The sequence below is a fragment of the Paenibacillus sp. FW126-R14 genome (assembly GCF_058789495.1).
Map to the genome: position 1 here is coordinate 1 of NZ_JBYTBS010000059.1, position 45863 is coordinate 45863.

Sequence of the window (45863 nt, forward strand, 5' to 3'; positions counted from 1 at the left end):
AAAATATAGGGGTCAATAGAATTTGAAATTTTATTTTATATAACAAAAAATACAGTGAATTTTTATTTCTTTTTACGACAAAAAAAGACATTACTCCCTTGTTCTCTTGTCCATTGCCGAATCCCTCCCTCCTGCATTTGATAAGCATACAGGTTTAATTTCCGAGGAAGGGAGATGGTTTATGATGAGATATGTCATCATCAATGCTGACGATTTCGGCATATCGCCAAGCGTCAATAAAGGAATTATAGAAGCGTTTCAGGCAGGCGGGATTACGAGTACAACCCTCATGGTGAATATGCCCGCATTTGAAGAAGCCGTCCGTCTGTCTCGCCTGCATCCAGGTCTCGGTGTCGGGCTCCACTTTAATTTAACTTACGGCAGACCTGTGTCGAGCCCAGGAAAAATCCCTTCTCTAGTGAGGGAGGACGGGAGCTTCCAGCCAATAAACTCGACTTCCACGCGTGAAGAATGTGATATTGAAACGGAGCTTAATGCCCAGTGGAATCGTTTCCTTGCAACAGGTCTCAGGCCCACGCATGTAGATTCGCATCATCATATTCATCAAAATTTCCCGGCTGTTTTCAGAGCGATGACTCATCTTGCGGTAAAAGAGAACATCCCTATGCGGCGCTCGCAAACGCCTCACGAGGACATTCATCCCTCTCCTTTGATGACGGACCAACTCCTATTGGACACCTATGATAAGCAGGATGGCTTGCACCGGCTGCTCCAATATCTGCACCAGCTGCCGGAAGGCACAACGGAAGTGATGTGCCACCCCGGCTATATCGACAATACGCTGCGTAACATCTCCGTATGGATCGAGCCCCGGAAAGCGGAGATGATCGTTTTTCGCGATCCCATGGTAAAAACGACTTATGAAGCACTGGGCATTCAGCCTATCCATTTCGGCATGCTTCGTTCAATTCCCCCAATAGAAACAATTGGTCCATTAGAGTCAACAGAAGTATTAGATGCTCCACAAACATTGGTCCCCCTGGATGTCAGCGCCCAACAGCCATCCATCGCCGTTCGAAAACGAAAAAGAAAACCACGCTTACGCGTGCTCAAAAGCAAACGCAGAGGACTTAGAATTGTATCCTCAAAAAAGAAAGCGACGCGACTGAAATCCAGAACCAAGCTTCGTACCACCCGCATCAAAGTGAAAAAAACAAAAAAACGAGCTACGCCAATAAATAAGGTTAAGCCTCTTATAACCTTTACCCGTAACTAGCTTAGAGTTGGAAAGAGCACCCTATTCCTAAAGGAGCAGGGTGCTCTTCCATGTCTTCACTCAGTAATTCGGATGCCCGTAGTAATATTGTCCTTGCGGGTAATAATGCTGCGCATTCACCTGCTGTTGTTGCTGCTGTTGCGGCGATTTCTGCAAGCACTCATCCGTCGGCCCGATAATGATGGTCTGGTTATGGAGAGGTTCCAGCGCTTTCCTCAACAGCGCAGGATCTAAGCAATACGTGTGCGCAAGTACTTCAATCGGCGTTTTGGTCAAAATGTCGGACCCGAAAATATACTCCGGATAAGGAGCATCAAAGATGGCGAGCAAATGCGTTTGATCCTCTAACGCTACTTCCCAATGCCACCAGCCTTGCGGGATATTAGCGACTTGACCGGGTTTAATCGTCAGCGTTATAAGTTGATTCGTAAACGGGTTAATGAGAGAGACCATCGCTGAACCCGCTATGCAGTATACCAGCTCTGAGGCGTTCTGATGATAGTGCGGTTCAACGACATGTCCTCTGCTCAAATAAATATCTAGAAGCGAAACGTTGCCCAGCGTATTTAGATTATCCCGGCCTAGCCGATTAATGAAATTTTCTGCATTTCTGGTCATTAACCGGTTTGCGTTCAGATCAAAAAAATATTGAAGATCCGGTCTTTTATACTCCACATAGGGGTCTTTCACCATGTTCCACTCCAATCGTTAGCACTTGTATGCAATCATACTATTCGATTGAAATGGATGCGTGACAAATGCCTAGTTTAAAACTTCAACTCGGCAATGGCTTTCTTATATGTATCGATTCTCGCATAATCAGCATCAGTAGGCTGCGGAATTCGGCTTAAATCGCAATTATCCTCGAGATCCAGAAGCTTCACCTTCGTTGCAAGCGGGTTAATCTTAATTCGCTTAATAAATCCTTCATACGTTTCATCCGCTCTCCTTGTCAGACAATCCAGAGCTTCAATGACGTTCAAGCTGAACCCTTCATTTTTCAAATCAAACAACGTCACATTCGAATCCTCTACGACATCGTGCAAAACGGCTACAATAGACTCCTCCGTCGTCTTCGATCTGCTCGCTAACCGGATCGGATGTAGAATGTAGGGGTTTCCCCCTTTATCGGTTTGACCGTCATGCGCTTTAGCGGCAAGCAAAATAGCTCTAGTTAGCGTACTCATTTCTTTCTGCACCTTCATTCCGTAAGATATGACTCAGCTGGATGCCCCGCTCTGAAGTTCCCTTACTCCAGCAAGTAAGACATGAGCATCTGCTGTACTTCAATATGATGTTTGTCCAACCATTCATTTCTGGTTATGAACTGCTTGAGAATGTAGTTGAAGTTATGTTCAATGTCTGCCCCTGCATGGTGCTGACCGACATAAATATACAGAACAGCAAGGTGATACACTTGTGTCAGATTCTGCAATTGTTCTAATTCGGGCAGAGTGTGTTTCCGGTAAACGGAATAGCCCTTAACAAAAGCTTCCGCCATTTCCATAGAGCCGTCCGACATCTGAAGAATATGATTCAGGCAAATCGCAAACTCCATAAAGCTGGTGTCTAGCGATAGGAAATCAAAATCCAGAACTCCGCAAATCCGATTGTTTTGAGATAACAAATTGAAAATTAACAAATCATGGTGTACAAGCTGAATCGGCAGCTCTTTTAATTTGCAGGCATTCATATCGGTCAATACGACCATTTCCTGATAAAAATTCAAACTCGATTCAGGAATGTGAAACGAAGGATTTTTCATAAAAGCTGTTACGGCCTGGCGAGTAGCAAAGGGGTGAATCCTGTACATGTCCGAAAATGATATTCCGCGGTAATCGAGCCGATCGATATCGCATTGACCAAGTGCATGCGCGATTTCCCCGGCAACGCGTCCGATTTCGGCTGCATCCTCGATGCTTGAAATAGGTTGAGTACTTCCATCCAGATAGGATACAACAGCTCCTAATGACCCGTCAGATAATCGTACAAACCTGTCTCCTGTTTGAGTAGGAATGAAAACAGGCACTTGAAAGGAGAGACCGCTTTGACTTAGCCATGTTGTAATCTTTGCTTCCAATTCGATGCTTTCTATATGTTTGGTATGACGATTGTAAATCCGGAGAATATAGTTTTCACCATTTATTTTTACTATTTTAGTTACATTGGTCAGTCCGAAAGGCACAGGTTCAATTTCATAGATAGGCTGCTCAAAATAATTGCTGAGTAATTCCTCGAATTGATCTTGCATAAGTCCCCCCTAACTTTCAATAGATGCGGCAACCGCATTATGAAAGCAATCCCGCAGCCGCACAACGGACTTCTCTCGTCCGAAGTGTACCCGGTTGGTCAGAAGCACCGCAAAAACACTTCGCTCCGGGTCCAGCCATACGCTAGTCCCAGTGAAGCCCGTGTGGCCGTAGCTCTGTGGCGAAAACAAATCGCCGGAAGCGTCCCAAACATCACCCTTCCGCACCCAGCCGAGACCACGGTTTGCATTCGCCATGCCTTCCGTATAACTGCGCGTCGCAGCTGCAACAGACGCGCCTGAAAGCACATGGCCGCCACCTTCGAGCTGCCCGTTGTTAAGCCACATAGCCGCATATTTCGCCACATCTTCCGCCGTCGAGAAGACTCCCGCATGACCGCTGACGCCACCCATCGCCCACGCATTCTCATCGTGCACCTCGCCCCAGCGATAGGCGCCGTTCATGAACTCGGTTGCTGCGATTCGCGGTTTCAATACCGCAGCAGGTCGATAACCCGTATCGCGCATCCCAAGCGGATCGAATACATAACGGCGAGCCGCCTCATCAAGCGGCAAACTGTGCAGCAGCGCAGCCAATTCACCAAGAATTATATAATTGATATCACTGTACATATAGCCATCGCCGCAAGGATAGGTCAAGCTCTCTCCAAGTACGGCTGCCTTGATCTGCTCCGGCGTCCAACCATGCGAGTGCAAATCTTTATAGTTCTTAAACCCGGATGTGTGCGTTAGCAAATGCATCACCGTCACATCCTCCTTCCCATTCGCCGAGAACTGGGGGAAATACCGGGAAATGTGATCCCTAAGCCGAAGCTCGCCGCGTTCGATGAGCTGTAAAATTAGCGGCAGTGTCGCCATCACTTTAGTCAAGGAGGCACAATCATAAATCGTGTCTTCCGTTACTTGCAGCTTCGTCTGCTCAGAAATAATCGAATGTCCTGCCGCATAGGTTCCAACTATGGCATGATCCCGGCCAACGAGTGCTACGCCGCCGGGAATATGGCCGGCTTTCACTTCATGATCCAGCAGCCGGAAAGCTTGCTGCAATTTACTTCCATTAATCCCCTTCTCTTCTGGGGAGGATTTGGGCAATTGATTTTCGGATTTCATATCGAAGCGAAGCCTCCTTATAATCGGGTATTTCTCTATTTCGAAATAAATGTTCGAATCCCTTTTTGCTGCCGCTTTTTTCGCAAAAGAAAAACCTGTGACCAGGCCAACATAGTCGTTGAACCGGGCACAGGTATTGGTTAGTCAAAAAAACGACGGGATGGCCAAGATCCCTGCAGCTTGCGGATGTACATGATTTGGCCCGTATGATAAGCGTCATGCAGGATAAGACTGTTCACCCAGTTTCCAGTGGGATGCATTCGATTCGGGTAAATATGCTCAAAATCGCTCTCTTCCCAACTCGCCATGCGTTCACGTATGCCTTGATGAACGGCTTTCAAGCGAGCCAGCGTTTCTTCCCAAGCTTCACTTGAGGAAGCCTCTACAACAAACGTATCGTCATTGGTCGCTTCCGGATATTCGGTTTCTTCGCCAGTCATTCTATACAGCAAACGTTCTTTATAAAAAATCAAATGATGAACAGTTTCCCAAATCGTATTGACGTGCTCGCCGGCCGGCCGCCAGTTGGCTTGCTCAACAGTCAAGCCTTTGAGTGCGTCCGTAAGCGGCGGATACCAGTCTTCCTTCTCATAGCAGCTGTCCCAGCCGTGAAGCAGAAGCTCGATTTTGTTCATTATACATCCTCCTATATTCAATTATGTAACCATCAAAATAACTTTAACAAGTTACAAAAATAATTTACCATGAAATGGTATGAGGGTCAAGTAACTGGCTAACTTTATTTTAAGGTGTTACACTAGCTGTAAAAAAAGAATGAGGATACATACTATGCTCTGGGATGATTTTATAAATAGCTTGCATCATGATTGGAGAGGCGACGGTGCCGTTGATGACCGGCTGGACAATCCTAAATGGCTGGATAAGTGGCTGCAAAACCATCATCTATCCGTAGAAGAGCCTCCTACTCCGCAGGAATTGCTTGGCTTGAAGGAATTAAGAACACTCATGTATCGGATCGTGACACAGTTTACAGCAAATTCCTTGCCTGACGAAAAGGATATTGCAGCCCTCAATTCCCTTATGGCGCAAGGACCGGTAATTCGCCGGCTGGCAAAGAACGGGGAACGTTATCGCTTGGAGTGGGACGCTCAAGATCGGCAATGGCCGCAAATTGAAGCTGAAATCGCCGCTTCCATGGCTCAAATGATCGCTGATGGCGAACCGTCGCGGATTCGCATCTGCGATAACCCGAGCTGCCTGTGGGTGTATGTCGATGAAACGCGCAATCGCTCCAAAAAATATTGCGACGACAAGATGTGCGGCAATCTAATGAAGGTGCGCCGTTTTCGCGCGCGACAAAAAGCCGCTGCCGATGTATCCACGCATGAGCATGAATAACAGCAGCAACATGAAGAAAAGAGGGACGGCTCATTAGCCGTCCCTCTCTCGTTATTACTCCAGAATCAGACTTGCGATTGCTGCAAGATCGAGAATATCAATTTTGTTGTCATGGTTATAATCAGCCAACTGATACTGATTCCAGTCCGAATCGGAAGCATTTTTGCCATAAGCTGCCGCTACGATAGCCAAGTCACCAATGCTGATACGTCCGTCTCCGTTCAAGTCTCCCGGAATGCGGATGATCACCTGTGCCGTAACCAGCACGTCATGCGACGCACCGTTTACTTGCAATTCGGCACCTAAGTTATTCGCGATCACAACCTTATTCACGGACATAGTTGTATTCGTATCTTGGGTCATAGACTTGGCAGTGAAAGTGAATTTCAAAGCGTCTTCATTAGGATGGACGGCATGGTCTGCTCCTTGGCTGGCAGCCAGGATTCGGACGCGGCCAGGCGCCTCTTCTTTTTTGGAAACGACCCCAAATCCAGGCTTCGCGGAAGCAATCGAAATCAGATCCAACTTTGATGAATCATAATTGAGTGTCAGATCCTGCGCATAAATGCTCTGATACGTACTATCGGTTACATTTCTGAGCACGTAAGTTACATCAAAAGACTGACCTGCTTGTATGGTATTGACTCCGCTCAGGTCTGAGGTTGGAACCGACGGATTGACGGGAGTATCCATGTCTTCGCCGGTAAAATCAATTTCGCTCATAGAAGTAAATGTTTTCGATGGATCTGTATTGTAGGTTCCGGTCACTACGAATTTCACATAGCGGCCTTGCACGGACTTGTCCAGGGAAACATAGTCCTTATACAGCGTCCCTGTCCAAGTCTTGCCGAACGTGCCTGAAGCCTTATTCTTCGAATCGCTCAAGTAGGAAGGATCGCTTAAGTCGGCCAGTTGATCAGAAGCGTACAATTCGAATGTCTTAGGGAATTCCATCGCGGTTTGACTAAGGCGGCTCTTTCTTTGAATGCCGTTAAGTTTATAGGTTTTTGCCATGTCAATAATGACCGTATGGGGAAAAGGAGCTGCGGGAGCTTCCCATTTGGAATGCCAAATCGTCGTATCCTGATCGTCCAAAATGTTGCTTGCAAACGCGCTCTCATTGTCCGCATAAGAGCTGAAGGAACTAATCGTGAACGCCTTTTTCGGAATGAACGTGTAAACAACGTTGTCCTTGGCATTTTGCAAGGCCCACATCAAATCAAGATAGGCTTGATCGATTGAAGGCGCATCGTTGCTTGCGGTCAAGGCTTTTGCAGCGGTGAGCCTGTCGTCTAATTCATTTTTCACTTGCACTGGAACAGACATTCCCGCGGTTGCTGCGACCTTCGCCACAAATTGTTCCGCCTCTTGAATCTTCGCAGTCAACTGATCGAACGTGTACCAAGTTGACGACACGTATGAATCCGACAGCGCCTTGGCTTCTGCAGCAGTTAAGGCACGCTTCCATATTTTTAAATCGTCCATCGTAACAGTTGCCCCGCCATAGCCTTTATTGCCGTCTGCGCCGATGATGATGTGATAAGGAGTGTCCATGCTGGAGCTGCCTAGAGCGGATATGTCCTTGGATGCTTTCTGGACACCGTCCACATAGGTTGCGGCTGTCTTGGCTGCCCTGTCGACCGTTATTGTGTAGAGGTGCCATTCTGTTCCCACACCGGTAGCAGAGTAATCAATGCGGTTAGTGCCGTCAGCCATATTAAGCGTCATATTGTTCGCAGTCGCAGGGCCGATATACCAACCGGCGTTTTTGCCAGAAGCCCAGTTTTTATTGGAAATGACCGTCTGATCCCCTGCCAAACTGCCCGTATGCCAGAACGACACGGTAAAGCTGCCGTTTCCGAAATTAACGTCGGGTCTGTTGCCCAGATCGATATAATTGCCATTGCCGGCCGCGATGCTGGCGGCTTTCCCGGATTTGCCCTCGACGAAGGAGACACTCCCGAAACTAGAGGCCAGACTTGTTACCCCTGAGGCGTTGTCAACCAAATTATCTTCAAACCTCATGTCGGTCACGAGCTGATTCCACATCGTGCTGGGGTCGATCGGCGTCAATTCCGGCGCCGTGCCGTCGGTTTTAAATAATGTTTGTAAAGCTGAACTTTTATTTCCGTAGGCATCCACAGCCGTAACGGTCACAACGTAGGAGGTAGCCGGATTGAGTTCTGCCATAGGAATATTCATTTTGTTCGGAATCGGCGAAAAATAATAATCTGACAACACGCTGTATGATTTGGCGATTTCGCCTGTTCGCTTATTCATCACTTTGATCTCGTAATGATGCATGGACTGATCGTCCTTGGCTTGCCTGAACGAGAGAACCGGCACGTTATCCGCTCCCGGTTGCATCCGGATTTCGGAATTCGCAGGAAATTGAGGCGCCGTTTTGTTGCGGTTGCCCGTTGTATACGTAAAATTGTTTTTTATTTCATCATTCGAATTTCCTTGCAGCTTGATAACCCATTTCTTGCCCGCTAATGCACCTGCACTCGTGTACGGCGGACCGGCACCGGCTCCTTGCCACTTTCCACCGATATAAATGGAGCCTTGATCTCCGTTATACTCTACTCGTTCAATCTCTACGCGATCCTTATACACCTCAATGAATTCAGATTGGCTGACTGGGAATTCGAACCGTCCGTCCACTAAGCCTTCTTCCGTTACGGCTGAATTTCCGTGCTCTGTCTCGATATACGACATTGACCCTAGGTTGACCGAAGTGAAGTCTTTCTGATAAATAGACCTGTCATCGTTGATGTTCAAATGCGAGTGGCCGGATAGGACGATGACTTGCGGATAATCTTTCAAATCCGTATACAGATTTAGGTTTGAGGACTGCTGACCCTCCATGACTGTTCCTGTAACTGGATGGTGCAACGTAACGAAGATCGGCTTGTTAAGATTCGCCGGATCGGCTGTCAGTGCCGCGAGCCTGCCTTTCAGCCAGTTCCTTTGTCCTGTATCGCCGTTATAATTGTTTCCATTCAAAAAGAAGAACGAATAGTCACCGATCGTCTTCTCATAATAGCCGTTCGATTGGCTCGTAAACCAATCGGCAGGATAATATTTTTTGACTTCAGCAACGCTGGCGTCATGGTTGCCGATGGCAATCTGTACAGGCATGTCCGACCAGCCTTTTCTTGCCATTTGTTCCTCGAAAACGCTGCGAACAAAAGTATGATGCGGCCCTTTCCCATCTCCGTTATCATTAATGAGGTCGCCAGCGATAAGGATGGCATCCGGTTTGGGGAAGATGGAAGAAATCACATCGAAATTGCTCGCATACCTTGCGCGAGTTTTCGCATCATCTTCATTTGTACCGGGACCTATATGAATGTCCGACATAGCTGCGAATTTCAGCAGCGGTTTTTCGGTTGTCTTGATGATATAGCCGTATGTAGCAGGTTTACTCCAGACACCGTCTTTCAAGGCGATAACCGAGATGTTCGTTGAATCCTTGAGGACAATTGGCGTTCCATTGTAGGCCAGGCTGGTTTCGTCAGGCATGGTGCCATCCAGCGTATAATAGATGACAGCAGCTGAGGTCATGCTGCTAAGGGAAACACTGACGGATTGTTCATAACGGCCGGCAGGCACAGAAGCGATAGGTATGCCGACCGCCTCTGCGGCAATAGCGACAGGGGCATAGCCCGCTCCAGCAGCATACACAACGGAACAGGCGATGGTGCATGCCATGACTGCGGATACGAATTTCTTGGCATATAACAAAATAAATCCTCCTTTAAGAAGTGAATTTTGATTTGCTGCTTGAAACTCTCGGCTAATCCGGACTGGCAATGAGTTATCGTGCACGAATCAGAATCACTCGATATTGGCATTCCCCCTCACAATAAAACAACTTAAAAACATTTTAACAATCAAATATTTGTTGTTTTATCGAGTATTTTATTGTATTTTATTGTTGTTTTGTTTGTGTGATATCAAATACATCTGTTGATTTTGTAAATATGCTTACAAAAACAGGACCGTCCTCTAGTAGTCAACCTACTAAAGAGCAGTCCTGCCATTTTCCTTATTCCAGTTAACTACCGCTTTTAACCGGCAAAAGCAGTTCAACCGTTGTTCCCTGATTAATAACGCTTTTGATTTCCAGACTTCCTCTGTGCGCTTCCACAATTTTGTGACATACCATTAAGCCTAGGCCGGTCCCTTTTTCTTTCGTTGTATAGAAGGGTTCTCCTAATATCGCTATACGCTCTTCCGAGATTCCGCAGCCCTCGTCAGTGAAACGAATTTTAACTTGACTCTCGTCCGTTTCCAAAGCAATAACGACATTTCCCCCGTCCGGCATCGCTTCTATGGCATTTTTAAGAATATTAATAAACACTTGTTTTAATTGATTTTCTTCGCATTTTATCCTAGGAATCTCGGAGGCGATCTCCGTATGAATTTGTACATTATTCATAGTGGCTTGTGTGCCAAGAAGTGAGATGACGTCATCAACGATTTTTCTGACATCCTTCATCTCATACTTCACAACTTGCGGTTTGGCTATCACCATAAACTCGCTCACAATATCGTTCATGCGATCTAACTCTGATAACATAATTTCAAAATAGTGTTGATAATTGTCTACCTTCGACTGTAAAAGCTGCACAAAACCTCTGAGCGAAGTGAGCGGATTTCGAATCTCATGGGCAACCCCTGCCGCCAGCTGGCCTACAATCGAGAGCTTCTCCGATTTTAGCAGCATTTCTTCCGTTCGTTTGCGTTCTGTGATGTCTTTGGCAATCCCGTAAACGCCATCAATTTTTTCGTTAATAATAATCGGTACCATTTTTAAATTTAGATCAATGCTTTTCCCTGTTTTGCTTTTAAGTGTAAGTTCCGTGTCATTCGCCTCGCCCACAACCGCTTTTCCGAATTGGAGCCACGCTTTCTCTTGATCGTCTTCAAGTAGGAAGGGAATAAAAGCCTGATGTTGAAACTCTTCTCTTCCATACCCGGTAATCTTCTCAGTAGCGGGATTAACCGTCAGTACATTTCCTTCTATATCTAACGTAAAAATAGCATCCGGGTTATGCTCGACAAGCGACTTATAACTCTGTTCCCTCTCCTCCAGCAAACATTGAGCACGTTTACGCTCGGTAATATCGCGGCATAGCAGCTGCACGGCAGGCTCCCCCAGAAAGACAATCGGCACTTCTCTCACTTCAACATCGATAATACGCCGGTCTATACGCAAAAATTTCTGGTCCATCGGTTCCGTAGGCTGCTTATCCACCGTAATTTGCCTCATTCGCACTTGCGAAATGTCCACAAAGTCAGGATGAACAAAATTGATAACAGGCTGTCCGATAAGCGCCTCGGGACAATTCGCGCCAAGCATTGTTGCGCCGGCAGGGTTCATGAAGACGATGTTCCCATCGCTGTGAACAATGATTGGTTCTGGTGAATGTTCGACTAAAATGCGATAACGTTCCTCGCTCTCAATGAGTTCCTTTTTCAATCGTTTCAAACAAAAATATAGGATCAACGCTGTTATGATGACATAGAAAAGTCCCTTTGATGAATTTAGGGAAAATGCTTCCGAAAAGTTTAGAGCAGCGATTAGTTTATCCGTTAGAATAACCCACAGACTTCCAGCTAACAGATAGATAATTGTCACTTTTAAAGAGCTTTTTACCCTTTTAGAATTTGGCGTTTTTAACATATCGATCTACTCTTCCTTAGCCATGTCATGATAGTGTGATGAATTGCTAGTTGATTATAACATTAATGAATGAAAATGCTTATTGGTTCTTTCTTCCATTCGTTTGATCCCACTAATCTCAGTTCATCTTCATCCAACCGGACTCTTCTGCTTTCGGAAACCTGTGCATTCCAAAAAAAATCCGACCTTCTCCGCTAGGATTGCATAGCCAGATAAGATCGGATTTGTCGTATTATGCTTATATTTTGAACGCATCGACAAGGCTGTTTAATTCTTCAGCAAGCACAGCCAACGATTGCGCCGCGGCGGCGGTTTCCTGGCTGCTGGCCGCCGTTTCCTCGGTAGCTGCTGAGATCGTCTCGATCGCAAGCAGCACCTCCGTTGTTTGTGCGGCCTGCTCTTCGCTGGCGGCGGCGATTTCCGTTACCTTATAGGCGGATTCATTTACCATCGTGACAATTCGCTCGAACGATTCGCCCGTTTTTTGCGAAGAAGCGACTCCGGTATTAACAGCGGTTATGCTTAGTTTCGTATTTTGCTGCATCCCTTTAATAATTGCGGTAATTTGCTTGGTCGCTTCGCTGCTCCGTTCGGCCAGCTTGCGGACTTCAGCCGCCACGACGGCAAACCCTCTGCCCTGATCACCTGCTCTTGCCGCCTCGATGGCCGCATTCAATGCCAGCAAATTCGTCTGATCGGCGATATCGTCGATGACTTCAATAATTTCCCCGATGGTATTGGAGTCCTGCTCCAGTCTCGACATCTGCTCATTGGCCTGCAGCATGCCTTCAATCGAAGCGCCAAGCACCTTGCTTCCTTCCTGGGCGAGAGACATCGTATTATTCGATAATTCCGCCGCCTGCTCCGCGCCTCTGGCAACGGAATTGATGGCGAAAGACAGCTCCTTGAACAGCTCGCTCATCGTTTGAGCGGAATGGGCCTGATTGGAGCTTCCGCTGGCAATCTCTTCGGTACTCGCAGAGATTTGCTCGGAAGCGGAAGATAGGCTCTGGGCCGAACTTAAAACCGAGCCTATCATATGGCGTAAATTATCAGCCATTTTATTGAAAGCAGCGGCCATTTGTCCGATTTCGTCGCGGTTTTTGACGTTTAGTTGAACATCGGTCAAATCGCCATTCGCGATTTTTTCCGCTGCTCTGGCAACGGCCATGATCGGTATAGAAATTTGACGGCTGATATAGAAAGCAACTACGATCCCGGCTCCGATCGCGCAAATGCCGATGATCAGCAGCCATCTTAATGTGGAGGCTAATTGCTTCGAATTTTCGCTGCTGCCCTGATCCAGCAAATTTTGCTGCATTTCGATCAGACTTTCGCCCGTTTGCACCATCTTTTCAACCAACGGCGCTGCCTGCGTTTCGGCGGTTTTAACCGCTTCTTCCGTATTTCCCTGCTGCTTCAGCCTCATCGCCTGACTTGCCGTCTGGTTATATTGCGCTTCGAGCTGGTCCATTTGAATAATGGAATCGCGGCCATGCGCCGTATCCACCAAACTATTGAATGTTCCGCTGACTTGCTTGTACTTGGTTTTGGCGGCTTCCAGCTTTGCCGTATATTTCTCATCGGCGGTCAGCAGGTAACTTCGGAAGCTTACCTGCTCTTCTTTAACGGCAAGAAGCAAATCCTTTGCCATGCTTACTTTTTTGGCACGGTTATCAATTAAATCACTATAAGAGTCATCTATATCTTTCATCTGAGTGTAGCTGATCGTGACGATACTAACGAGCAATATGAGTACGATAAAAAAACCGCCGTACAATTTTTGAGAGACTGATAATTTCATTCCCAACACACGCCCCTTATGAAGTAACCGATATTTTAGTAATATTTAAGAGTTGAGTTTGATATTTTCAAGCATTCGTCAGGAAGACTAAGCACAGCGTTGACGACATAGGCGTCAAATTGTTCGCCGGATTGCAGGAGCAGCTCCCGCTTCGCTTCGTAAAGCTGCATCCCTTTACGGTAAGGACGATCGGAAAGCATGCAGTCCAGAGAGTCAATGACGGAGCAAAACCGGGCTAGCTCCGGGATCGCATCGCCCTGCAGGCCATACGGGTAACCTGCTCCATTCCAGCGCTCATGATGATAGGCTGCCATGTTGACGATTTCGATATCCATAGCCTCATCGGCCCGCAGCAATTGTGCACCTTGAACCGTATGCAGCTTCATCATTTCCCATTCGTCATCGTTCAAGCTGCCCGGTTTATTCAGAATCTCGTCCAGGACATATAATTTACCGATATCGTGCAGATAACAGCCGTTGACCAGCCTGGTTTGCTCCAGTTCGCTAAACTGAAGATGATCCGCTAAATAAATGGCGATCTGGCCTACTCTTAAGCTGTGCTCGTAAGTTAGCACATCTTTATTTTTAAGAACGGTCAGATGTTTGCAAACAGCTTCGTTTGGCGAAACACAGTTCATTTCCAACATACGGTTCGCTATCCCTCATTTCCCTGAAATTTGTGTTAATATGAAGTTCGTACAATTTGCGTTGTGCGACCAATCCGAGGAGGTAAAAATGAGCACACAGATCGTACAGACCACACTTGCCGCTTCAACCGAGAACAACAATTATTCAGACGACCAGATACTTGCCATGTTCCTTTCCGCGTATCATCGATCCGAATTCACCATTCGAAATTATAAAAATGCGGTTAACAAGTTCCGCTCTTTTATCGGCAGCAAGACGCTTAAAGAAGTAACATGGCGGGAAATTGAAGCATACAAATTGGGTTTGATGCAAGGTCTGTTCAGCAAGAACAATCAGTCTCAAGCACCGGCCACGGTTGCCATCCATATAGCGCCCATTCGTTCGTTATACAAATGGGGAAGCGATCCCAACATCGGGATTTTCGCCATGAATCCGACGAGTTCCGTTCGTACGCCTAAAGTAACGATCACGAGTAAAAATCATTATTTAACGACCAGCGAGCTCGTTTTGCTTATAGAACAGCTGAAGCAGCAGGGCATGCGCGATTATTTAATCGGACTGACGCTTGCGCTGCTTGGATTAAGGGTATCGGAATTAATAGCGATGAAATGGGGGGACTTTCATACAGATCCAGCGGAAACGTCAATTTGGCTGACCGTATACGGCAAAGGCGGAAAAGAACGCGAGGTTAAAGTGCCTCAGCTATTATGGAAGCTGCTTAACCAATATTTTATTCAGTTGCAAAAATCGGATAAAGAACAAGAACTCAGAATGTTCCCCTTGTCCGTAAGAGCTGTCGAAAAAATTATTCAGAAGGCGAGAAAACAGTGGAATGTAAACAAGAAAGTAACGCCTCACTGGCTCAGACATACGAATGCGACACTGGCGTTACTTCGGGGAGCATCCTTGCAGCAGGTTCAAGAGTCTCTAGGTCATACGCATATCAATACGACTCAAAGATACCTGCATACCGTACAGCAAATCAAAAAAGCAGCCCCGGATTATGTCGAAGATTGCTTAAGAGAACATATATTAGGAACTCCGATCTAGTAGAAAAGCCGAAATATATTGAACTTATGGGTAATATTAACTATAATACAAATGAATATAATGTAAGAAAACTATGAATTTCGTAGAAATATGTCGCACAACGCAAATTGTACGAATCTACTTTACAAGATCCGTATATGATAAAAATAAGACTAGCAATCTGGCAAAAATGTTAACCGATTCGGCGTTATTCCATTGCATTTAACCGGCATAGCGTTATTTCTAATCATATCAGAGATTACCCCATTTACGAATATCGTGCAAACATTACTTGGCGAAGAAGAAATGGGATGTGGGATATTTACAAACAAGAAGGAATATCTTCCTCCAAATCCATTGGTAGCAGTATGGTATAGTGAAAGCACCAAGAAACCGTTCCTTTCTTAAATGGGTGGTACCTCCATTTACCAGAGAACGGTTTCTTGATGTTTACAGGGTGTCCCCAGTCATTTCCATGACTTATGGGACACCCTCTTTGTGCAATTAAGCTTCTATCATTCGAGTCATTTAGTGGGAGATTTTCCCGTTAGCGAAGCATTTCACACGCACTAGTTCTATGGGACGAACATATACTAGATTAAGACTGCTAGAAAGGAGGTATACATGATGAAAAAGACGGACTCCTATCGAATTTGCAAAACGTACCTCAACCGCCAAGTGATGATTAAAACGACGCACGGGACTTACAAAGGAACCATTGTAAAAGTAGACAACAATAAAGTATATTTAAAACCGATAAGAAACGGTAAGCAAGCGCAAATCTCTTTTCTGCCCTTTATTTTACCGCTCGTGCTGTTTGATCTCTTAGCTATCGCTTTAATAGATACAAGACCTTTTTTCCCTTTCCGGCCATGTTAGATACTTGAAATCCCCTCTTTTTCAGAGGGACGGGATTTTTACAATCACAAACAGGCAGCAGATCCATTATGGATCAACTGCCTGTTTCTTTTTACGATCGGATAGTCAACTGGTGTTTAGCAAACGCATAGAAAGCTGAGGCATCGTCCCAGGTCTGGAACCCTGCTTGGGCGATCTTGTCGCTCCCTCCACCTTTTCCTTGGTACGCTCCCAAATTCGTTTTGAAGAATGCTCCGCAGGATAAAGCGGGTTCATTATTCGCGAGGACAACTTTGTTTTCTATATGAGTCGCAAGAAGCACAGGGAGATTGCTTTCTGCCGTTAATCTGCTTGCCAGGCTCTGAAGATCTTTCAAGGACTTGTCTTCGAATACGTGCGCAATTAAGTCTCCTTCGCGATTGGACAACAACTCTTGTACGACATAAGCTTCGTTAGTCTCTTTCAATTCCGCTAGCTCGGCTTGAAGCTGTTTGTGCTCGAGCTCCCACTTCTCAATCCGGTCGAGAATGTCATCTTTCCCTGTATTGAATTTATGGGATAAAGCGCCTAGAATTTTCAGAATCTCGTTAAACTCCTCCAGCGCACGGTATCCGCATTTAAAGTAGATCCGCGTATTCCCCTTCTGCTTTTCCGCTTTCAGCAGCTTGATCATCCCAATTTCACCTGTTGATGAAACATGGGTACCCCCGCATGCATTATATTCAATATCCTTGATTTCGACGATCCGGATATTTTCCGTTACTTTGGGCTGTTTGACAAGCGGTAAGCGAGCCAGCTCTTCTTCCGAAACGAAATAACTGGTGATGCTGCGATTATTGTAGATTTGCTGATTCACTTCTTTCTCAATCGCAGCCAGTTGAACCGGGGACAACTCTGGCGATTCAACGTCAATGGTGGCATAGTCCGTCCCCAAGTGAAAAGAGAGGGTCATAGCTTGATAGAGATCGCGGCATACCGCAGATAACAGATGCTGTCCGCTATGCTGCTGCATGTGATCGAACCTACGATCCCAATCTACCTCGCAGGTCGCCTTCCCCTCTTCCGGTAAACTAGCCAGTTTGTGCAGCACGGCGTCCCCTTCGCTGCTAACATCCAGTACAGGAATGCCATTAATGCGCCCTGCATCACAAGGCTGCCCGCCTCCATGCGGATAGAAAGCCGTCTCCGCCAAAGTGACATAATACCCGTCTTCCCGTTCCAAAATCTCGCTAATCGTTGTTTGCCATTCCCTGGTGTAGGCAGAGTTGTAGTACAGCTTGTTCAACATGTGCATTTCCCTTTCTTAATCAAGGTTCAGACGTGAAAAAACGTTCCATCACGACATAATCTTTTCCGCCTTTTGTAAATTGAAGCTCTGTAACCGTAAGTCCGAACTTTTCATAAAATGAAACCTTGCTGCTTCTCGCATTGCAAAAAATACGCTTTACACCGGCTTGATAAGCCTCTTCAAGCATGTGACTCAGCAAACGGCTACCATAGCCCTTGCCCTGATCGGATCGTTTTGTAGCAAATTTGCGAAACTGAGCGTCCTCTCCATCTATGAATAAAGAGACTACGGAAATAAGCGTTCCCTCGTCTACAAGGCCGTAATGCACACCCTTCTCGTCATCCGCCAGCTGAACATAGGACAAATCCCGCTCTGGCCACATCACTTCATGCCGCAGCTGCCAGGCTTGCTCTTTTCTGACTTTTTCGATTTCCATGCCATCATCTCCAATTCTGACGCTTGTAATGAAAATGCCTGAAGCATATTTTAGCATGAATGACCTCTTCATTCGAATTTAACTTACGCAAATACAAAAGAACCCCCAGATCCACTCAATATGTGGAAAATGGAGGTTCTTGCGCATACTTCGTTTGGCCTGCAAACCGAGCAATTTAACGTGCTTTTCTTTTTCTGCGATGAAAAACGAACCAAGCGATTCCAATGATGCCAGCCAGAAGCACAGCACAAAAAAATAGAATATAGCTTAAATGAAATAACCGAATGGGAATCCCTCCTGTTTAAACGTTCGCCCGCTCAGGAAAGCCGTGAGAAGCCATTGAAATAGTTCTCCAAGATAGTTCTCCACTCACGAAATCAAATTCGTTAACCGCAGAGTCTTCATGCCGGTCGCAAGCGTGAAGTTCATACTCGGCATTTCCGATCCGAAATGTCGCTGAAGCATCGCAATACGAACATATTGCTGAATTTTCTTTTACCATTTGCAACAACCACCCGCCGATAATCATGTCATTACTTTCCATAATGCCACTTTTTCAGCATTTCCATACCTCAGGCATGAAACTTGTCCTTTGCACATAGGATGGAGTATAAAGTAAAGCGTTTCCATAAAGGAGTTGATGTTCATGTTCGATCCAAGAGAATGGACCAAACAACTGAAATCCATCCATGGCATTGTAAGAATCATTTACGTCAACGAACACACCGGATTAGCCAAGCTGCGCTGCACCTTCACCAAAGAACAGCAGAAAGCGTTAGAACGTGAAGACAAGAAGGTGACTCATTTATAAAATAGAGCTGTTTAAAGCTGTCCCACAAGTCATCGTTGATGACGGAGGGGCAGCTTTTTGTATATGGTTTGTGGAACAACTGGGCGCTAGGATTCCCACAAATCTCAGCTCTCCGTGCTAAATTTTGCTCATCAGCAGCTTTACTTTAGCATCGGTATCGGAACCGGGTGACGGTGTATACACACTGCATCTCAAATCTGCTCTGCCTTGCACTTGCAATGTAGTCAAATCAAAAAGCAGCTTCCCCACTTTCGCATGCCGGAATTCAATGAACACTTCGGGCGCACTGCTGACATCGCTCTGATTCCAAAAAGTTCGAAAATCCCGGTTCTCCGCGCTAATCCGCTCAATAAACTCACTATACCAGTTATCACCTACGTACTGCCCGTAATAGGAGCGAAACATCGCCAGAAAGCCCATGACGAAATCCCGCCAGTTAACGGCCAATGCTTTTAATTCTTTCCTTGTAAAAAGCAGCCAAATTAAATTTCGCTCTTCCAGCGGAATCATCGCAAAATCCAAAAATATAGCTGCCGCCGCTTGATTCCAGCCCACAATATTGCACCTGCGATCCGAAATAATAGTGGGACAAGCATAAAGCTCGTCCAAAATTCGAAGTAAAGCCGGGGACACGGTAGCAGGGGTCTGGTCAATAATTGTCGTAGGTCCCGGCTGCTCCAGCGCCAGCATGAACAAATATTGCCGTTCGTCCTCGTTCAATTGCAGAGCTGTCGCGATACTATCCAGCACTTGGACTGACATTTTAATTTCTCTGCCCTGCTCTAACCAGGTATACCAGGTCGTGCTTACCCCGGCAATCGCCGCGACTTCTTCTCTGCGCAGGCCCGGCGTTCTTCTTCGGCTGCCGCCGAGTAGCCCCGCATCACTAGGTTTCAGCTTTGCACGATGTGCTTTTAAAAACTCGGAAAGTGCTTGCAGCCGTTCTTTCGTATTCAGTTTACTTCCTCCTTAACCTCGCATCCTAGAAGTTATTATACCAGTATAAACTGTAACTTGTAATAGGATAACGTTTATGACATTCTAATGACAAAGATGCTGAAGAAGTACTTTTGCAAGTTACATTTGGGAGGCGTTATACATGAAACGAGTCGTTGTCACAGGGATGGGCGTCATTACGCCCATCGGCAATGAGGTAGCTACTTTTTGGGAAAATCTTGTCAGCGGTACATCCGGTATTTCCCAAATCACACATATGGATGTTAGCGATTATAAAACCAGCATCGCCGGAGTGGTTCGCGACTTTAATGCAGAAGCGGCCGTTGGACGGCGCGATGTGCGCCGTATGGATCGCTACACGCAATTTGCCGTAGCCGCTGCCAAACAGGCGCTGAAGGATGCTGCACTGGAAATCGACGCAGCCAACGAAGAGCGAATCGGAGTCTATATCGGCTCCGGCATCGGCGGGATTCATACCATGCTGGACAACTACCGCACGCTGCTCAACCGCGGTCCCAGCCGCGTGAGTCCGACCGTCGTGCCCATGATGATCGCCAATATGGCGGCTGCGCAGGTCAGCATTTTGTTCGGAGCCAAAGGGCCTTCCCTCGCTCCGGTCACCGCCTGCGCCACGGGTAACAATGCCATTGGCGAGGCTTTTAAGCTGATCCAGCGCGGAGGCGCAGACGCCGTCATTGCCGGAGGCGCCGAAGCGACGGTCACCGACCTCGCGCTGGCGGGCTTCGGCAATGCCACGGCCTTGTCGACGCGGTGTGACGCGCCGGAGCAGGCGAGCCGCCCGTTCGACGCGCAGCGCGACGGTTTCGTCGCCGCCGAAGGCGCCGGCGTGCTCGTGCTTGAGTCGCTCGAGCATGCCGAGCGCCGGGGTGCCCGCATCCATGCCGAGCTCATCGGCTATGGCTCAACATCGGACGCCTACCACATCGTGGCGACCGATCCTGAAGGCTTGGGCGCATACCGAGCTATGCGCGAAGCGCTCGCCGACGCCGGGCTTGCGGCGGAGGAGCTTGACACGATCAACGCGCATGCGACAAGCACCCCCGCCGGTGATCTGTCGGAGACGCTTGCCATCAAGCGTCTGCTCGGCAGCCGCGCGTATGACGTGCCGATCTCCGCAAACAAATCCATGCTCGGACATATGCTTGGCGCAGCTGGCGGCGTAGAAGCAGTGGCGCTGATTAAGACATTGCAAGACAACTTAATTCCGCCTACCATTAATTTGGAAAATCCAGATCCGGCTTGCGATCTCGACTATGTGCCTCTCGTGGCGAGAAAGGCTGAGCTGCACTACGGCTTATCGAGTTCCTTCGGCTTCGGAGGCCACAATGCTGTGCTCGTTTTCAAAAAGTACGCCTGACCACAACTGTGCAACGCATACAAACCTAATCCTTCCAGCGGCAGCTGAGCGGATTAGGTTTTTTTGATTACTGCTTACTTTAGCAGCAACAGCCGGTCATCTTGATCTGATGGTTTGCCTCTGCCATCCGTATTGTTTGTAAGCACATATATATTCCCATTGTGAGCCTTGACATCCCGGAGCCTTCCTTCGCCTTCCAGCTTTACTGTTAGGAGATTCGTACCGGGATTGTACCTGTAAAGCTTCTCGCCTCGCAAAGCTGCGATCAGCAATTGCCCCTCTGCATCCACAGCAATCCCCGACGGAGCGATGGCGGTATCTCCGGTTTGATACAGCGGACTGATCATGCCGTCCTTTTTGGAGTTTCCTATGATGACCGGCCAGCCGTAATTGCGTCCTTTTTCAATTTGGTTAATCTCATCATGCCCGCCAGGGTTTCCTGAAGGTCCGTGTTCGGAGCTGAACATACGCCCTTGCTTGTCCCACACGATGCCTTGCGAATTCCGATGACCGTAAGTATACACGTAGGATCCTGGGAACGGGTTGTCTGCGGGAACTTTGCCATCCAGGGTCATGCGCAATATTTTGCCAGCGGTACTTTGCACATCTTGAGCAAGCTTCTCATTTCCGGCATCGCCGGTTGTGATGTACAACATATGGTCGGGTCCGATCGCCAGCCTGCCTCCATTGTGGGTATAACCGCCAGGAATGCCTTCCAGATAGGATTCAATCTCATCCCAAGCGCCGTTTTTCTCCTGCAGGAGGACGACTCGATTGAAAACCTTGCTGCCCTCTTCATAAGTATGATAGGCATAGGCTTGTCGTGATTTGTGAAAATCCGTAGTGAGTTGAAGCCCTAGAAATCCGCCTTCTCCTTGATTTTTCAGCGATTTATGGAGCCGCACCTTTTGACGCGTCACAGAACCTTCTTTGACTTTGACAATGCTTCCTACACGCTCGCTCACATAGATCGTATCCCCGTCAATTTGAATGGACCAAGGCGTATGCAGCTTGTCGGCAAGGATCGTGTAAGCTCTGGCTGCATTGGTTTGACTATAGGCGCTTTCCGTCGTGTTGGCTGAATGGTTTTTTCCCGTGCAGGCTGAGGCCAGCAGCGCAGCTGTCAGAAGCACAGCGCCGATTTTCATAATTTTGTTCATAAGAGTCCTCCTTTATATTGAAATGATAATATGAGTTTGTCTTCCGTTAACCTCCACTTCCAATTCTATCAGAGTATTGCGCTCTCCCTTCTTATATTAGCAAATAATCCCAACCTTTCACAAAACATATAAATTCTATTTTAATTAAAGCTAGGGCTTTGCTTAACCTCAGCAGTAGAGAAAATTCATTAACTTTTCACTGGTGCTCCTATCCATAAAATGAGTGCAAAAAAAGAAGATCAGAGCGGCGGCCCTGATCCTCTTGAGAATCTTGCATATATCTATTTAACTTAATGCAACCGATTTTTCAGTGCTTCAACTTCCCTTTCGGACAAACCTGTTACTTTAGCAATCAATGAAACTGGCAAGCCTTCCTGCAGCATATTAGCAGCCACCTCGGTCTTTCCTTCCTCTCTGCCCCTGGATTCCACATAATCCAAAGCAGACTGCTCATCCAGCAGCGCTTTTTTCCGCATTTCATACAGCATCCGCGCTTCTTTGTCTTGACTCAAAAACTCCAACGTCGTCATCGCTTTTTTCAAGCCAGGTGTATCCATCGCTAATTCCTCCCATCGATCCTGATTCGTGCCATTAATGAACATCAGCCAATTTACAAGTCGGCTGTCCATTTCGTGGGCTTTGATCCCCAGCTTCGACAGCTCCATAAAATGAATTTCAATATCGTCTATTAACAGTTCTCCTGTATGGTCTTCTCTCATGTGAAATATGTTATGAAAGCGTTCGTTTGACATATAGCTGAAGGTCAATATGTTGATTGAAATGACTTTTTGCAAGGTCGTGTATAATTTACCTTCCTCTAATTGCTCCTCATACATTTTGGCCGAGTAGTACATACTGCGCTTTGCCATATCGTGCTTGTTGCTAACCTGGATTTCCAGATTCACCTGCTTGCCGTCCTCGGTTTTGGCTCGGACATCCAGAATGGACTGCTTGTCAGTCACAGCATTTTTATCAATATTCGGATTGAGTATTGTCAGACTGACAAACGGCTTCGGTTCCGTTTCCCGTAACGCTTCATTTAAGAAATTGAGCAGTACTTCATCTTTATTTTCTTCGCTGCCAAATATTTTTTTAAACACAAAATCGACAGACGGCTTTAACAGTTCGGTCATCATTTCAGCTCCAACGGCTTGCAAGTGCCAGAGATTTTTCTTTATCCATTATACCACAAAAAGGGTAAAGCGTAGACAAGAAAGACGCCTACCGATCATTGCGCCGCGCAGGCAAGTTGCTTGGGTGACTCGGTTTACAACTCACATCGCATCACCCTTGAAGTGGTGCTCGATTTGGGGCTCAGTATAGGAATATATCTCTTCATACGGTTGCCCTCCATTCCTTTGTCTGAAAAAGGTATGAAAAAAGACCGCTCAAATGAACGGTCCACATGATTTTCGGAATAATTCCACTTACGGCTTCCAGTAAACATTTTCTCGCTAGTGCTTAACTCTATCGACCCAGACAATGGCTTCCTCTTCGTTAACCTCGAATATAAGAATGACTTGATAAAGTCCCCATCTAGCCCAATAAACCTTTCAACAGGCCCGTTGTTATTTGCTTGATGACCAAAGCACATTATTAATTTTGTCCACGCTCAAACGCCTTGATCTTTGAACGCAAATAATCTAACCCTTTTTCTTGGTCATAAAAAAGTCCAGCCTGCCGCTCTTCACGGCTTTTTTGAACTTGACGGATGAGGTCTTCTTCCTCCGAAAGAGCTTTCACGTCTATGCCTTGGAAGTCTTCGCGTTCCCGCTTCAAACTCAATTTATCTAAAAGACCAACTACTTCCGTGACATCTTGCTCAGGTATATAGTCAATTCTTCGTTTTAGTTCTTCACGGTCCACGCTCATGAATAACACCGCCTTTCGATTGCTGTTACCATTTTACCACAAAGACCATAGAATTTAACGGCTGTCAACACGTGACGGCTTATTGAAGAAGCAGAGGAACAAATAAAATGCCAAGCATAAAAGCTGCCCCTCAAGTAGAATCAACTACTTGTGAGACAGCCCTCTGATGTTCACTGTTCTTTCTGCACTTGACTCACTTACACCAGTCCGAATTCTCTGCCAACCTTCTGCAGAGCGTTCAACGCAAAAGCCAAATCTTCCTTCGTATGCTGTGCCGTAACGATGAGACGTACGCGGCCTTTGTCCATCGCTACCGTTGGATAAACAATCCCTTGCGCGAATACGCCTTCTTCGAGCAAGCGATCGGAGAAACGCATCGTTTGCGCAGGATCGCCGATAATGATCGGGATGATCGGCGTTTCGCTGGCCCCTGTATCGAAGCCCAAACGCTGCAGTTCACTCCGGAATCCATTTGCGTTGTCCCACAGCTTGGTTACTAGGTCGGAACTATCACGCAGCACCTGAATCGCAGCCAAACATGTTGCTGCCACAGCTGGTGTCTGCGATGTGCTGAACAAGAACGGTCTCGCTGTATGAATCAAATGCTCTTTGAGCAGCTGCGCTCCCGCAACATAACCGCCAACAGCGCCAATGGCTTTGGACAATGTACCAATTTGAATATGAACGCGTCCGTGAAGGCCGAAGTGGTCTGTTGAGCCTTTGCCGTTTTTGCCCAGAACGCCGCTCGCATGCGCATCATCGACATACACGATGGCGTCGTATGCTTCTGCCAATTGCACAATGTCAGGAAGCGGCGCAATATCGCCGTCCATACTGAACACGCCATCCGTAACGACAACGCGTTTGCGATGCTTTTGCGTTTCTTTGAGCACCGCCTCCAGTTGATTCATGTCTTTATGGGCAAAAATTTTGCGAGCCGCCTTCGTGAGACGAATCCCGTCAATAATGCTGGCATGGTTCAGTTCATCGCTGATCACGACGTCATCTGCACCGAGAATCGATGATAAAGCGCCTTGATTGGTCGTGAAACCGGATTGAAACACAAGCGCCGCTTCCGTGCCTTTAAAGGCCGCCAGCTCAAGCTCCAATTGCTCGTGAATATCGAGCGTACCCGTAATGGTGCGTACCGATCCGCTGCCGACGCCATATTTCTCGATGGCTGCAATAGCCGCTTCCTTCAGCTTCGGATGATGGGTCAATCCCAAGTAGTTATTGGAAGACATTTGGAGAACTTTTCTCCCGTTCAAATGCATCCATGTATCCGATCCGCTTTCCCATACTTTAATCGTACGGTAACGTCCATCCCGCTTCCAGCCTTCAATATCAGCCGCCAAATCGTTCAAGTAATTCATGTGCGCCCTCCTCAGAGTTTTTGTGGAACAAACTTGCTTCGTAAGCTTTTGCTTTTGATTTTATGAATCAAACATTCATCGTAAGTATTCTTTTTAGTGAGTAAATACAATTTTACCGCATTGGCCCTCTTGCATTAAGCGGAAAGCTTCCTCATACTGGTCCAGCGTGAATCTATGTGTAATGACCGAGGCTAGATCCAATCGATGCTGGTTCAGCAGGCCCTTCATTTGGTACCAAGTTTGGTACATTTTCCGGCCCGTAATACCTTCAACCTTCAGCCCTTTAAATATAATCTGATTCGTGACATCCAAACTGACTTCCTTGGTCGGAATACCGAGCAAAGATACTCTGCCGGCATTGGCCGCAGCCTCAAACGCGTCCGCAATCGCCATCGGATTTCCAGACATTTCGAGCACGACCTCAACGCCCTCTCCGTCTGTCAGCTTGCGAAGTTCCTCCGATGTACGCGTTTCCATTGCATTTATCGTAACATCCGCACCCATTTGCAAGGCCATGTTTAACCGGTTTGGATTAATGTCCACCGCATAGATCGCACCGGCGCCGCAGGCTTTCGCTACTTTGATGGCCAGCATGCCAATCGGTCCAACACCGATGATTGCAACTGTTTTACCCACAATGTCTCCGGACAAAACGGTCTGCACGGCATTCCCCAGCGGATCTTGCAAACAAGCAATTTCAAAAGGCAACTCCGGGGCATTATGAATAATGTTGCTCGCTTTCACAACCGCATATTCGGCAAAACAACCGGGTGCTGTAATTCCAAAGCTTTTGGTATTCGGGCAAACGTGACCATTACCAGTCCGGCATGCTTTGCAGCTTCCGCAAATCATATGGCCTTCTGCCGATACGCGATCCCCGATCTTAACCCCGGTTACGCGGTCTCCGATCTCCACGACGATCCCCGCGAACTCATGCCCGAACACATTCGGGGTTAGGACCGTTTTGTCCGCCCAAGCATCCCAATTGTATATGTGTAAATCCGTTCCGCAAATGGAAGTCGCCTTAATGCGAACAAGCACTTCATCGGCACCGCAAGTGGGAACCGGAACTTCTTTCAATGTCGCACCGGGTCCCCGGTGTTCTTTAACCAACCCTATCATCGTTGCACCCATCTAAATTCCTCCTAGGACAAACATACAATATAATACACATACGTGCGTTTTACTGTTTATATATACCATAGTACACGAATGTATGTTATATTGTAAATAGGCATTTTTTACGGACATAAATTGACGAAAAGGAGTCGCAAACATGCATGAACCGATACACAAAATGGTTGGCAGAAAGCTGCTGAACATACGTAAAACAAGAGGCTTAAGCTTGGATCAGGTAGCCGAATTGACAGGTGTCAGCAAAGCGATGCTGGGGCAGATCGAACGGGGAGATTCTAACCCTACCATCTCCGTCCTTTGGAAAATCGTCAGCGGATTACAGATCTCTTTCACGAGCTTGATCGAGGATGATGAACCGAAAATTACGGTTGTTCGGGCCAAAGATCTTTCTTCCTTTGACGAAGAGGACGGACAATATCGCGCCTACCCTGTTTTCCCTTTTCATCCGCAAAAAAACTTCGAAATCTACACGGTCGAAATGGAGCAAGGCTGCACGCATGCTTCTGAGCCCCATAACGAAGGTGTCGAAGAATACATTCTTATGGTGGAAGGTACGCTGCAAATTGCCATTGCCCAGGAGAGCTACATCCTTCAAGTTGGGGATGCGATCCACTTCACCGCCGATCGACCGCACACGTATACGAATTTGTCTGATCGGAAAGCTATATATAAAACACTCATTTACTACCCTTCTTCCTAAAAAAACGCAAGCAGCCATTCGCTCTGGCCGCTTGCGTTTTCATTTATACCGTTACTAGCCGTTTATAAAACTCTTCGATCGCTACCGGCTTGCCGCCATTCAAGCGGGATTCTTCCGCTGCAAACGACATCAGATGGCTGCGCACGGAAACCGACGCGGAAGAGCTGCTTTCCCCGCCATGATACGTTCTGACTTCGTTTAAAAAGCTGCGCATGATGCCCGAGTCCCCACCGCTGTGCCCCTCTTCCGAGGCATGTACGCGTACGGTTGTTTGTTCATTCGTCACAAAATCATGAACGGTGAATTCGTCCTCTTCCATGTTGCCGCGAATGTCGCCTTTCGTGCCCATGATCTGCAAAATTCTCGTGTTATCCCGCGTAAACCCGCACATACTGAACATCGCGGTCGCGCCGCTGGCAAACTGCATATTGACCACTTGGTGGTCAACGACATTGTTCTCGCTGCGATACACGCACTTCCCGTACGGCGTCGTCCGCAGCGCCTCAATGATGCCTTCATTGCTCGTATCCATCGTGAACTTGCGCGACCAGCGGCGGCCTGCGCCTAAATAATATTTGGGCGCATAGTACTGGCAGGTCGATTCCGCCGGACAACCGTCCAAACAACGCGCTGGCGCGCCCTCTGGAGCATGCTCCTCATTGAAATGCATGAGCGATCCGAATGAGGTGATGCGCTCGCATGGTTCGCCCATGATATAGGATAGAATATCCATGTCATGGCATGATTTTGCCAAAATCATGGGAGAAGACTTTTCGGCATTGTTCCAGTTCCCCCGCACAAAGCTGTGAGCCATATGCATATTGCCTACATTTTCGTTCAACTGAATGTTGACGATTTGCCCGATCTTGCCTTCGTCAATCACCCGCTTCATCGCTGTCCAGAAGGCCGTGTAACGCAAAACGTGGCAAATCGTCAACAGCCTGTTGTGCTTCTTCGCCATGAGCTCCATTTCCACGCATTCTTCCGGGCTTGGCGACATCGGCTTCTCAAGCAGCACGTGGTAGCCAAGCTCCAGCGCTTGCAATGTAGGATGATAATGCATTTGATCCTGCGTACAAATGATGGCGATATCCGCAATTTTCGGCTGGGCCAGCAGCAGCTCCCAGTTCTCGACCGAGCGCTCCGGTGCAATGTGATGGGCCGAAGTAAATGCAGCGCGACGTTCTTCATCTGGCTCTGCAACTGCCACAATTTGCAGCTCGTGCGGATAATTCAGCGCATATGGCGCATAAGCCCGCGCGCCGCGATCGCCTGCTCCAAGCAGGATAGCCGTAACTTTTTGCATCAAACTCTCATCTCCTGTGACTTCTTATAGTTAAGCCGAAAGCTGGCACACGTTGGAACTTATGACTTGCTTCCAGTAAATGCAATCCCTTGAATAAAGGAACGTTGAAAAACAAAGAAAATAATAATCATCGGCAAAATAGCCATCATCGAGCCTGCCATAATGATCGTGTAATTCGTTTTATGTTCGCCCTCCAAGAAGGCGATTCCTGCGGACAGCACCATTTTATCCGGGGAGGAGTTGACGATGAGTGGCCACATCAGATCGTTCCATGACCACAGCATCGTGAAGATCGCCAAGGCAATCATCCCTGATTTGGCCAGCGGCAGCATGATTTGCCAGTAAATCCGGAACTGGTTGCAGCCATCCAGCTTTGCGGCTTCTTCCAGCTCATTGGGCAGCGTCATGAAAAATTGCCGAAGCAGGAAAGTTCCGAATGCGCTGAATAAGCCGGGTACGATCAAGGCCGTCAAAGAGTTCAGCCAGCCGAGATCTTTCATAATCATGTACTGCGGAATGAGGAACACTTGCCCGGGTACCATCAGGACCGACAGCATCAGGATGAAAAAGAAGTGGCGCCCGGGAAAAGCAATCCTCGCAAACGCATACGCCGCTAACGAACAGATAATTAGCTGACCAATGACCTTAACCAATGTCGTAATGAATGTATTCCAATAGAAAGTAAAGAACGGCAAGTTCACAAAAACCTTCGAATAATTGCTCCATTGAAACGCTTTAGGCAGCAAAGCCGGAGGAATGGCCGTTGACTCTCCTAATGTTTTTACCGATGTAAGGAACATCCAAATAAATGGCGTAACCATGATAATCGCACCCAGGATGAGGATGATATGGATCCCACCGATCCGAAGCGATTTCTGATTGACCGATTTCGTGCTCATACACTCGCCCCCCTCATTCGTAGTGAACCCATTTCTTTTGAACTTTCATTTGAATATACGTAATCAACATAATAATCATGAACAGCAGCACAGCGATGGACGATGCGTACCCTTTGGCATTTTTCAGGAAACCGTATTTGTAATATAAGAAAACAATCGATTGCGTAGATTCCATGACAATATCGCCAACCATCATATAAATGAAGTCAAACACTTGGAATGCGCCGATAAGCGACGTGACCATAACGAAAAAGATCGTCGGTGTCAGCAGAGGCATGGTGATCCGGGTGAATTTGGTGAAAGCGCCTGCCCCGTCGATCGATGCAGCTTCATAGTAGGATTCGGAAATGCCCTGAAGCCCGGACAAAAAGATAATCATATGGCTCCCGATTGAGCTCCAAATTGCGACAATAATAATGGACAGCAAGGCTGTTCGGTTGTCCGTCAACCAATGCGGTCCTGTAATGGACAAACGGCTCAACACATAGTTGATCAAACCAAAATCGGAATTATACAGCCACTTCCACACCATCGCAACCGCAGCGGGCATCGTAACGACAGGTAGAAAATACAAGGTTCTATAGATCGAGAGTCCTTTGACTTTCTGATTCAGAAGTACGGCCAGTACGATGGATAAAAGGATGCCGATCGGCACCGCCGTGATAATATAGATGCTCGTATTTCGAAAAGCATAGAGAAGGTCTTTATCCGTGAAAAGCTTCTTATAGTTGGACAAGCCTGACCACGTATACTTGCCAAATGAGCCCCAATCCGTGAATGAAAAATAAAAAGTTTGAAATACGGGCCAAATGTAGAAGACTAGCAAACCAAGCATTAATGGTGTGATCATGATGTACGCCCACATCCAATCGGACCGGCGCTTCGAGCTGATTCGCATGAGTACTCACGCTCCCATGAGTGTAGTAGGGACGGAGATTCGCCGTTATAAGCGAACCTCCGTGCCGAAAGCTTATTTCTCCGCAGCTAGCGCTTGGTTCATTTTGGCGCCGAGCTCTTTGGCTGCATCAGCTACCGGTTTATCCCCTGTCCATGCGTTCTTCAAAATCTCCGTTTCATACGTTGTCCAAACCGATGTATTCTTAGATACCGGATAAGGTGTCGCATACGCAGCCATGTCAATGAATGCTTTCGCATGGTACTGCGGGAATGTGGCTAACCAAGCCGTCTCAGAACCTTTGAATGCCGGAATTGCGCCCCCTTGCTTCGCGGCAACTTCCGCCGCTTCCTTCGAGCCAAGGAACTTAACAAATTCCCATGCCTCTTTTGGATGCTTCGAGTTGGCAGAAATGACATGGCCTAATCCGTGAATGACGACGCCTTGTTTTTTCCCTTTTGGCAGCGGAGCGACATCGGCGTTGTTTTTCATATCGGCATTTTGATTGATCGTGAATGCAGCCCATGAACCGTCGAAATACATCGCAAGCTTACCGGAAGTAAACAGATCCGATGGGGCCGTTTCCGTCATTTGTGCAAGCGTAGGCGAAACTTTGTGAACTTGAATGAGATCCGTTAAAAATTTCAATCCTTCAATAGCTTCAGGCTGATCGTACCCCGACTTCTTGTGATCGTCGGAAATAATACTGCCTCCGGCTTGAATAATCGTATTATAGTAATCCTCTTGATTCATCATCGGGGCCGCGAAACCATAGATGCCTTTGCCTGGGTCAGTCAACTTTTTCGCAGCTTCCGTCAACTTGTTCCAATCCCACGTGCTGTCAGGGTAGGCAACGCCTTTTTCATCGAACAGTTTCTTGTTGTACCAGAGGCCGATCGTGTCATAATCTTTAGGAATTCCATAGTTTTTGCCGCCTAAGCTGTACAGGGAAACGAGCGAAGCCGGATAATTATTGAGGTCCAATTGATCCTTTTTGATGTTATCGGACAAATCCTTCAGCATGCCGTTCTCAGCGTACTTGATAAAATTGGGTCCGTTCATCCACAGCACGTCAGGCATAGTTCCGCCCTGCGCCGCCGTTTCCAATTTGGTGAAATATTGCTTGTACGGCGTATTTTCCGCTTTTACTTCGATATTCGGATGACTGGCTTGAAAGGCTTTGATGACTTCCGTCATCGTGTCCAGTCCCCAACCGCCATACGTTATCGTTACTTTTTCTCCGCTAGCGGCGGCCGTAGCTTTCGCATCGCTTGTCGGTGCACCGGATGAGGCTGGATCAGATGAATTGGAACTACCGCAGGCACTTACAACAACCATTGAAGACATCAACATGGATAGGCAAACGATCTTTTTTGAATTCTTTACCATTTCACAATCACCCTTTTTATTTTTTTGTGAAAGCACTTTCATGTTAAACAATGCCATTCATTGAAGCTCCCGTAAAAGTGAAAGTCACCTCCTTGAAATAGTCGATATTTATTGGCGCCAAACTCAGGATAACGTTATCCTGAGTTTCAAAAAAAATTAGTTTCTATTAAACGTTGACGATTGCCGCACAATGATTTTATGTGGCAGCAGTACTCTAGATAACGCTAGCTGCTCTCCCTTTAACATCTCAAGCAAGGTTGCGGCGGCCGTCATGCCGATCTCGACTTTAGGCACATGCACTGAAGATAAAGGCGGCGTAGTATACTGCGCGAAATCAATATTATCCATCGAGATAAAGGCGATGTCCTCCGGAATTCGCAAATTGCTTTCGATGACTGCGCGCATAGCCGGGATTGCCAACTGATCGCTTGCCGAAAAAATAGCCGTTGGCCGCTCGATATCCGATTGCGCTAATTGTTCTTTCACGTACTCGTAGCTGCGGTCAATTTCCCATCGGGTGTCTATCACCCAGTCTTTGTTTATGGGTATTCCCGCATCATACATGGCGAACTTGTAACCCTGGAATCGCTCTTCACTGTTCAGTTCTCCCGTATGTCCGGGCCCGCCGACAAATCCAATCGTCCTGTGGCCTTGCGCAATGAGATGATCAACAGCGGATTTCGCAGCGTGAATACGATCGTAATCCACCATCGTAATTTCAGTCCCAATCGTACAAATGCCGATCAAGGCCAGATCTTCCACCTTTTGGAGAAACTCCAGAATGGCAGGTCCCACTTCGCCTATGATGATGACGCCATCCACCTGAATCTCATGAATGCATCGATGCAGGAGCGCATCGTCTGCGAGCTCGTCGGAAGTGTGTATGAACGCTAACGAATAACCGGATTCCAATATCTTTTTCGTAAAAGATGTGATGATCGGTGAATAGTAGGGGTGATCGTCATTCAGACGCGCCGCTTGAATTATGCAGCCGATTTGTTTGGTCTGTCTCTTTCCGGTCTTCTGCTTATTCACGAGATGGCGCGCCGACTCGTTTGGCGTATAGTCGAGCTGACGTACGGCCTCCCATACTTTGGCTCTCGTCTCCGGGTTAATATGCCTGCTCGTATCGTTCCTGACTACACGCGAGGCGGTTGAAATCGAGACGCCCACTAACTCGGCGATATCTTTAAGTGTAGGCAATAATGTAACAGCTCCTTTTCATTCAAAACCGCAAATCCAATTCGAAAACAATTCAATACCCAAATCCCAAACCAATATCCAAAATCCATGCCCAAACGTTTTCCTGAATCTATATAAATATTAATGTATGCCCTTACATTATGTCAATATGGTTACAAAAAGATTTCAAAGTTTATCTTTTTACTGTTCCGAATGTAATTTTCATATTGGGAGCATACGTTAGGAAAGAATCTATCTGAAATTCCTTTGAAAAACGCAGCTCCGCCTCGTATTGGCTAAGCGCTTCCCTCTCCGTCAGTCCTCGGCTCATTATGTTTCGTACAAATATCTCTTCATCCCCGGGATTCCTGCCTATACCCTCCTCTTTCAAAGAGCTATACAGGCGTTGATTTATTTGAGGATCCGCGTTTTGATCCAGAAAATTAACTTTATCACTTACTCTGCATCCTACGTTTTTTAAACCTAATTGACTTAAATAAACAGGAATTTTGATCCCAATATTTCCGTCTTTCCCTTTGCTTTTCAAATCGTTTTCAAACAATTTTTGCAAAGTTCCAAGTGGAATCACTTGGCTTTGTTCCAGATCATGAAGACTGCAATTTGACATATTAGCCATCCAGTGAGGCTCAAAACAAATGACCATTCCATCGTCCATGACACTATCTATCATCTTTTGAAGGATATTTGCCGGAGATGACATATGTAATAAAAAAGAATGACAAATGGCAATGTCATACTTCCTGCAGGCGGTTACTTCCTCAATATCGCCTAAGATAAATTCTGACTGGTAAGGCTGAGTCAAAAATACCTCCCTCGCTGTGTTTATAAGCTCCGATCCTTTATCAATCCCTGTATACGTAGATCCTTTGGGTAAGAGCGGCAGCAATTTCAGTCCCAAATAGCCATATCCGCAGCCATAATCAATCACGTTGACCGGCTCATGAAGTTTCCAAACTGTCTTTACGAGAAACTCCAAATAATCGTCGTTGTAATACAAGCCTCTTGTATTTCTTAAATACTCAATTTTGTTATCCCAGTAGTAATCGGTCATTTTAGTCTCCTTATAAAAATCCGATTAATAATCACTTGCGCCTGGCTTCCAACCCGTTTCTTGGCTCCAGCGACTGGCATTCCGCATGATTTCCCAAATCACCGGCTCTTTCGCTTCAACATACCTTTCTCTCTCGTTCCTGTACCTGGCCATACATTCATATTTGAACTCTGCATATTTCAGGCACTCATCTTGATGACAGCGCAGATAATCCCTGAACAGTAAAGGAAATAGAGACGACCAGCTCCCGTGTTCTCTTACGTGAATGTGTGTTCTTTGATCGCCCGGCTTTTCTCTAAAATATCTCTTGGTTTTGTCCGGATTCTCGGCTTTGTGATAATAACCGATTCGTTCAAAGGATTCTTTGTATTTTTCCATAGGCTCCAACGTTTCCAAACTTACTTGAACATCGATGATCGGTTTCGCATCAAGCCCCTGGATGGAAGTGGACCCGATATGGTCGATTCGTAACGCTATTTCACCTAATGCCGCTCGGATTTTTTGGGCAATCGAGGCAAACTCCTCCTTCCATTCTTCTCTGTAGGGAACGACGACGATTGGTTCAGGCATGGCCCCTCCTTATGATTGATTGACGTATAGTATAAGTTCAACTAATCCCATAATATTCCTACCTGGTGATCAGAGGCGAACTCTTAGAGGGGAATTTTCCCATTTTTTCGACCAACGGGCTAAAAAGCAAAGGAGTTAAGCAGATGCAAGTTGCAAGCCGCTTAACTCCTCTTTATTCATTTTCCCTGATTATTGACTATAACCATAGCTTAGCACACTTATGGGACGGCCGCCCGCTCCCTCTTCAGAACGGATGACCGCAAGCCGAGCAAAATTTCGTGTCGGCCACGACGACTTTGCCGCAGACGCACTCCTTCTCGTTGCGAACTTCGATCACTTTTTGCTCCAGGACGGCGATTTCCTGCTTGACCGCTTCGATCCCATGGCTGAATCTCTCTACGATTTCCCCGGTCCGGTCTAAGCTTCCTGACACATGCGCCGCATAAACGGATTCCCCGATGAGGTGATAAAATTTCTCTATCTCTTTCTCCTTGGACGAAATCTGCGATTTCAGCTTCGTTAGCTCGACGGTTTGCTGAGCTTTCTTCGCGGCATCGGATGCTCCTTGTTTGACTTTGTCAAAAAAAGACATGGGGTACCCCCTTCATCAAATCGTTTTTCATCTTCATAACGATTCATATGCGCCCCCGCGTCAAACTAATACTTCACGATCCGAATGTTTCAAGGCCGCACCGCTCAAATGCGCCGCGACATGTGTACTTGCTCGACGAAAGAGGTGAACCCCCATTCCTCAAGCAGCTTGTTCAAGCACTTGTTGCTTTGCCTCAAGTTCATCGCTAATCGCTTATATGAGGAATCAAATGGTGCGAACACTTCGCTTAATGCCGCTTTAAGAATAGCGCCTTCCTCTTCATGGCCCGGAATCGACTCGCATTGGTAAAGTACCGCCGTTGCCAAATTTCCGTCCTCGCCATAAACGCGCTTGCAAAGCGCATAACCAACCACCTCTTCGTTCTCGGTAATGATTATGCTCTCGCCGCCTTTCATACTTGCCCATTGTGTTTGCCATGCCGACATTGGCCTATAGAACGGCACTCCTTTGACTGCTGCGGGGTGCCCTCGATGCACAGCATATCTCCGAGGAGTGTCGGACGCCTGCAAACTGGCTTCGAGAGCATCTGTACGCTCTAAACAAATGAGCTGCTCCGTAATCTCATAACCAACCGATCGGTAGAGATGAATTGCCGCTTCATTTTGCACAAGTGCTTCCAGTAAAGCCGTGTCAGTCCCCTGCTCACGATACAATTGCAGATTTCTTTCCATTAATTGCTTTCCGAACCCTTTTCCTCTGTAGGCAGGAACAATACCGGTGCCGCCGTTCCACGCTACTTTTTTGCCATCAATCGAACGGAATCCGTTCATGACGAAACCGATAGGTTCATGTTCGGCAAACATCACCAAAGAATGCTCTAAAGAGAGACCTTCATTCACAGCTCTAAACAAAAATTTCTCCAAATTCAGCTCACTGTTGATAAAGTACCCTTCGAACCCTTTATTCCAAAGCGCCACCATATCTTCTGCTGTCAGTTCGCTCATTTTCTTGAAAATCATAGCGTTCATCCTCCGGTTCGAATGGGTTAGCCCAAAATATAGCGGAATACCATGCTTTCCATGTCGTCAATCGTGCGCTTATAGTCGGCTTCTTCGCCGCTTAACATATACTGCAGAGCAAGACCGTCCCGGACTGACCAGAATAACCGGGCTACAGCCGCGCTATCCAAGTCGGAGCGAAACTCCCCTGTTTGCTTGCCGCCGTCCATGATGTCCTGGATGAAGACCAAGGCTTTACCGGCGTAATCATTCCATCGCTCGGTCAAATGCGGCTGGCGAGCCGCGTACAGCATAAACTCCAAGTGGAAAGCCATCCACCTGCGAAGCTCGTTCAGCGATTGATTGCGGAATCGTCCGTACATATAGCGGACCTGATCGGCAGCGCTTGGCATCGTTTTGAAAAGTTCTGTAGTATTCTCCAGCATAGCATTCATTTTGTCGTCAGCCATTTGAATGTACATTTCTTCCTTACTGGCAAAATAGCTGTAAATAGCTCCTTTGCTTATCCCTAAGTGCCGAACAATATCGTCGATCGTGGTAGCTTGAAAGCCTTTTTCAATAAAGCAGTGGAGCGCTCCCTCAAGAATGATTGCCTTACGTTCTTCCTTGTAGGCTTGCGAAACTTTAGGCGACATACGGCTCCTCCCTATTCTTTGTCTATAAAATTGCCCAATCTCCGCGGCGGAACAGCGGTTCTGCTTCCCCGTTCGGCAAAATACCGTCAATGTCCATGTCGGCCGATCCCATCATGAAATCGACATGCGTCAAGCTGTCATTCAACCCATGCTGCTGCAGCTCGTCGCGGGTCATCTTGGTCCCGCCTTGCAAACAAAACGGAAATGCCCGTCCGATGGCAAAATGACAAGAAGCATTCTCATCATACAGCGTATTATAGAAAATAAGATTCATCTCAGAGATCGGCGAGCGATGCGGCACGAGGGCAATTTCGCCCAAATAATGGGAGCCTTCGTCCAATTCAATAAGACTTTTGAGCATCTCCTCGCCTTTCTCCGCTTGAAAAGCAATGATTTTCCCTTCCTTGAACGTTAAAGAAAAATTTTCAATGAGAACGCCGTTATAGCTTAGAGGCTTCGTACTTCTCACAGTTCCGTTGACGCCGTTTCTTAATGGGGACGTGAAAACTTCCTCGGTCGGAATATTCGCAATAAAGCTGTTGCCCTGTTCGTTGCTGGCGCCGGCGGATACCCAGATATGGTCTTTTGGCAGACTGACCGTAATGTCCGTCCCTTCCGTACGGTAATGAAGCGCCTTATACTGCTTCCGATTAAGCAAAGCGGATTTCGTTTCCAACGCATCGGCGTGCGTTTTCCAATCCTGGATCGGATCCTCGGCGTCCACCCGGGTAGCTTTGAAGATCGCGTTCCATAAAGCATCGACGCGCTCTTCCTCCGGCAGCGAAGGAAACACTTTATTCGCCCAGGCAAGGGAAGGAACTGCGACAATCGACCAGCTGACCTTGTTCGTTAATCGGGCTGACGTTAAACCCATGATTGCGGCATTGTTTGTTTTGCTGGCTGTCTGAATGCGATGAGGATCAATACCGTTCATTAGATCAGGGTTATTCGCTACGACATATAGAAAAGCAGCATTCTGGTTGGCTAATTCCTCGTATCCTTTGGCCTGCCACATCGGGTATTCGAGCAAAGCTTCAAATGGCGCCATCTCATATTTTAACCGCGTTATTTCACTATCGGACCAATCTACATATACATGCTTTGCGCCTGCCTCATAGGCTCGTTTAACTAATAGGCGTACAAAATCCACCGATACAAGAGGTGCGAAGATGACTAATGTTTGTCCCGGCTGTACATGAACCCCTAATTGAATGGCCAAGGACGCATATTTGTCTAAATTATCTAGGTGTGCAGTCATCGTAATCCTCCTCAAATATCATCAATTCCAAATAAAAAACTGACTAGTCGTTTTTATTATCATTCGGATTGGTGACAATTGTCAAGAGGATTCTTGGCGTATAGGATACATTCAAAACAAATAAAGAGCTGCTTTACAGCAAGCTCTTGGTCGTATTCCGCATATGGGAATCATAGCAATCCACACGAACGGCCGGAAATGAGATTTCAAACTCGGTCCCCTTGCCTTTTTCGCTCGTGATATGGATTTTCCCTTTCATTGCTCGGATTAAACTGAACGAGACCATGGTACCGAGGCCGGTGCCTTTCTGTTTAGTCGAAAAATACGGAGTTCCCAGCCTGCTGATTTGCTCCTTCGACATTCCAATTCCGTTATCACGCATCGTGATAATCCGTTTATTCGCTTGTTCCGTCAGTATAATTTCCAATACCCCACCATTCTTCGGCATTGCCTCAATAGCGTTTTTCCCGAGATTAATTAACGATTGCCGAAGTTTATTGCGATCTCCCTGAATACATATGGGCTCATCTGGCAGCGAAACTTCCATTTTGACATCATGATAATTTGCTATCGTTAACAAGACTTGAGAAACATACTGCACTTCATCTTTCAGATTGATGAGCTCGTCTTTTTCCGGTTCAGGCTTGGCAATCGCCAAATAATCACTAATGATTAATTGCGCCCGGTCTAATTCTTCCAGTGATATTTGCTGGTAAAATTGTATTTTCGTTTGATCTAGATGAGGGATCGCCATTAGTTGAATAAATCCTCTCACGGCCGTAAGCGGATTTCTAATTTCATGGGCGACAGAAGCGGCCATTTCGCTTACAATCCTGATTTTCTCCCCCCGAATCGCTTCTTCTTGCATATGAATATAGGTTTGAAGAAACTCAATGAGATAAATATAGATCGCGATTACGATACTTTGCAGAATGTAAGTTTTCAAAGTGGCGAAGAGGTTGGTTACAAAGAGGTCCAGGTTATTCAAAATGCTGAAGTAGATGAGAAAAGTAACGAGTTTAATAGCTATGCATCCAAGGACGGCAGCAATGATTTTTTGAGCTAAATTCAAATCACGGTACTTTCTAAGGAGAATGGCAACTAGAAGAATGGTCGGAAGAAAAGAGATGATGTAGATGAAATAATGTGGACCTCCGAGAAAAAAGCGAATGACAATAAGGGCTGCATACAGAAACATCGCCACATAGATCCCGCCGTACAGCGAACCGACCAACAATGGAATGGAACGAAAATCATAAACCAACCCGTTAAAATTGACCGGAATCGACATGGTAAATCCGATGGCTGCTGAAAATAACAAGCAAAGCCATAGCCGAAACTTCATGCTATGACTTTGTGATTTATACAAATATGGATAGAAAACAAGAGGCGAAAAAACTAACATGACGTTTAAAATAAAATCCTCAATGAAGTTAATCATCGGTACACCATCACTATCGCTTAGTAAGGACCACGGATATAATCTTTCACTTTCTCCTCATAAAAAGCCCGGAGACGTGTCAGTTCTTCCACTTGAAAAGAAGGCGTCTGCGCAGTGCCCAAGTTGTCATTCACTTGCCGCTCGTTCTTGAAGCCCGGTATGATGCAAGTAATGTCCGGATTGTCCAAAATCCAGCGCATGGAAGCTTGGGCCATGTTGCCGCGACCTTCCGCAATCCATGCCAGTTCCCTTGCCAGCTCTACTCCCTTCGTAAACGGCAGACCTGCGAACGTCTCACCGACATTGAACTGAGCGCCGTCCGCATTGAAATTCCGGTGATCGTCTGAGGCAAATGTGCTCGTTTCCGTGAATTTCCCGGTCAGCAAACCGCTTGCAAGCGGCAGTCTGACGAGAATCCCTACCCCTGCAGCATTCGCCTGCGGAAATAAAGTCTCGGCCGGTTTTTGCCGGAACAGATTAAAAATCACTTGAAGCGCTTTCACGCCAGGCATACTCAGCGCAAATAAGCCTTCTTCCACTGTCTCTACACTGACGCCGTAATGGCGGATTTTACCTTCCGCTTTGAGCTTTTCCAGCACTTCAAAAACTTGTCCATCCTTCAGAATGGCTAGCGGCGGACAGTGAATTTGATAGAGATCGATACGCTCACGGTTCAATCGCTTCAAACTGTTCTCACAATACTCGCGAACGGTCTCCTCCGAATACGTATGCGGATCGTGAATATCGCCTGCCCGGCAAAACTTTGTAGCTATGTAGATCTCGTCTTCTTTGCCTTTCGTCGCCTTTGCCAGCAGTTCTTCCGCATGCCCCGACCCATAAACGTCGGCCGTATCAAAAAAGTTAACCCCTGCATCCATAGCCAAGTTTAAGCCTTTTATGGCTTCCTCATCGTTAGCTTGACCCCAGCCCCCACCGATGGCCCATGTGCCAAAGCTAACTTCACTAATCCGAAGCTCCGTATCGCCAAGTTGACGGTATTTCATTTCTTAGTCTCCTCCTCGTCATTGCATCTTTGGTTTCAAGATGCAACGTGGTTATATTCTCCATATATATCCTGTTTCCCTTCTTAAGCCGAATGATCTGAGCCACTTTACCTCAAATTTAATAATTCCATGACCACTTCTTTATTTCCAAAACCACTTCTCATACACCAAATAGCCAAAGTAAGAAAGAACTCCCAATGCAACATTTAACCACCCGACAATCTTCGCCCCCTTCTTCTCTTTCAGCATGCAAGCCTGTTTATAAATCTTCACATCGAAAATTAAGACAAGCCCCCCGGTAATCAGCAGCAGCAGAATCGTGTAATAATTAAAAGTGATCATGAGCCCTTCCCCCTCTACTTGGCTTTCGTCCCAATGCGTCTGATCTTTACATGCAAATTAACTTCAACGAACATCTCTTTGTACTGGTTTTGCCACTCTTGTTTCGTCTTAATTTGCTTATTCCAGTAGGAGGATTGGGTACCCCGCACATATTCCCCAAAGCCGAAAATGTCGCTGCCCTCCTTTTGCGTCTGATGGATGAATTTTTCAAATCCTTGCTTGGCTTCTTTTTCAATTTGCTTCTCTAGCTCCGCCAGATTTTCCTTAGTAACACGAAACTTCTCATTCGACTTCTCCTGAAAATCCCCCTCGATTTGACAGTTAACCGTCGTGTATACTTTACCGTCCTTGATTTTAGTTGTAATCCTTGATCTCCGGTGGGTTGTTGTAAAAATGACCAATGTATCTGTACCCGGTATTTGTTGTAGAGCACTATAGCCTCCGGGATTAATCTGTTTGATCGCCATGTAATGGCCTATCTGCAGGGCTGTCGTGTGCCCGACCATTTTATCGTTTTTAAAATAGGCCATTCCGGCAATCTCGATATTCGATTCTTTCTTTAATTCCAAAAAAGGAAGCGCCCCTTCCTGCCCTTTGGCAGAGCTGGCACTGAAAAAAACGCCTAAAAATATATTAGGCAGTTTGCCCATCTCTCTCGCGTGCTCCAAAGAAGCCAGCAAATATAACGCTGGGACACGTTCCAATTGAGGTGTAGCATGCATAATTTCCGATGCATTCCCTTTGGAAACAACCATCCACACGGTTCTTCTGACTTGCGGCTGGCGCCGGAAAAAATCATTTTCGTTCGCGATACCTTTTTTGGCCACAGCCTCCGAAATCACAATAACCCGCAAATGACCATAGAACAAACGGTCTGCGAGCTGCTGCTGCAGGTTCATCAAAGAATCGTCAATCGTTTTGCCAACACTGGTTAGAACCCAGACAGGTTTTTGACTAGGCGAACTGCCGGGTCCTCCGCCTGTGCCTAGCGGGATACGCCCTGGAATGGCAATTTGAACCGTGATACGGATAAGATCCTTGTTCGCTCCCGTGCTGCTATTTAAAAGATGCGTAGCATTGCTGCTTTCCTTCTCCTCGCCAGGGTTTGCTTCATCAATGCCGATGGCCAGAACGACAGCCCGATCTTCAATTTCCAAACGATCCCAGCACCCAGTCAGCAGCGGAGCTATCAACGAGAAAACAACAATCTGTTTAATCAGATTTTGCCACAAGTTGATCACCCCGACCTTTTTTCTTGCGAATCACAGCTATAATAAGCAGGACGCAAGGATAGACAATTGTGATAACTAATCCCCAGCGGCCGACTAGTTGAATGATTTGATACATTTGAAGAACGTTTTGGGGAAACATCGCAAGCACATAAATGAAAGGAACGAGAAAAAATGAGAACATCTTGTGATCGCGCATCCCTAACAATTGGCCGATAAAGTAAATGGATGAATAGTGGGCAGACAACAAAGTCGTGAAAACGCCGGTAACCCACACAGCAAGGAAGGCGCCATCCAAACGCTCCAAAATATTGGCAGGCAATGAAGTCGTTTTGGCTAACTCCAAGGTTGGCCAAACCAATTTCTTTATTTCCTCCGCCCCAAATACGCCAACTGTGGCAATTACGATCAGCGTATATAAGGCTCCTGCGATTACCATGCCAATAACGCCGGCAAGCATCGCTTTCTCCGGCCTTCTCATGGCGGGAATGACGATTGTCATAACAAATGAGCCTTGAAATAAGGCGGCCATCGTAAGCAAGCCCCCATGCATACCGTATGGTTCGTTCCCCCATAGAGGCAGCAGGTTGATTAGCTGCGCATTTTTAAGTGAAAGCACGACGATCAACAGTCCGGGAAATAAGATAATTGGGAAATAGAAATGATGGATATAGGTAAAAGTCGTGATATCTGCACGAGAAGAAACGGCCGCCAGCAACAGCATCACAATAACCGTTACTTCCAGAGGCGTCTTCGTCAAGACGGAAGTAACGACGACTTCGCCAAATTCACGCGAAGCGAGCGCAGTAATTAAGCAAAAGAGCACGATGATCATAACGCTAAATAGACCAGCCATCCATTTGCCGATCAGCTCCTGGCTGTACTCAATAATGGATTGTGAAGGAAAACGCATACCTAGTTTGGTGACAAACCATAATCCTAATAAACCAAGCAAAAAGCCGAGAAAAGTGACAAGTGGCGCACCTGAATCGGCTGATTTGACGGCAAAAAGAGAAAGAGCCAACACGCCAACCCCGACGATTGTGCTAATCAGTATGATCGCCGCTTGAATGACCGTGATCTGACGAGGCTGCTCCATCATTTTCGTTCCTCCTTGTGTTTCCAACTTTCAAAGGGTCTAGCGTGTTGTTGTGCGCTGCTTCACTCATTTCCTGCGAAAATTTCCCCAGACGGGTGTCGTTAGGCGTGTGCAACTGTGCCGGACGCTTCGGCATGGACCATAGCGGCAGCCGCGCCAGTGTGTCTTTCATCCCCTGAAAATTGCCCGGGACGATCGGACTCAAGTAAGGAACGCCGAATGATTTCAAGGACAGCATGTGGTTGGCGATTAATATTAACCCGATCATAACCCCATACAAGCCGAAGATGCCTGACAAAATGACCAGCGGAAAGCGCAGCAGCCTAAGAGCCAAAGCCGCGTTGTAAGCCGGGGTGGCAAAAGAACCGATTGTCGTTAAAGCAATGATGACGACCGTAATTGGCGAGATAAACCCTGCCGCGACAGCTGCCTGTCCGACAACCAGCACACCTACGATGGAAAGGGCTCCGCCTACTTGCTGCGGCAATCGCAGCGTAGCTTCCCTTAGAACCTCCATGGATACCTCCATGATCAGAACCTCAATAACAGAGGGGAATGGCACACCCGCTCTTCCGCCTGCTACCGCCACCGCAAATTCCGTTGGGATAAGCTCCGGATTGAAGGAGATAAGCGCCACATACAGCGAAGGGAAAATCAGCGAGAAGACGAGCGCGACCAAGCGCGCAAGCCGTATGAAGCTGACGAGAAGATACCGCTCCGAATAATCCTCTACTGTTTGGTAAAATTGACTGAATACGGTTGGCAAGATCAGAGCGAACGGAGACCCGTCAACAAGCAGCACTACCCTGCCTTCCAGCAGATTGGAGACGGCTTTATCAGGCCGCTCGGTATTTTGGATTTGCGGAAACGGAGAGATATGGTTATCCTCGATAAATTGTTCCAAATATCCTGCATCCAGCAGACCATCGATATCAATCAATGATAATCGTCTGAACACCTCTTCGACGAGAGCAGGATTAACGATGCCGTCTACGTAGCAGAGAGCCACTTTGGATTTGGTGACACGCCCGATTCGAATCATTTTTATTTTAAAATCCGGTGTCGGAAGCCGATAGCGAAGCAGAGAAACGTTCGTTCCTAACAATTCAATAAAGCCTTCGCGCGCGCCCCTGATTACCTGTTCGGTTTCCGGCTGCGTGATTGCCCGCTTGTCAACATGGCGCGTACTGAAGATAAACGCTTCCTCTAGTCCATCAACAAGAAGAACGGTATTTCCTTCTACGATCGCTTGAACGATTTCAATGACCTGTATTTCCGTTCTCCCTTCACATGCATACAGCGTATCGTTCAATAGAAACTCTCTGATGGCGTGACTATCCGTTAGCGAATCAACGCTAGTGGCCGTCGACATCAGAGGCCTCATAATATGATCATTCAAATTTTGTTTATCAATTAAGTCAGCGAAATAAAGAACCGCTGCCGGACGCTCGTCGCATACGCGAATTCGGCGTATGATGAAATCGTCATTTTCGCCTAATACGTTTTGAATGCTGCTCATCGTCTCTTCAAGCTGCCTGCTGACGTTCGCCTCTTCATTCTTTTCCAAAAACTGATGGGCCGGCGGTTCATTCTTCGGGATCGTCCGTGGCTGCTGACTTGGGGAACCTTGTCTTGACCTTCGCTTATACGATTGCCAAATGGTCATCCGAATTCGCCCCCTGTACCTGTTCCCATTCATTTCCTTCCTCGTATTTTTATCCAAATTTGAGATTCTATGCATCAAGGATAAACGTCAAGAATAAAAGCTGCCCCCTCTGGTCTTTTCAGACCTTTGGGAGCAGCTCTCTGATACGGCTTGTTTATTTATATGGATCAATCGTTTGAATCGTGCCGTCCGCGTTATACGTCAGCTCTGTGTATTTGACACAGCGTTTGTGGTTAACTCCATCCGATAAAGAACAATCATGATAAAATAAATACCATTTATCCTCGAACTGCACGATCGAATGGTGCGTGGTCCACCCGATGACAGGAGTAAGTATTTTGCCTTTGAAAACATAAGGTCCTTGTGGATGCTCGCTCATCGCATAAACGAGACAGTGCGTAGTCCCCGTGGAATACGACAGATAGTAGTATCCATTGTATTTATGAACCCATGGCCCTTCGAAATATCTTCTGTCCTCATCACCCGCAAGTATCGGGTTGCCCTCTTCGTCCACGATCTTGATTTCTAGCGGCTCCTCTTTGAATGTGAGCATATCATCGCTGAGTTCCGCTACCCTTGGCCCCAATGCAGGTTCATGCTCGGCAGGTCCCGCCGCCTTTGGAAGGAAGGTCCCTGTTTGCCATTTCTCAAGCTGGCCGCCCCAAAGTCCGCCAAAGTAAATATACGCTTTGTTATCGTCATCGATGAACACAGCAGGATCGATGCTGAAGCTGCCAGGGATATAATTTTCTTGCGGTGTAAAAGGACCTGCCGGAGAGAAGCTTGTGGCTACCCCAAGTCTGAAAATATGGTCTTTATCCCGAGCTGGGAAAAAGAGATAGTACGTATTATTTTTATATGCTGCGTCCGGTGCCCATAACTGCTGCTTCGCCCACGGAATATCCCTCAGGTGCAAAGCCTCTCCGTGGTCAACACATGGAGAATTAAAATCATCCAAGGATAAAATATGATAATCTTCCATCGCATACTGATCGCCATTGTCATTAGAAGGTCCGTCATGATCAAGATCATGGGAAGGGTAAATGTAAATTTTCCCCTCGAATACGTGGGCAGATGGATCAGCCGTGTAAATATGCGTGACTAAAGGTTCTTTAGGTTGTACTGGCTTATTCATGTCCATTTTCTCCTCGGTTAACTTAGTTTGTTTAATGTATAAACTTATAAG

At 46.8% G+C, this 45863-nt stretch carries 43 protein-coding genes; 7 read left to right on the top strand and 36 right to left on the bottom strand.

What is annotated here, in order from left to right:
- Window positions 1-184: 184 nt before the first annotated feature.
- Window positions 185-1237 (top strand): carbohydrate deacetylase, encoded by a 1053-nt coding sequence (locus tag AC3WRW_RS27260; RefSeq protein ID WP_492549371.1) that lies wholly within the window; start codon window positions 185-187, stop codon window positions 1235-1237.
- Between the two features lie 60 nt (window positions 1238-1297).
- On the opposite strand, the gene AC3WRW_RS27265 is transcribed toward AC3WRW_RS27260, so the two are convergent.
- The 5 genes from AC3WRW_RS27265 to AC3WRW_RS27285 form a co-directional block, all read right to left on the bottom strand.
- Window positions 1298-1930, bottom strand: a complete 633-nt coding sequence (locus AC3WRW_RS27265) for a cupin domain-containing protein (RefSeq protein WP_492549372.1) — start codon at window positions 1928-1930, stop codon at window positions 1298-1300.
- A 74-nt stretch (window positions 1931-2004) separates the two neighbouring features.
- The gene (locus tag AC3WRW_RS27270) at window positions 2005-2424 is read right to left on the bottom strand and encodes a GTP pyrophosphokinase (RefSeq protein WP_492549373.1); all 420 of its coding nucleotides are present in this window, start codon (window positions 2422-2424) and stop codon (window positions 2005-2007) included.
- Between the two features lie 62 nt (window positions 2425-2486).
- Window positions 2487-3488: a phosphotransferase enzyme family protein gene (locus AC3WRW_RS27275; RefSeq protein WP_492549374.1), complete on the bottom strand. Its 1002-nt coding sequence runs from the start codon at window positions 3486-3488 to the stop codon at window positions 2487-2489.
- 9 nt (window positions 3489-3497) lie between these two features.
- The gene (locus tag AC3WRW_RS27280; RefSeq protein WP_492549375.1) at window positions 3498-4616 is read right to left on the bottom strand and encodes a serine hydrolase domain-containing protein; all 1119 of its coding nucleotides are present in this window, start codon (window positions 4614-4616) and stop codon (window positions 3498-3500) included.
- A 140-nt stretch (window positions 4617-4756) separates the two neighbouring features.
- A complete protein-coding gene (locus tag AC3WRW_RS27285) occupies window positions 4757-5251 on the bottom strand; it encodes a DinB family protein (protein WP_492549376.1) in 495 nt (164 codons plus the stop codon).
- A 154-nt stretch (window positions 5252-5405) separates the two neighbouring features.
- Here AC3WRW_RS27285 and AC3WRW_RS27290 point away from each other — a divergent pair, with 154 nt between their 5' ends.
- A complete protein-coding gene (locus tag AC3WRW_RS27290; RefSeq protein ID WP_492549377.1) occupies window positions 5406-5975 on the top strand; it encodes a CGNR zinc finger domain-containing protein in 570 nt (189 codons plus the stop codon).
- 54 nt (window positions 5976-6029) lie between these two features.
- Here AC3WRW_RS27290 and AC3WRW_RS27295 read toward each other — a convergent pair whose 3' ends face one another.
- The 4 genes from AC3WRW_RS27295 to AC3WRW_RS27310 all read right to left on the bottom strand — a co-directional run bounded on the left by AC3WRW_RS27295 (window position 6030) and on the right by AC3WRW_RS27310 (window position 14109).
- The gene (locus AC3WRW_RS27295; RefSeq protein ID WP_492549378.1) at window positions 6030-9722 is read right to left on the bottom strand and encodes a LamG-like jellyroll fold domain-containing protein; all 3693 of its coding nucleotides are present in this window, start codon (window positions 9720-9722) and stop codon (window positions 6030-6032) included.
- 313 nt (window positions 9723-10035) lie between these two features.
- The gene (locus AC3WRW_RS27300; RefSeq protein ID WP_492549379.1) at window positions 10036-11463 is read right to left on the bottom strand and encodes a PAS domain-containing sensor histidine kinase; all 1428 of its coding nucleotides are present in this window, start codon (window positions 11461-11463) and stop codon (window positions 10036-10038) included.
- 442 nt (window positions 11464-11905) lie between these two features.
- Window positions 11906-13471 (bottom strand): methyl-accepting chemotaxis protein, encoded by a 1566-nt coding sequence (locus AC3WRW_RS27305; protein WP_492549380.1) that lies wholly within the window; start codon window positions 13469-13471, stop codon window positions 11906-11908.
- A gap of 35 nt (window positions 13472-13506) precedes the next feature.
- A complete protein-coding gene (locus AC3WRW_RS27310) occupies window positions 13507-14109 on the bottom strand; it encodes an HD-GYP domain-containing protein (protein WP_492549381.1) in 603 nt (200 codons plus the stop codon).
- Window positions 14110-14206: 97 nt separating this feature from the next.
- On the opposite strand from AC3WRW_RS27310, the gene AC3WRW_RS27315 reads away from it, so the two are divergent.
- Window positions 14207-15169 carry a tyrosine-type recombinase/integrase gene (locus tag AC3WRW_RS27315; RefSeq protein WP_492549382.1) on the top strand — a complete coding sequence of 321 codons (963 nt, stop codon included), beginning with the start codon at window positions 14207-14209 and terminating at the stop codon, window positions 15167-15169.
- A 606-nt stretch (window positions 15170-15775) separates the two neighbouring features.
- Entirely contained in the window at window positions 15776-16027 is a 252-nt protein-coding gene (locus AC3WRW_RS27320; RefSeq protein WP_492549383.1) for a hypothetical protein, read from the top strand.
- A 91-nt stretch (window positions 16028-16118) separates the two neighbouring features.
- Here the strand turns inward: AC3WRW_RS27320 and AC3WRW_RS27325 are convergent, their stop codons facing one another.
- From AC3WRW_RS27325 to AC3WRW_RS27335, 3 genes are all read right to left on the bottom strand, one after another.
- Window positions 16119-17294, bottom strand: coding sequence for an alanyl-tRNA editing protein (locus tag AC3WRW_RS27325; RefSeq protein WP_492549384.1), 1176 nt, complete (start codon window positions 17292-17294; stop codon window positions 16119-16121).
- 19 nt (window positions 17295-17313) lie between these two features.
- Window positions 17314-17730, bottom strand: a complete 417-nt coding sequence (locus tag AC3WRW_RS27330; RefSeq protein WP_492549410.1) for a GNAT family N-acetyltransferase — start codon at window positions 17728-17730, stop codon at window positions 17314-17316.
- A gap of 301 nt (window positions 17731-18031) precedes the next feature.
- A complete protein-coding gene (locus AC3WRW_RS27335) occupies window positions 18032-18274 on the bottom strand; it encodes a hypothetical protein (protein ID WP_492549385.1) in 243 nt (80 codons plus the stop codon).
- Window positions 18275-18376: 102 nt separating this feature from the next.
- Here AC3WRW_RS27335 and AC3WRW_RS27340 point away from each other — a divergent pair, with 102 nt between their 5' ends.
- Window positions 18377-18541, top strand: a complete 165-nt coding sequence (locus AC3WRW_RS27340) for a hypothetical protein (RefSeq protein WP_492549386.1) — start codon at window positions 18377-18379, stop codon at window positions 18539-18541.
- A 117-nt stretch (window positions 18542-18658) separates the two neighbouring features.
- Here AC3WRW_RS27340 and AC3WRW_RS27345 read toward each other — a convergent pair whose 3' ends face one another.
- On the bottom strand, window positions 18659-19498 hold the full coding sequence (locus tag AC3WRW_RS27345) for a helix-turn-helix transcriptional regulator (protein ID WP_492549411.1): 840 nt from the start codon (window positions 19496-19498) through the stop codon (window positions 18659-18661).
- A 142-nt stretch (window positions 19499-19640) separates the two neighbouring features.
- On the opposite strand from AC3WRW_RS27345, the gene fabF reads away from it, so the two are divergent.
- Window positions 19641-20876 (top strand): beta-ketoacyl-ACP synthase II, encoded by a 1236-nt coding sequence (gene fabF, locus AC3WRW_RS27350; protein WP_492549387.1) that lies wholly within the window; start codon window positions 19641-19643, stop codon window positions 20874-20876.
- Between the two features lie 74 nt (window positions 20877-20950).
- On the opposite strand, the gene AC3WRW_RS27355 is transcribed toward fabF, so the two are convergent.
- The 5 genes from AC3WRW_RS27355 to tdh form a co-directional block, all read right to left on the bottom strand.
- Window positions 20951-22036 carry a PQQ-dependent sugar dehydrogenase gene (locus AC3WRW_RS27355; protein WP_492549388.1) on the bottom strand — a complete coding sequence of 362 codons (1086 nt, stop codon included), beginning with the start codon at window positions 22034-22036 and terminating at the stop codon, window positions 20951-20953.
- Window positions 22037-22326: 290 nt separating this feature from the next.
- Window positions 22327-23169, bottom strand: a complete 843-nt coding sequence (locus tag AC3WRW_RS27360) for an Rpn family recombination-promoting nuclease/putative transposase (protein ID WP_492549389.1) — start codon at window positions 23167-23169, stop codon at window positions 22327-22329.
- Window positions 23170-23632: 463 nt separating this feature from the next.
- Window positions 23633-23908, bottom strand: a complete 276-nt coding sequence (locus tag AC3WRW_RS27365) for a hypothetical protein (protein WP_492549390.1) — start codon at window positions 23906-23908, stop codon at window positions 23633-23635.
- A 197-nt stretch (window positions 23909-24105) separates the two neighbouring features.
- The gene (locus tag AC3WRW_RS27370; RefSeq protein WP_492549391.1) at window positions 24106-25281 is read right to left on the bottom strand and encodes a glycine C-acetyltransferase; all 1176 of its coding nucleotides are present in this window, start codon (window positions 25279-25281) and stop codon (window positions 24106-24108) included.
- A gap of 93 nt (window positions 25282-25374) precedes the next feature.
- The gene (gene tdh, locus AC3WRW_RS27375; RefSeq protein ID WP_492549392.1) at window positions 25375-26415 is read right to left on the bottom strand and encodes an L-threonine 3-dehydrogenase; all 1041 of its coding nucleotides are present in this window, start codon (window positions 26413-26415) and stop codon (window positions 25375-25377) included.
- Window positions 26416-26557: 142 nt separating this feature from the next.
- Here tdh and AC3WRW_RS27380 point away from each other — a divergent pair, with 142 nt between their 5' ends.
- Window positions 26558-27118 carry a helix-turn-helix domain-containing protein gene (locus AC3WRW_RS27380; RefSeq protein WP_492549393.1) on the top strand — a complete coding sequence of 187 codons (561 nt, stop codon included), beginning with the start codon at window positions 26558-26560 and terminating at the stop codon, window positions 27116-27118.
- A 43-nt stretch (window positions 27119-27161) separates the two neighbouring features.
- Here AC3WRW_RS27380 and AC3WRW_RS27385 read toward each other — a convergent pair whose 3' ends face one another.
- From AC3WRW_RS27385 to AC3WRW_RS27470, 18 genes are all read right to left on the bottom strand, one after another.
- Entirely contained in the window at window positions 27162-28424 is a 1263-nt protein-coding gene (locus tag AC3WRW_RS27385) for a Gfo/Idh/MocA family protein (RefSeq protein WP_492549412.1), read from the bottom strand.
- Window positions 28425-28483: 59 nt separating this feature from the next.
- Entirely contained in the window at window positions 28484-29323 is an 840-nt protein-coding gene (locus AC3WRW_RS27390; RefSeq protein ID WP_492549394.1) for a carbohydrate ABC transporter permease, read from the bottom strand.
- A gap of 13 nt (window positions 29324-29336) precedes the next feature.
- Window positions 29337-30221, bottom strand: a complete 885-nt coding sequence (locus AC3WRW_RS27395; RefSeq protein ID WP_492549395.1) for a carbohydrate ABC transporter permease — start codon at window positions 30219-30221, stop codon at window positions 29337-29339.
- 72 nt (window positions 30222-30293) lie between these two features.
- On the bottom strand, window positions 30294-31607 hold the full coding sequence (locus tag AC3WRW_RS27400) for an ABC transporter substrate-binding protein (RefSeq protein ID WP_492549396.1): 1314 nt from the start codon (window positions 31605-31607) through the stop codon (window positions 30294-30296).
- Window positions 31608-31763: 156 nt separating this feature from the next.
- The gene (locus AC3WRW_RS27405) at window positions 31764-32810 is read right to left on the bottom strand and encodes a LacI family DNA-binding transcriptional regulator (RefSeq protein WP_492549397.1); all 1047 of its coding nucleotides are present in this window, start codon (window positions 32808-32810) and stop codon (window positions 31764-31766) included.
- 172 nt (window positions 32811-32982) lie between these two features.
- Entirely contained in the window at window positions 32983-33861 is an 879-nt protein-coding gene (locus AC3WRW_RS27410; RefSeq protein WP_492549398.1) for a class I SAM-dependent methyltransferase, read from the bottom strand.
- 24 nt (window positions 33862-33885) lie between these two features.
- Entirely contained in the window at window positions 33886-34431 is a 546-nt protein-coding gene (locus AC3WRW_RS27415) for a GrpB family protein (RefSeq protein ID WP_492549399.1), read from the bottom strand.
- A 244-nt stretch (window positions 34432-34675) separates the two neighbouring features.
- Complete coding sequence (locus AC3WRW_RS27420) at window positions 34676-35023, bottom strand: hypothetical protein (RefSeq protein WP_492549400.1); 348 nt, start codon at window positions 35021-35023, stop codon at window positions 34676-34678.
- A gap of 104 nt (window positions 35024-35127) precedes the next feature.
- Window positions 35128-36003 carry a GNAT family N-acetyltransferase gene (locus tag AC3WRW_RS27425; protein ID WP_492549401.1) on the bottom strand — a complete coding sequence of 292 codons (876 nt, stop codon included), beginning with the start codon at window positions 36001-36003 and terminating at the stop codon, window positions 35128-35130.
- Window positions 36004-36029: 26 nt separating this feature from the next.
- Window positions 36030-36638, bottom strand: a complete 609-nt coding sequence (locus tag AC3WRW_RS27430; protein WP_492549402.1) for a TetR/AcrR family transcriptional regulator — start codon at window positions 36636-36638, stop codon at window positions 36030-36032.
- 22 nt (window positions 36639-36660) lie between these two features.
- Window positions 36661-37896 carry an aminopeptidase gene (locus AC3WRW_RS27435; RefSeq protein WP_492549403.1) on the bottom strand — a complete coding sequence of 412 codons (1236 nt, stop codon included), beginning with the start codon at window positions 37894-37896 and terminating at the stop codon, window positions 36661-36663.
- 133 nt (window positions 37897-38029) lie between these two features.
- Complete coding sequence (locus tag AC3WRW_RS27440; protein ID WP_492549404.1) at window positions 38030-39337, bottom strand: ATP-binding protein; 1308 nt, start codon at window positions 39335-39337, stop codon at window positions 38030-38032.
- 20 nt (window positions 39338-39357) lie between these two features.
- Window positions 39358-40341: an aldo/keto reductase gene (locus AC3WRW_RS27445; protein WP_492549405.1), complete on the bottom strand. Its 984-nt coding sequence runs from the start codon at window positions 40339-40341 to the stop codon at window positions 39358-39360.
- A 141-nt stretch (window positions 40342-40482) separates the two neighbouring features.
- Window positions 40483-40683 (bottom strand): CLC_0170 family protein, encoded by a 201-nt coding sequence (locus tag AC3WRW_RS27450; RefSeq protein WP_492549406.1) that lies wholly within the window; start codon window positions 40681-40683, stop codon window positions 40483-40485.
- A gap of 14 nt (window positions 40684-40697) precedes the next feature.
- The gene (locus AC3WRW_RS27455) at window positions 40698-41924 is read right to left on the bottom strand and encodes a Ger(x)C family spore germination protein (protein ID WP_492549407.1); all 1227 of its coding nucleotides are present in this window, start codon (window positions 41922-41924) and stop codon (window positions 40698-40700) included.
- Window positions 41896-43011, bottom strand: a complete 1116-nt coding sequence (locus AC3WRW_RS27460) for a GerAB/ArcD/ProY family transporter (protein WP_492549413.1) — start codon at window positions 43009-43011, stop codon at window positions 41896-41898. The genes AC3WRW_RS27455 and AC3WRW_RS27460 overlap by 29 nt, the downstream gene beginning before the upstream one ends.
- Entirely contained in the window at window positions 42959-44677 is a 1719-nt protein-coding gene (locus AC3WRW_RS27465) for a spore germination protein (RefSeq protein WP_492549408.1), read from the bottom strand. Before AC3WRW_RS27465 ends, AC3WRW_RS27460 begins: the two co-directional genes overlap by 53 nt.
- 154 nt (window positions 44678-44831) lie before the next feature.
- Window positions 44832-45812, bottom strand: a complete 981-nt coding sequence (locus tag AC3WRW_RS27470; RefSeq protein ID WP_492549409.1) for a glycoside hydrolase family 43 protein — start codon at window positions 45810-45812, stop codon at window positions 44832-44834.
- Window positions 45813-45863: the final 51 nt, after the last annotated feature.

Bases quoted from the DNA above. Each gene is read 5' to 3' on its own strand.
- AC3WRW_RS27260 (WP_492549371.1), top strand. From the start codon at position 185: ATGAGATATGTCATCATCAATGCTGACGATTTCGGCATATCGCCAAGC.
- AC3WRW_RS27265 (WP_492549372.1), bottom strand. From the start codon at position 1,930: ATGGTGAAAGACCCCTATGTGGAGTATAAAAGACCGGATCTTCAATAT.
- AC3WRW_RS27270 (WP_492549373.1), bottom strand. From the start codon at position 2,424: ATGAGTACGCTAACTAGAGCTATTTTGCTTGCCGCTAAAGCGCATGAC.
- AC3WRW_RS27275 (WP_492549374.1), bottom strand. From the start codon at position 3,488: ATGCAAGATCAATTCGAGGAATTACTCAGCAATTATTTTGAGCAGCCT.
- AC3WRW_RS27280 (WP_492549375.1), bottom strand. From the start codon at position 4,616: ATGAAATCCGAAAATCAATTGCCCAAATCCTCCCCAGAAGAGAAGGGG.
- AC3WRW_RS27285 (WP_492549376.1), bottom strand. From the start codon at position 5,251: ATGAACAAAATCGAGCTTCTGCTTCACGGCTGGGACAGCTGCTATGAG.
- AC3WRW_RS27290 (WP_492549377.1), top strand. From the start codon at position 5,406: ATGCTCTGGGATGATTTTATAAATAGCTTGCATCATGATTGGAGAGGC.
- AC3WRW_RS27305 (WP_492549380.1), bottom strand. From the start codon at position 13,471: ATGAAATTATCAGTCTCTCAAAAATTGTACGGCGGTTTTTTTATCGTA.
- AC3WRW_RS27310 (WP_492549381.1), bottom strand. From the start codon at position 14,109: ATGAACTGTGTTTCGCCAAACGAAGCTGTTTGCAAACATCTGACCGTT.
- AC3WRW_RS27315 (WP_492549382.1), top strand. From the start codon at position 14,207: ATGAGCACACAGATCGTACAGACCACACTTGCCGCTTCAACCGAGAAC.
- AC3WRW_RS27320 (WP_492549383.1), top strand. From the start codon at position 15,776: ATGAAAAAGACGGACTCCTATCGAATTTGCAAAACGTACCTCAACCGC.
- AC3WRW_RS27325 (WP_492549384.1), bottom strand. From the start codon at position 17,294: ATGTTGAACAAGCTGTACTACAACTCTGCCTACACCAGGGAATGGCAA.
- AC3WRW_RS27330 (WP_492549410.1), bottom strand. From the start codon at position 17,730: ATGGAAATCGAAAAAGTCAGAAAAGAGCAAGCCTGGCAGCTGCGGCAT.
- AC3WRW_RS27335 (WP_492549385.1), bottom strand. From the start codon at position 18,274: ATGGAAAGTAATGACATGATTATCGGCGGGTGGTTGTTGCAAATGGTA.
- AC3WRW_RS27340 (WP_492549386.1), top strand. From the start codon at position 18,377: ATGTTCGATCCAAGAGAATGGACCAAACAACTGAAATCCATCCATGGC.
- fabF (WP_492549387.1), top strand. From the start codon at position 19,641: ATGAAACGAGTCGTTGTCACAGGGATGGGCGTCATTACGCCCATCGGC.
- AC3WRW_RS27355 (WP_492549388.1), bottom strand. From the start codon at position 22,036: ATGAACAAAATTATGAAAATCGGCGCTGTGCTTCTGACAGCTGCGCTG.
- AC3WRW_RS27360 (WP_492549389.1), bottom strand. From the start codon at position 23,169: ATGACCGAACTGTTAAAGCCGTCTGTCGATTTTGTGTTTAAAAAAATA.
- AC3WRW_RS27365 (WP_492549390.1), bottom strand. From the start codon at position 23,908: ATGAGCGTGGACCGTGAAGAACTAAAACGAAGAATTGACTATATACCT.
- AC3WRW_RS27370 (WP_492549391.1), bottom strand. From the start codon at position 25,281: ATGAATTACTTGAACGATTTGGCGGCTGATATTGAAGGCTGGAAGCGG.
- tdh (WP_492549392.1), bottom strand. From the start codon at position 26,415: ATGGGTGCAACGATGATAGGGTTGGTTAAAGAACACCGGGGACCCGGT.
- AC3WRW_RS27380 (WP_492549393.1), top strand. From the start codon at position 26,558: ATGCATGAACCGATACACAAAATGGTTGGCAGAAAGCTGCTGAACATA.
- AC3WRW_RS27385 (WP_492549412.1), bottom strand. From the start codon at position 28,424: ATGCAAAAAGTTACGGCTATCCTGCTTGGAGCAGGCGATCGCGGCGCG.
- AC3WRW_RS27390 (WP_492549394.1), bottom strand. From the start codon at position 29,323: ATGAGCACGAAATCGGTCAATCAGAAATCGCTTCGGATCGGTGGGATC.
- AC3WRW_RS27395 (WP_492549395.1), bottom strand. From the start codon at position 30,221: ATGCGAATCAGCTCGAAGCGCCGGTCCGATTGGATGTGGGCGTACATC.
- AC3WRW_RS27400 (WP_492549396.1), bottom strand. From the start codon at position 31,607: ATGGTAAAGAATTCAAAAAAGATCGTTTGCCTATCCATGTTGATGTCT.
- AC3WRW_RS27410 (WP_492549398.1), bottom strand. From the start codon at position 33,861: ATGACCGATTACTACTGGGATAACAAAATTGAGTATTTAAGAAATACA.
- AC3WRW_RS27415 (WP_492549399.1), bottom strand. From the start codon at position 34,431: ATGCCTGAACCAATCGTCGTCGTTCCCTACAGAGAAGAATGGAAGGAG.
- AC3WRW_RS27420 (WP_492549400.1), bottom strand. From the start codon at position 35,023: ATGTCTTTTTTTGACAAAGTCAAACAAGGAGCATCCGATGCCGCGAAG.
- AC3WRW_RS27425 (WP_492549401.1), bottom strand. From the start codon at position 36,003: ATGATTTTCAAGAAAATGAGCGAACTGACAGCAGAAGATATGGTGGCG.
- AC3WRW_RS27430 (WP_492549402.1), bottom strand. From the start codon at position 36,638: ATGTCGCCTAAAGTTTCGCAAGCCTACAAGGAAGAACGTAAGGCAATC.
- AC3WRW_RS27435 (WP_492549403.1), bottom strand. From the start codon at position 37,896: ATGACTGCACACCTAGATAATTTAGACAAATATGCGTCCTTGGCCATT.
- AC3WRW_RS27440 (WP_492549404.1), bottom strand. From the start codon at position 39,337: ATGATTAACTTCATTGAGGATTTTATTTTAAACGTCATGTTAGTTTTT.
- AC3WRW_RS27445 (WP_492549405.1), bottom strand. From the start codon at position 40,341: ATGAAATACCGTCAACTTGGCGATACGGAGCTTCGGATTAGTGAAGTT.
- AC3WRW_RS27450 (WP_492549406.1), bottom strand. From the start codon at position 40,683: ATGATCACTTTTAATTATTACACGATTCTGCTGCTGCTGATTACCGGG.
- AC3WRW_RS27460 (WP_492549413.1), bottom strand. From the start codon at position 43,011: ATGGAGCAGCCTCGTCAGATCACGGTCATTCAAGCGGCGATCATACTG.
- AC3WRW_RS27465 (WP_492549408.1), bottom strand. From the start codon at position 44,677: ATGACCATTTGGCAATCGTATAAGCGAAGGTCAAGACAAGGTTCCCCA.
- AC3WRW_RS27470 (WP_492549409.1), bottom strand. From the start codon at position 45,812: ATGAATAAGCCAGTACAACCTAAAGAACCTTTAGTCACGCATATTTAC.